This window comes from Promicromonospora sp. NPDC090134 (assembly GCF_044746965.1).
Taxonomy (GTDB): domain Bacteria; phylum Actinomycetota; class Actinomycetes; order Actinomycetales; family Cellulomonadaceae; genus Promicromonospora.
Map to the genome: position 1 here is coordinate 54,825 of NZ_JBIVCZ010000012.1, position 54,257 is coordinate 109,081.

Below are 54,257 nucleotides of genomic sequence, written 5' to 3' on the forward strand. Positions count from 1 at the left end.
CGCCTGGCCGACGAGGGCCTGCTCGCCGGCCGGCACGGCGGCGGGACGACGGTCCGTGCCGCCTGGGCCCCGGCCCCCGGCTCCGGGATGCCGACCGCCGCGGCCGGCACCGCCACGGCGGCCCGCCCGCCGTCGTCGGGCCTCGCGGGAGCCCTGCCCGGCGCGTTCGCGCCGGCGGCTCCGGGCGCGCCTGATGCCACCGGGGCCGACCTGATCGACCTCGCACCCGGCCTGCCCGACCTGTCCGCGTTCCCGCGCGCCGCCTGGGCCCGTGCCGAGCGCGCCGCCCTGGACGGCCTCGCGTCGAGCGACCTCGGCTACGGCGACCCGCGCGGCCTGCCCGCGCTCCGGGAGGCGCTCGCCGGCTGGCTCGCGCGCACCCGGGGCCTGCGCGCGCACCCGGACGACATCCTGGTGGTCAACGGCGTCTCCCAGGGCCTGATGCTGCTCGCCCGGGCGCTCGTCGTGCGCGGCACCACCCGGATCGGGTTCGAGGATCCGGGCTCCTACGGCGCGCGCGAGCACCTGCGCCGCTGGGACCTCGCACCCGTACCCGTCCCGGTGGACCGGCACGGGCTCGACGTCGCGGCGCTGGACCGGTCGGGGGTCGACGTCGTCCTGGTCACCCCCGCGCACCAGTTCCCCACGGGTGTGGTGCTCGCGCCCGACCGGCGGCGCGCGCTGGTCGCCTGGGCGCGGTCCGGAGCGGCGACGGGTCCGGACGGGACGCCGGGCCGGCTCGTGATCGAGGACGACTACGACGCCGAGCACCGGTACGACCGACCGCCGGTCCCCGCGCTGCGCGCCCTCGCGCCCGACCACGTGGTGCACCTGGGCAGCGTGTCCAAGACGCTCGCGCCGGGGATCCGGATCGGCTGGCTGCTGGCGCCCGCCGCGCTCCGGTCCGAGCTGGTCGAGGCCCGGTACTGGACCGACCTCGCCAGCCCGGCGCTGCCCCAGCTCGCCCTGGCGCACTTCATCACCTCGGGCGGTTTCGAGCGGCACCTGCGTCAGGTCCGACGCCGGCACCGTGCCCGGCGGGACGCCCTCCTGGCCGCGCTGGCGGCGCACCTGCCCGGCGCCACGGCCCACGGCGTGGCCGCCGGCCTGCACCTGCTGGTCACCCTGCCGGGCCACGTCGACGACGCCGCCGTGGCCCGCCGCGCCGCCGCGGCCGGGGTCCGGGTGCACCCCCTGTCGGTCCACCGGGTGGGCGACGGGCCACCCGGTCTGGTGATCGGGTACGCCGCGAACCCGCCCGACCGGCTGGCCGAGGCGGTGGCGCGGATCGCCCGCGTCACCGCCGCCGTCGGCTCACACCGTGGTTGCGATGGCACCCCCGGCAGCGCGGGGATCTAGGCTGGGCCGTGGCTCGCTCCGCGAGCCCGCCGGACGACCCGTCCGGCCACGAGATCCAGACCTCAGAATCGGAGCATCCAGCGATGGCTCGCCACCTTGTCACCAGTGCGCTTCCGTACATCAACGGCATCAAGCACCTGGGGAACATGGTCGGGTCGATGCTCCCGGCCGACGTCTACGCGCGGTACCTGCGCCAGCGCGGCCACGACGTGCTCTACATCTGCGCCACCGACGAGCACGGCACGCCGGCCGAGCTGGCGGCGGCCGAGGCGGGCCTGCCCGTCGCGGAGTTCTGCGCGGGCGCGCACGAGACGCAGAAGAAGATCTACGACGGCTTCGGGCTGTCGTTCGACCACTTCGGGCGCAGCTCCTCGACGCAGAACGCCGAGACCACGCAGCACTTCGCGCGGCGCCTGAACGAGCACGGCTTCATCGAGGAGCGGGCGATCCGGCAGGTGTACTCGCCGGTCGACGGCCGGTTCCTGCCCGACCGCTACGTCGAGGGCACGTGCCCCCACTGCGGGTACGACCGGGCGCGCGGCGACCAGTGCGAGAACTGCACCCGCGTGCTGGACCCCACGGACCTGATCGACCCGCGCTCGGCGATCAGCGGCTCGACCGACCTCGAGGTGCGCGAGACCAAGCACCTGTTCCTGCTGCAGTCCAAGCTGCAGGCCGAGGTCGAGTCGTGGATCGACGCGAACAGCAAGGACTGGCCGCTGCTGTCGACGTCGATCGCCCGCAAGTGGCTCTCCGAGGGCCTGCACGACCGCGCGATCACGCGCGACCTGGAGTGGGGCGTGCCCGTCCCGGCCGACACCTGGCCCGAGCTCGCGGCCGACGGCAAGGTCTTCTACGTCTGGTTCGACGCCCCGATCGAGTACATCGGCTCCACCCAGGAGTGGGCGGACGCCGCCCCCGCGGGCGAGACCCGGGACTGGAAGTCCTGGTGGTACGAGGCGGACGACGTGCGCTACACGCAGTTCATGGCCAAGGACAACGTCCCGTTCCACACGGTGATGTTCCCCGCCACGCAGCTCGGCGTCCGTGAGCCGTGGACCATGGTCGACTACGTCAAGGGCTTCAGCTGGCTCACCTACTACGGCGGCAAGTTCTCGACGTCGCAGAAGCGGGGCGTCTTCACCGACGCCGCGCTGGAGATCCTGCCGGCCGACTACTGGCGCTGGTACCTGATCGCGAACGCCCCGGAGTCCGACGACTCGTCGTTCACCTGGGAGCACTTCACCGGCACGGTGAACAAGGACCTGGCCGACACGCTGGGCAACTTCGTCAACCGGGTGCTGACGTTCTCCGCCAAGCGGTTCGGTGAGACCGTTCCCGCGGGCGGCGAGCCGGGCGAGGCCGAGGAGAAGCTCGGCGCGGAGGTGTCCCGGCTGCTGGCCGAGTACGAAGGGCACCTGGAGGCCCTCCAGTACCGCAAGGCCGCGAACTCCCTGCGCGCGCTGTGGTCGGCCGGCAACGCCTACCTGGTCGAGAAGGAGCCGTGGAAGCAGGTCAAGGTCGACCCGGAGGCGGCGGCGGTCTCGCTGCGCACCGCGATGAACCTGATCCACCTGTACGCGGTGGTCTCCGAGCCGTTCGTCCCGCAGACGGCGGCGACCCTCCGCGCCGTGTTCGCCCTCGACGGCGACACCGCGACCTGGGTCACCCCGCAGGCCGCGACGTCGCTCGACGCCGTGCCGGCCGGGACGGCCTTCACCGTCCCGCCGGTGCTGTTCGCCAAGATCAGCGACGACGACCTGGACGCCTACCGCGAGCGCTTCGGCGGCGGCGAGGCCTGAGCCCGGCGGCTGAGTTCGGCAGCTCGCCAGGCCGAGTTCGGCAGTCGCCTGCGAGTTCGGCAGTTGGCATCGAGATCGGCACAGGCCTGTGCCGATCTCGATGCCAACTGCCGACGTCACGACGGCGGCTCGTGGACCGGGTCAGGCTGGTGTGGCCGCGAGCTGTTCGCGGACCTGGCGCTTGGCGCGGGTGAGCATGCCTGCCATGCCGTTCAGGCGCAGCAGGCTCACGACCTTGGTCAGGCCGAGCTGCAGCGGGTAGTCCTCGGGCACGTCCAGCACCTGCTGCGCCGTCAGCCCCGTCAGGCCCTGCGCCAGGATCGAGGCGAACCCACGCGTGGTGGGCGCCTCCTCCGGTGCGCTGGCGTGGAAGGTGACCACCCCGGCGTCGTCCACCTCGGCGAACGCGTACACGGGGGACTGGCACTCCTGGACGCGCTCGAGCCGCTCGGGCGCGTCCGCGTACTTCTCCGGCAGCGGCGGCAGCTCGCGCGAGACCTCCAGCAGGAGCTGGAGCCGGTCCCGCTCGGGCGTCTCCAGGAAGGCGTCCCGCAGCTCGGCAAGGGCCTCGGGCAGGTCGACGTCGTTGGTGCTCATCCGTTCATCCTTTCACCGTCGTGGCGGCCGGGGCGAGCCGCGGGGCACGGCCCGGGCGATTGGCCCGACGGCGTCGTAGCGTGGCCGTATGGCCGGGAACAAGGGGTCCGGCGGCGGCCCGGACCGCTGGTCGCAGGACGTCACCGAGGGCAGCGACGCCCTGGACCTGGAGGAGGGCGTGTTCACCTGGGACGATCCCGCGCGGATCGCCCGGTCCCTCAAGAAGTCGGCCGAGTCGAGCGACCGGCGGAAGAGCTCCCCGTACCGGTCGGCGATGTCGATGCTGACCTTCTACCTCAACCGCGCGGGCAAGGACCTCGACGCCGGCCGGCGCGACGTGCTGGAACGCGCGAAGGACGAGCTGCGCAAGGCCTTCGGGCGTGACTGAGACGTTCGGCCGCGGCTGAACGCCTCAGTCGCGGACGCCGTCAGACCGTGCCCGGCTCGGAGCCCGTCGCGACCGGGACGCGCACGGCGTTGCCCCACTCGGTCCACGAGCCGTCGTAGTTGCGCACGCCTCTGTAGCCGAGCAGGTAGGTGAGCGCGAACCAGGTGTGGCTGGAGCGCTCGCCGATGCGGCAGTACGTGATCACGGCGCCGGCCGGGTCGAGGCCCAGGCCCGAGGTGTAGATCGCGTCGAGCTCCGCGCGCGTCCTGTAGGTACCGTCCTCGGCCACGGCCGTGGCCCACGGGACGTTGCGCGCCGTCGGGATGTGGCCGCCGCGCAGCACCCCCTCCTCGGGGTAGTCCGGGATGGCGATGCGCTCGCCGGTGTACTCCTGCGGCGAGCGGATGTCGACGAGCGGGCCGGTGCCCAGGTGCGCCAGCACGTCGTCGCGGAAGGCGCGGATCGTCGTGTCGTCGCGCTCGACCACGGGGTACTCGACCGGGGCGGGCGCGGGCACGTCCGTGGTGAGCTCGCGGCCCTCGGCGCTCCACAGCCCGCGGCCGCCGTCGAGCAGGCGCACGTCCTGGTGCCCGAACAGCGTGAACACCCACGCCGTGTACGCGGCCCACCAGTTGTTCTTGTCGCCGTACAGCACGATCGTCGTGTCGCGCGTGATGCCCTTGGCGCCCATCAGTGCGGCGAACGCGGCGCCGTCGAGGTAGTCGCGGACCTGCGGGTGCTGCAGCTCGGTGTGCCAGTCGACCTTGACCGCGCCGGGGATGTGCCCGGTCTCGTAGAGCAGCACGTCCTCGTCGGACTCGACCACGACGATGTCCGGGTCCTTGAGGTGCTCGGCCAGCCACGCCGTGCTCACGAGCCGTTCGGGGTGGGCGTACTGCGCGATCTTGTCCGACGGGTCGATGGGAGCGGGCATGGTTCCTCCTCGATGAGCGTGCACTGTCGAGTCTAGGAACACGGGCCGGGCTCCGGATGATCCCGGTGCGGTGCTGCTCAGGACAGCCGTCGCTCCAGCACGCCCAGGTGGGCCCGGGCACGGGCGGCCTGCGGTCCGCCGGGCTCGGCCAGCCGCACCAGGCGGGTCCAGGCCGTGTGGTCGTCCGCGCCCTCGTCGCGGGCGGTCCACTGCTCGACGGCGACGGCGTCGTCGCAGGTGTGCACCCCCGCCCGGACCTCCGCCTCCAGCTCCTCGCGCAGCCGCTCCACGCCGGGCGCGACCGAGCGGCGCAGCAGCGGCTCGGGGTATGCCGAGAGAGCGCCGCGCACGTCACCGCGGCGCAGCCGGGAGCGCACCGTGTCGACGTCGGACCGGAGCATCCGGGCGAGCCGGTAGGGGCGGGACCCGGCGAGCAGCGGGCCGTCGAGCACGCCGTCGGCCACCCGGCGCAGGCGGGAGATCTCCGCTCGGACGGTCACCAGCGACAGGTCGCCCGGGTGCAGCAGCACGGCGAGCTCCTCGGCGCTGAGACCGCGCGGCCGCTCGGTGAGCAGCAGCAGGATCTCGGCGTGCCGCAGGGAGAGCCGGCGGCCGCGCAGCGTCGGCGCGCCGAGCAGGTGCAGGTCGGGTGCGCGGTCGGAAGCGCCGCCCGCCGTCCTGGCGTCCCCGTCCGGGGCGACGTCGCGCGCCCAGGGCGCGTGCCCGCCGTCCGCAGCGCCCCTGGCCCGCAGCGCGAGCTCGCGCTCGACCATGGCGACCGTGGCGCGCACCAGGGCGCGGGCGACGTGCGACCCGGCGGCGCTGCCCCCGGTCAGGTCGAGGACGCCGATGATGCCGCCCGCCGGGTCGTGCACCGGGGCCGCGGTGCAGCTCAGCCGCTGGACCGGGCGCGCGAAGTGCTCGGCGCCGAGCACCTGGACGGGGCGGCGCGCGGCCAGCGCGGTGCCGGGCGCGTTGGTACCGACCGAGTCCTCGCGCCAGAGCGCACCCTCGACGAAGCCGACGCCGTCCACGGCGGAGCGCACCTGCCCGCGGCCCTCGACCCACAGGAGGCGGCCGACGTCGTCGGACACCGCGACCACCAGGCCGTCGCCCGTCGCCCCGCCCACCAGGTCGCGCACCAGCGGCATCGCGCCGGCCAGGGGATGGGCGCTGCGGTACTCGTCCAGCTCGCCCGACGCCGCGACCGTGACCGCGCTCGGCCGGTCGGGGTCCACACCGTTGCGCAGGCTCCGCTGCCACGACGCCGCGACGATCGGGTCGATCCCGTCGGGCTCCAGCAAGCCGGCGGAACCGACGAAGCTCTCATATGCCGCGCGAACCCAGCGCGCGTCCCGGTGTGGCACCTGCTGCATGCTGCCCCTCACCCTGTCCCGACGCCGTCGTCGAACCACGCCAGTGTAGGCATCGGACCAAGTTCATCAACAAGTTGTCCACCGTGATCCCCAAGTTTTCCACCGTTCCAGGAGGGTTTTCCACAGATCACAGACGCATTACGGTCTCGCCGCGCGTGACGCGGAAAGTAGTCTTAGCGTCAATCGCACCGGTAGTTAAACGGGCTTCGCGTCCGACAGATAGTTTTCATGAGGACTCTCTTTGGGGGAAGAGTTGAACACCGTCGCTTTAGCTAGACCGGAATCGCAGATGTCTGGAACTGATGAACAGGTCGGAGACAGTCCGAGCCGTGCACTGCCCGCGATCGAGCTCGCGAACCTGCCCGCGCTCGACACTCCCGCGCCGCCGCTGCTCGAACTCGACGCCGGCCTCGACCTCGTCGGCGCGCGTGGCCGCCGCCGGTGGACCTTCGGCGCCGCGATCGTCACGTGTCTGGCGGTCGCCGTCACGCTGTGGTCCATGTCCGCCCGCGCCGAGGAGACCGGCCGCATCCTCACCCTGACCACCCAGATCGACAGCCAGGTCACCAGCACCTCGGCCCGGTCGCACGACCTTGCTGCCGTCCTCGAGACGGCCGAGCGGGTCTACGAGGGCTCGGAGGGCCAGGTCGCGGACCCGGCCACGCGCGACGTGCTCGCCCAGGCGCTCGCCGAGGCGCGCCAGGCCGGGGCCCAGCGGCTGACCGACGCCCCGCCCACGTCGGTCACGCAGGCCCGCACCCTGCTCGCCCAGGCCACCCACATCGAGACCTCGCTCGACTGGGCCGTGGAGGACCTGCGCGTCGCCGTCGACATGGTCCAGCAGTCGCAGGGCGCGCAGCGCGCACTCGACTCTCGCGAGCCGCTCGGCAACCGGACGATCCTCACGTCGCGCGACGGCTCCTGACCGCCCCGCGGTTTGCCGGCCGCCCGGAGCGCACGGTCCACCTCGAGAACGACCTCGGGGACCGAAAGTGCGAAGATCGGCGTCCGGCATCATTCCCCGGGAGTGCGCGGCCGGTGCGGATTCGAATTCGGCATTGACCACATCCGGTTGAAAATTCCCGGACGGTTCGTCGGTGGTAAAACTATCTCCAGCGCATTCTGTATGTCTTTCGATCGGGTCTTGTCGAAAGCGCGCCGGGTGACAGATGCGGTCCTGGGTCGAGATCACCCCACCCTCACCCCATCTCGCGGTAGGCGTCGACCAGGTCGACGAACTCCGCCCGCAGCCCGTACGGGTCGGCGCCCAGCGCACCCGCCGCCCGGGTGCGGGCCCCGTCGAGGTTCGCCTCGGCCCGGTACTCCGAGCCCGTGGCGATCAGCCCGAGCTCCGCGACCGCCGAAGCGAAGGCGAAGTCCGCGGACGGCGTCGTCGTGTACGCGGCGGCGCCGACCGGGAACGCCACCTCGGTGCTCGCGGCGGACGGCCCGCCGTCCGGCGACTTGTACCGCACGTGCACCGTCATGAAGTCGTCGCTCGTGGCCTTCGTGGCTCCCGCGCCGCCGTCCGAACCGGCAGGGACGAGCTCGTAGAACGCCGTCACGGAGTGCCCCGCGCCCACATCGCCCGCGTCCTTCGTGTCGTCGTCGAAGTCCTCGTCCGCAAGGCGCCGGTTGTCGTATCCGATCAGCCGGTACGAGCCGACGGCGGCCGGGTTCAGCTCGACCTGCAGCTTCAGGTCCTGGGCGACGACGAACATCGTCGAGCCGAACTCATCCACCAGCACCTTGCGCGCCTCGGCCAGCGTGTCGATGTACGCGTAGTTGCCGTTCCCGTGGTCCGCGATCGCCTCCATCATGCTGTCCTTCAGGTTGTACATGCCGAAGCCCAGCACCGACACGTACACGCCGGACGCCCGCTCCGCCTCGACCAGCGTCGTGAGCTCGTGGGGCGTGGACGGCCCCACGTTGAAGTCGCCGTCGGTCGCCAGGATCACCCGGTTGTTGCCGCCCTCGACGAAGTTCTTCTCGGCCAGCTCGTACGCCGTGGTCAGGCCGGCCGCGCCACCCGTCGACCCGCCGGCCCGCAGCGACCGCAGGTGGTCCACCAGCACGCCGTGCTCCGAGCCGGGCACCGAGTCGGCGACCACCCGGTTGTCGCCCGCGTACGTCACGATCGACACGCGGTCGCGCTCGTCGAGCTGCTCCACGAGCAGTGCGAACGACTCCGCCAGCAGCGGCAGCTTGTTCGGCTCGTCCATGGACCCGGACACGTCCAGCAGGAAGACGATGTTGTTGCCTTCCGACGTCGGCAGCGCCTGGGTGGCCTGCACGCCCACCATCGCGAGCTGGTGCTCCGGGTTCCACGGGGCCCGCGCCACCTCGGTCGTCACCGAGAAGGGGTGCTCGGCCCCGGCGGCGGGCGCGTCGTAGTCGTAGTCGAAGTAGTTGACCAGCTCCTCGATGCGCACCCCCTCGGGTGCCACGCCCTGGTTCACCTGACGGCGCAGGTTCGAGTATGACGCCGTGTCGACGTCGGACGAGAACGTGGACAGCGGGCTCGTGGCGACGTCCAGGAACGGCGACTCGGGGGAGTCGTCGTACTCCTCGCCCCCGGGGTCGGTCGGGCCGGGCTCGGGGTAGGGCTCCGGGTAGGGCGGGACGAACACCTCGTCGCCCAGGGCCTCCGCCCGCGCGGCGTCCGCGGCCGGAGCGCCGTCGGGGGCCGTGTCGGGGGCCGGCAGGCCGGTCGCCACCTCGGCGGTGTCCGACCCGCCGTCCTGCGCGGTGCAGCCCGCGAGCGCCAGCACCACGCTCAATGCCGCGGCGAGCGGGACCAGCAGCGGGACCGCGGGTGCGGGGCGGCGTGGTGCGAGGTTCATGGGGGCTTCTCCTCGGTGTCGGCTCGTCGCACGGGCACGGTCGGCCCGGCGATCTGTCCTCATCTGTCCATCTGTGCCGGCGCCCGCTGGACTTGCCCCCACGAGGTCACGTTCGGGTTGCAACGGGGATGCAACGCCCCGCTGCCTACCCTCGCCGCACTCGGGTGCACCGGTGCTCCCGGGGCGCGGCTCCGCCGTCGGGCATCCCGGGGCGGGCGCGAGATCCTGCGAGGAGGCAGACCATGACCGTGTACGCAGCCCCAGGTACCGAAGGTGCCGTCGCGAGCTTCCGGCCCCGGTACGACCACTGGATCGGCGGCGAGTACGTGCCCCCGGCGAACGGGCAGTACTTCGAGAACCCCAGCCCCGTGACCGGGCGGACGTTCACCGAGGTCGCCCGCGGCGACGCCGACGACATCGACCGGGCCCTCGACGCCGCACACGGCGCCGCGCCCGCGTGGGGGCGCACGTCGGTCACCGAGCGCGCGATCATCCTGAACAAGATCGCCGACCGTATGGAGGAGCACCTCGAGGAGCTGGCCGTCGCCGAGACCTGGGAGAACGGCAAGCCCGTCCGCGAGACCCTCAACGCGGACCTGCCGCTGGCCATCGACCACTTCCGCTACTTCGCGGGCGCGATCCGGGCCCAGGAGGGTTCGATCAGCGAGATCGACGGCGACACCATCGCCTACCACTTCCACGAGCCGCTGGGCGTCGTCGGGCAGATCATCCCGTGGAACTTCCCGATCCTGATGGCGGTCTGGAAGCTGGCTCCGGCGCTCGCGGCGGGCAACGCCGTGGTGCTCAAGCCGGCGGAGCAGACGCCGACGTCGATCCTGTACCTCATGGAGCTCATCGCGGACCTGCTGCCGCCGGGCGTCGTGAACGTGGTCAACGGGTTCGGCGCGGAGGCGGGCAAGCCGCTCGCGAGCTCGTCCCGGATCCGCAAGATCGCGTTCACGGGCGAGACCACGACGGGCCGCCTGATCATGCAGTACGCGTCGCAGAACATCATCCCGGTGACGCTGGAGCTGGGCGGCAAGTCGCCGAACCTGTTCTTCAGCGACGTCGCCGCGGCGCACGACGACTACTACGACAAGGCGCTGGAGGGCTTCACGATGTTCGCCCTCAACCAGGGCGAGGTGTGCACGTGCCCGTCGCGCGCGCTCATCCAGAGCGACATCTACAGCTCGTTCCTGGCCGACGCCGTGGCGCGCACCGAGGCGATCAAGCAGGGCAACCCGCTGGACACCGACACGATGATCGGGGCGCAGGCGAGCAACGACCAGCTCGAGAAGATCCTCAGCTACTTCGACATCGGCAAGGCGGAGGGCGCCAAGGTGCTCACCGGCGGGCACCGGGCGGAGCTGGAGGGCGACCTCGCGGGCGGCTACTACGTGACGCCCACGATCTTCGAGGGCAAGAACGAGATGCGGATCTTCCAGGAGGAGATCTTCGGGCCCGTGGTGGCGGTCACCGAGTTCGCCGAGTTCGACGACGCGATCAAGATCGCCAACGACACCCTCTACGGGCTGGGCGCGGGCGTGTGGACGCGCTCCGGGGCGGACGCGTACCGGGCCGGGCGGGCGATCGAGGCGGGCCGGGTGTGGACGAACAACTACCACGCCTACCCGGCCGCGGCGGCGTTCGGCGGCTACAAGGGCTCGGGTGTGGGTCGCGAGAACCACAAGATGATGCTCGACCACTACCAGCAGACCAAGAACCTGCTGGTCAGCTACGCGCCGGGCAAGCAGGGCTTCTTCTAGGCCGGCGGGGGCACCACGTCGGGCGGGAGGCCGGGCCGGTACGTCACCGGCCTCCCGCCCGGAGGTCCGGTTCGACTTCGAGATCTGGGAGGTTCCATGTCCGACGACGTTCGCCCGGCTCCCGCGACCGGGTCACCGGTCGCACGGGTCGCCGTGACCGACGACGCGGCGGCGCTGCTCGTGCGCCTGCGGGACAAGCACGGCGAGCTCATGTTCCACCAGTCGGGCGGCTGCTGCGACGGCTCGTCGCCCATGTGCTACCCGGACGGCGACTTCATCACCGGGGACGCGGACGTGCACCTCGGCGACCTCGCGATCCCGGCCGCGGAGGCCGGGTCGTTCACCGTGCCGGTCTGGATGAGCCGCAACCAGTTCGAGTACTGGAAGCACACGCACCTGACGATCGACGTGGTGCCGGGCCGCGGCGCCGGCTTCAGCGTCGAGGCGCCCGAGGGCGTGCGGTTTCTCATCCGCTCGCGGTTGTTCACCGACGACGAGTGGGAACGGCTCGAGGCCATCGGGGCCTGACCCCGGGCACAGGTCTGTCCGGTCCAGCGCCCGCGGCGTCGTCGTGAACAGGTGCTTGCTCCGGGGCGAGCGCCGCGACGCCGTCCGCCGTGGCGAGGAAGAACGCGGCGACCGTGAGCCCCTGCTCGGCGGCGGCGGACCGGAGCGCCGTGTGCCAGGCCCGGTCCTCGAACGAGGGGTCACCGGGACCGGGGCGTTCCAGCACGACCACCACCGACGCGCCCGGCTCGCCCCGCAGGATCTGGTGCCAGGCCCTGCCCAGGTTGCCCACGGGGACCGGGTCGGGGAGCTCCGGCACCAGGTCCACGGGGACGAGCACGGGCAGCGGGCGGCGCTCGCCGTCGAGCAGGGCGAACCACAGCGTGCGGCGGCGCGGCCGGATGCCGCCGTGCAGGAGGTGCGCGAAGGCGAGGAGCGCCGCGTCGTCGGCCAGGGGGTGGTCCGGGATGATCTCGCTCGATGCTGTCATGGCACCGAGTCTGGTCGAGGATGCCAGTCGACGTGAGTTTTCCACAGGTCCATCTGTTTGGCTGATCTTGATCGGCAGAAGAAGGGGCTTGAAGTTGACGTGACGTCAACCTTTACGGTGGTGAACATGCAATGGTCCATCCAGGAGATCTCGCGGCTGACCGGCGTCACGAGCCGGACGCTGCGGCACTACGACGCCGTCGGCCTGCTGCCCGCGGTCCGCACGACGGACGCCGGCCCACGCCGCTACGACCGCACCGCACTGGTGCGGCTGCAGCGGATCCTGCTGCTGCGGGATCTCGGGCTCGGCCTCGGCGCCATCGCCGAGGTGCTCGACGCCCAGCGGGACGAGGCGCAGGCGCTGCGTACGCACCTCGTGTCGCTGCGGGCGGAGCAGGGCCGGCTGGCCCGGCAGATCGCCTCGGTCGAACGGACCGTCGCGGATCTCGAGAAGGACCCGGACACCCAGGAGGGGAACATCATGGCGAAGGACATGTTCGACGGTTTCGACCACACGCAGTACGAGGAGGAGGTCACCGAGCGCTGGGGACACGACGCGTACCGGAAGAGCGACGCGTGGTGGCGCGGGCTCACCCCGCAGGAGCAGCAGGAGTGGAAGGGGCGGGTCGCGGCACTCAGCAAGGACTGGGCCGACGCCGCCGTTGCCGGGACCGACCCGGCCTCGGACGAGGCGCAGGCCCTGGCCGCACGCCATGCCGAGTGGCTCGTGTCCGTGCCGGGCACGCCGGGCGCGGCCCAGCCGCTGCCCGACCGCGGGTACCTGCTGGGCCTGGCCGACATGTACGTGGCGGACGACCGGTTCGCCGCGAACTACGGCGGCACGGAGGGCGCGACGTTCGTGCGGGACGCGCTGCGCGTCTTCGCGGAGCGGGCCTATCCCGCCGTGGCCGACGCGGACGGCGCGTACTGAGCCCGGTACAGGTCGCGCAGCAGGCAGATCTCGCCGCCGTGCGCCATGGCCTCGCGACCGAGATGGGTCACCAGCGCCGCCATCGGGAACTCGGCGTACGCGAGGCCCTTGGGGCCGATCGGGCGCAGCAGCGACTCGTCGTCCAGAGCGGCGATGCCGGCCTGCCACGACCGGTAGCCCTCCTCGAGCATGGCCAGGCCCTCGGCGGCCGTGACCGGGGCCTCGGGCCAGTGGCGAGCGTCGAACATGTCGGCGTCGGGCGGCGCGTCCGTCGGGCCGAACAGGGCCCGGGCGCGCCGCCCGAACACGTCGCGGCCGACGTGCACCATGCGCCAGGCGATCGTGGTCACCGGCGGGACCTCCGGCTCGGGTACCTCCTGCTCGAGCCGGGGCACCCCGTCGGCCCCGGCGCGCACGCTCCACGCCGGCGACGTGGGCTCCCACAGGTACTCGGTGTCGGTGAGCCCCTCCAGGCGGGGCCACAGGTGGAAGTCCCAGTAGAACGAGAGCTGGTCCAGGAGGAGGTCACGCCACACGGAAGGGGGCGGCGTCGGCGGTATGGTCGGCTCCGTCGTCGTCATGTTCGGACAGTACGCCCGGTCTCTGACACCCAGTTTCAAAGGTAGCCTCTGCCCCATGCGCGACATCGCCGCCGAATCTCCGCAAAAACCCCCGGTGACCTGCTGGTTCGCAGGTCTGACGACGCTCGATGTGATCCACCGCAGCGCCGTCCGGCCGGGACCCAACGAGAAGATCACCGCCGTCCGCCAGGACGTCTCCGCGGGTGGCCCCGCGGCGAACGCCGCGGTCATCGCGGCGACGCTCGGGGCGCGTGCGCTCCTGATCAGCGCGATGGGCACCGGACCGGTGGGTTCGGCCGCCCGGGGTGACCTGGAGCACCACGGGGTCGAGATCCACGACACGGCAGGCGGCCGGGAGATCCCCATCGCCGTGTCGGCCGTGATGGTCGACGACGTCACCGGTGACCGGTCGGTCGTCTCACCGGACGCCACGCTCACCAACGGCCTCGACGTGACGTGCGTGGAGCTCGACGCCCTGCCGCGGCCCGCCGTCGTCCTGCTCGACGGGCACCACCCCGACCTGGCGCGGAGCGTGCTCGCGTACGCCGTCGCCCTCGAGCCCCGCCCGCTGATCGTGCTCGACGCCGGACGCTGGCGCCCGGTCTTCGCGGACCTGCTCGGCGCGGCCGACGTGGCCGCCCGGTCCGCGGACTTCCGCGCTCCCGACGGCACCGCCGCATCCCGGGCCGTCGTCACGACGCACGGCTCCGCGCCCGTGACCTGGCAGGACAAGGACGGGCGGCACGGCTCGACCTATGTGCCGAACGTCGAGGTGCGGGACACCCTTGGCGCGGGCGACGCGTTCCACGGCGCCCTGTGCGTGGCGCTCGCCCGGGGTGCCGGCCTGGAGTCGGCGGTCCAGGAGGCGATCCGGGTGGCGTCCATCCGGGTGCAGCACGTGGGCCCGAGGTCCTGGCTGGAGTACGCGGCGTGCGCCTGACCACCGCCGAGCTCGTCGAGCGCGCGGCACGGCTCGCCGACGCCGCCGTCCGTGCGGGCGAGGCGCGGGTGCTCGGCATCACCGGCCCGCCGGGCGCGGGGAAGTCGACCCTGGCCGCCGCCCTCGTCGACAGCCTGCCGCCCGACACTGCCGTGGTGGTCGGGATGGACGGCTTCCACCTGTCCAACGCCGTGCTGGAGGCCCGCGGCAGCCGCGCGCGCAAGGGCGCGATCGACACCTTCGACGATGCCGGCTACGCCGCGCTGATCGGCCGGATCGCGGGCCGCCGGCCGGGCAGCCCGCAGGTCTTCGCGCCGGAGTTCCGCCGCGAGATCGAGGAGCCGGTGGCAGCGGGCACCGTCGTCGCCGACGAGCCCCTGGTGATCACCGAGGGCAACTACCTCCTCGCGGCCGACGGCGCCTGGCCCGCCGCCCGCACCCGCATGGCGGAGGTCTGGTACGTCGACCTGCCCGAGGCCGAGCGCCTGCGGCGTCTCGTCGCGCGCCACCACGCGTTCGGCAAGCCCCTGTCCGACGCCGAGGCGTGGGCCCGCGGCTCCGACCAGCGCAACGCGGACCTCATCGCCACCACCCGGGACGCGGCGGACCTCGTCGTGGAGTGGGTGTAGCCACCCGTTCAGCCGATCTCGAGGACCGCGACGCGCCACACCCCGCGCCGCGCCTCCAGCCGCACCGCCGCGGCGCGCACCCGCCCCTCGTCGTGCAGGATCACCGTCGCCTCGGCGGACGTGGCGCCCAGCCGGACCAGCCGCACGCGCCGCACCGCGGCCGGGTGCGCCTTGGGCCGCGGCGGCCGCACCTGCCGGGCCTCCCGCATGAGCCGGCCCCGCTCCAGCAGCTGGTCGTAGACCTGCGGCGTCACCCAGCGGGCGAGCTGCGCGGCGGGGCGCTCTCCGCGCAGCACCTCGACCGCGGCGCGGACCACGCGACAGACCTGCGCGGTGGGGTCGGGCAGGGTGGGATCGGGCTCGGGCACCGGCCGCCCCGACAGTGCCTCCAGCGCCGCCGCCGCGTTCTGCAGCTCGGGGTACGGCGTGCCGCCGATCCGCATGCGGCGCAGCCGCTTGCCGATGCCGGGCCCGGTGACCGGTCCGGCCGGCGGCACGGCGGGGCGCTGGGTGGGCGGGGCCGTCGCCCCGGCCGCCGGGCGCGGGGTGGTGCGGCGGGTGCGGGCCGGCGCGGCGGGCTCCGGCACGGGAGTGGTGGCCTCTGGTGGACTGTCGAGCGTGGTCATCCGGGATCTCCTGGGGGCGGGTGCTGGTACGGGTGGGCGACGACGCTCAGGGCCGGTGCAGTACCGTGCCCGGCCGGATCAGGTCCGGGTCAGGGCCCAGCACCTGGCGGTTGGCGTCGTGCCACCGGACGACGGCTTCGGCGATCTCGGCGTCGGACGGCGCAGAGCCGCGGGACGGCCCGTCGTCGCCGGGCGGCAGGTCGGCGACGAGCTGGTCGGCGACGAGCTGGTCGGCGACGAGCTGGTCGGCCGCGAGGGCCCACAGCGTGTCGCCTGCCTCGACCACCACCAGGGGTTCCCCGCCAGCTCCCGTGCGCCGGCCCCGGTCGACCAGCGACGCCCGCTCGGGCGCGGGTCCGGCGTCCGAGGCGACCGACCGGCCCGGCCGGCCCGTCGGCTCCTCGCTCACCGTGCTCGTCGGCCGCCAGCCGAGGTCGAGCACGACCGCGGGCCCCGCGTCCGCGGCGGGGACCGCGCCGGTGGGCAGGGCCATCGCCGTCGGCGCGGTGAGTGCCAGCCCGAGTCCGGCACCGGCGGCGACCCGGGCGAGGCGCCGCACCACGGCCGGCGCGTGGCGGGCCACGGCGCGTTCGGCCGACGCCCAGCGCCTGCCGCGCCGGTCCGCGAGGATGCAGGCCAGCGCGAGCAGCGCGTGCACACCCGTCCAGCCGGCCACCACGGTCCCGACGGCGACGGCCGCCAACTCGACGATGTCCTCCACCGGGAACAGCGCCGCGCCGAGGCCGGACCCCACCTGCCACGTGCGCGTGCCGAGCACGCCGGACGCCGCGACGAGTGCCGTCCCGACGGCGAGCAGCCCGAGGAGCCCTCTCCAGGCGCCTCCGGTCGCCGTGTCCGAGGCCGAGGCCGGGGAGCCGTCCGGTGGGCGGCCCGCGTGCGACGGCCTCCCGCCATCGTCGTGGCGGTCGGCGGCCGGTGCGTGCTCAAGGGCGTGCGTCAACATGGTTCCCCCTGCTGCGATGCGGTTTCAGACATTACGAGCACGGACGGTATCGGTGATGTCGTTTGATGCCGCCCGGCGTTCGTTATTCAACAGGGATGCCAGGAGGGTGTCCACCGGAGGGCGAGATGCCTGTGGATGGCGCAGGGTGTCTCCATGACATCCGTGCGCCCGTCCGGCCCCACGCGCTGGGAGGCGCTCTTCAGTGATCTCGAGGCGCAGGCGCGGGCGCAGGCGGTGGCGGAGGCCGACGCGCTCGTGTCCGAGCTGACGCGCGCCGAGCACGCGACGATGACGCTCGCCGACAGGTTCCGCGCCGTCGTCGGCGCGGTGGTGACGGTCGAGCTGCTCGACGGCGCACCGTTGCGCGGCGTCCTGCTCGAGGCGGCGGACGAATGGGTGCTGCTCCAGGGACTCCGGCCGGAGCCGGCGAGCCAGCACCTCGTACCGCTGGCCGCGGTGGCGGCGGTCCACGGCCTGGCCCGACAGGCGACGTCCGCGACGTCGCGGCGGGACTCCCACGGGCTGGGGCCGGTGCTGCGCAGCCTGCAGCGGGACAGGGCCCGGGTCGCCGTGCGCACCCTGAGCGGGGTGTGGGCGGGCCGGATCGCGCGCGTCGGCCGCGATCACCTGGACGTCGACCTGCTCGACGGTCGCGGAACCCGGCTGGTTCCCTTCACCGCCCTGCTGGTCGTGAGCGAGGCACCCTAAACCGACTGGAATGCCCGGAAATGGACAGCGGGACCGGTCTCACCCCGTATGGAGTGTGCCGGTCCCGTCGGTGTACGACGCGGCTTTTCAGCCGTCTGCTCAGCCGTCAGCGGCCGCAGATCCCTTGAGCCGCTCACGGCTCTTTGCGTACATACGCTCGATGTACGACTCGAGCTCGGCTGCCTCGACGCGCCAGACCTTCTTGGGCCCCACCTGGATGGCGGGAAGGTCGCCGGTGCGAACGAGTGCATAGCCCTGGGCCATCGAGATGTTGAGGGTCTCCACCACGTCCGCCAGAGAGAGAAAGCGCTTTTCCATGGGAACAGTGTGGCACGAGACACCGACATGAGGGGGTTATCCACAAGAAGTGTTTATCTGATGCCGGATCGGCGGCGTTCGATCACTATGGTTCCGGCGCTCTGCCCAGGCTGTGCGTCATTCCACGCGGGTTCAGGGTTCAACTTGTACTCGACGCCCTACCCAAAGTCCACCAAAGTACGCGGAAGGACCGAGATGACGTATGCCCCGGCCGCCCCGGCGACCGTAGTCCGGGACCAGGGCCTCCCCGAGCCGGTCGCGACCAGGCTGCGCAGGCCTGGCTGGCGCGACCCGCGGCTCGTGACCGGGCTCGTCATCGTCGCGCTGTCCGTCGCCTGCGGCTCCTGGGTGGTCTCGGCGGCGAGCCGCACCACGCCGGTCTTCGTGGCCGACGGCGCCCTCACGCCCGGTGCGCCCCTGACTGCCGACTCGCTCCGTACGGTCGACGTCCGGCTCGGGTCCGGCGCGAGCCGCTACCTGTCCGCCGCCGAGCCGTTGCCGGCGGACCTGGTGGTGCTCCGCGTGGTGGACGACGGCGAGCTGGTGCCGCTGACGGCACTCGGCGCGGACGCCGCCGTCCGCTCGGTCGCCGTCCCCGTGACCTCGGGGCTGTCCGACCGGATCCGGGCCGGTGTCGTGGTGGACCTGTGGTTCGTGCCCGACGCGCCGGTCTCGCCCGAGGCGGGCGCGGCCCGGCCGGAGCCGGCCACGCTGGCGGAGGACGTGGTGGTCGAGCAGGTGGACGCGCAGGACGGCGCGATCGTCGTGGACGGCACGGTGACGCTGCACGTACTGGTCCCGGAGGACGTCCTTCCGACCGTGCTGGCCGCGCTCTCCGACGCCGGCACCGTCGCCGTCGTGCCCGTGGCGGGCGGCGTCCGGTGAGCGAGGAGCGGACCGTCACCGTCCTGGTCGCGGTGCAGTCGCCCGAGGACGAGGCGGCGGTGGTGACCGTGCTCGCCGCGCAGCCGCGGACGACCGTCTCCCGGCGGTGCGCGGAGCTCGCCGAGCTCCTGGCCGCGGCCGAGGCGGGTGCCGGCACGGCCGCCGTCGTCTCCGGAGACCTGCCCGGCCTGGACCGGGACGCGGTGGCGCGGCTGCGGGGCGCGGGCCTGCGGGTCGTCGTGGTCGAGGACCCGGCCACGCCCGCCGCCCGGCTCGCGGGCCTCGGCTGTGACGTGGTGGTCGCGGGCGGGGACGCGGAGAACCTCGTCGCCGCGGTCCGCGGCGACGGCTCGGCCAACGACGACGGCCGCGCGGCGGGTGTCGCCCCAGCCGCCGTTCCCGACGACGGTACCCGGCCCGGCACGCTCGTCGCCGTCTGGGGTCCGGCCGGCTCGCCCGGCCGCACCACCACCGCCATCGAGCTCGCCGCTGCCCTCGCGGGCGTAGGTGCCACCATGTCGCGCCGCTCCGGCCTGCTGCGCCGGCCGCGGCCGGCGCTCCCGACGCACGGTGCGAGCACGGTCGTGCTGGCCGACGCCGACACCTACGCCTCCTCGGTGACCTCCCGCCTCGGCCTCCTCGACGACGCGCCTGGCCTGGCCGCCGCCGCCCGCGCGGCCGGCCAGGGGCTGCTCGACGTGCGGACGCTGGCCGGGCACGCCCCGGTGGTGCTGCCGGGGGTGCGCGTCCTGACCGGCATCACCCGGGCGTCCCGCTGGCCCGAGCTGCCCGCCAGCTCGCTCGACGTGGTGTTCCAGCGTTGCCGCGAGCTCGCGGCCTGGACCGTGGTCGACTGCGGCCCGGTGCTCGAGGCCGACGAGCTGCTCATGTACGACACGCGCGCACCCCAGCGCAACGGTGCGACCCTGAGCGCGCTCCAGGCCGCGGACGTCGTCGTGGTGGTCGGCAGCGCCGACCCCGTGGGGCTGCAGCGGCTGGTGCGCGGCCTGGAGGACCTGCGGGACGCCGCGGTGCCCGTCCCGGCGGCACGCGTGGTGGTCGTGAACCGGGTGCGGGTCTCCGCCGTCGGGCGCCGGGCCGAGGCCCAGGTGCGCGACGCCCTCGCGCGCTACGGGGGAGTGGGAGACGCACACCTCGTGCCGGACGACCCGGCCGGGCTCGACGCCGCACTGCTGGCGGGGCGGGTGCTGGCCGAGTGCGCGCCCGGATCGCCCGCGCGGGCCGCGTTCGAGGGCCTCGCGACGCGGGTCCGGGAGCTCGTGCCCGCGACGGTCTGAGCGGCGGCCCCGCGGCCCGCGCGAGGCGCATTGCGCGTAACAATCCGCCCGTCCGGCGCGGCTCGGCGACGGAAACATGGCAACCGGCGCTAGGTTGTGCCCGTGGCCGCCGTGACGAAGGACAACTACGCCGACGACCTGCGTCTGGCGCACGTGATCGCCGACCAGGTCGATTCCATCACCATGTCCCGCTTCCGGGCGCTCGACCTCAAGGTGGAGACCAAGCCGGACCTGACACCCGTATCCGACGCCGACCGCGCGGCCGAGGACTTCATCCGGGGCCAGCTCGCCCGGGCCCGCACCCGCGACGCGATCGTGGGAGAGGAGTACGGCTCGGCCGGCAGCGGCGCGCGCCGCTGGATCGTGGACCCGATCGACGGCACCAAGAACTTCGTGCGCGGCGTCCCCGTGTGGGCCACGCTCATCGCACTCGCCGACGGCGACGAGGTCGTCGTGGGCCTGGTCAGCGCACCCGCCCTGGGCCGGCGCTGGTGGGCGGCCAAGGGCTCGGGCGCGTGGACCGGCAAGTCGCTGGCCTCCGCGTCGCGGATGTCGGTCTCCGGCATCTCCCGCGTCGCCGACGCGTCGTTCAGCTACGCGTCCCTCGGCGGCTGGGAGGAGCGCGGCAAGCTGGACGGGTTCCTCGACCTCACCCGGGCGTGCGCGCGCACCCGCGGGTACGGCGACTTCTGGTCGTACATGCTGGTCGCCGACGGCGCCGTCGACATCGCGGCGGAGCCCGAGCTCGAGGTCTACGACATGGCCGCGCTCGTGCCGATCGTCACCGAGGCCGGCGGCACCTTCACCTCGCTCGACGGCAAGCCCGGCCCGTGGGGCGGGAACGCGGTGGCGACGAACGGCAGGCTGCACAAGGAAGCGCTCGACTTCCTGGGCTGACGCCGGGTCAGGCGCGCGGCACGTCCTTGATCTCGCTCCAGTCGTACCAGAGCAGGTCGCGGTCCGTGACGCGCTGCAGGGCCTCGTCCAGCGCGGAGTCGGACTCCTCGCCCACCTCGGCCGTCGTCTCGGCGTCGCTCTCCTCGTCGGCGGCGGCGAGCACGTCCGCGATGTCGGCGCCGGCCTCCGGCTCGTCGACGTGCACGCAGACGATCGCCACCTGCTCGACCGTGCTGGTCACCTGGACCTCGGAGGCGACGGGCTCGTCGTCGTCCGCGCCGCCGGCCGGGACGGGCCCGACGGCCGCGTCCGGGACCTCGACCGTGATGATCACGCGCTGGTGCGGGGCGTCGGTGCGGCCGGCGATCAGCGCCAGCGAGTCGTCGGCGGCGTTGAGCGCGGCGACGTACTCCAGGCCCTCGGCGTCCTCGTCCGGCAGGGCGGCCTCGAGCTCCTTGGTCACGGCGTGGGCCCGGCGGGGCGCGACCGTCCAGCGAGCGGCGGCGGTGGAGTGGGAGACGGCGTCGAGCTCGTCGAGCGTGGCGGGCACGTAGATGCGCATGTGCTCAGTCTGCCGTGTGTCGAGCCCACGCGAGTGGAGTGGCGGTGTCACCCAGTCCCCGTACTCTCGTGTCCGGCGTCGGGGCGGGACGCCGCGGGTAGTGGTAGCAGCCGAGGGCGGGAGACGAGATGGGTGCCAAGACCGCGATGCTGGTGTACGCGGACGGAGACGTGGCGACAGGTCTGACGGGGGCGGCGGAGTTCGCCGACGAGGCGAGCGCGGCCGAGCTGCTCGGCCTGCTGTGGCCACCGGCCCGGATCCGGCCGGACGGCGAGGAGCCCTGGGACCTCGGGGACGCGGTGTTCCCGCCCGAGGGGCGCGCGTGCGCCCTGTCGACCCCCGAGGTGGACGTCCTGTGCGACCAGGCCCTCATGCTCGACCGGCCCTCGCAGCTGCCCGCCCACCTGGTCGACGCGAGCATGGGCCGCACCCTCTACCTGCACGCGATGCACAGCGTCGTGGACTGGTTCGCCTTCGCGGTGTGGCGGGACGGCGCGCTCGTGCGCTCGCTCAGCCTCTCGCCGGACGACGGCGTCCTGGAGGACACGGGCGAGCGCCTCGCCTTCGAGCAGCCGTTCTGGGCGGGCGAGCACCCGGCCGGGGGTGACTACGCGCTCCCGTTCCACCCGCTGGAGCTGGGGGAGCACGCCCTGCGTGAGTTCTTCGGCTTCAACATCGAGGGGGCCGACGACGGCGGCCCGTCCGCCGGCCGCCTGGACCCGTGGGCCGTGGAGCTGTTCGGCTTCCAGGTGGTGTAACCGGGCCGAGCGCTCGACAGATCTCCGAATCACTCGTACATTTGTTCGAGAGCGAGGAGGTCGTCATGCCCGAACCCACCACCGCCCGTCCGACCGGGGTGGTCCCCATGCTGTCCTACCAGGACGGCGTGTCCGCCATGGACTGGCTCATCGAGGCCTTCGGCTTCACCGAGGCGGAACGCTGGCTGGACGACGACGGACATCTCTCCCACGGCGAGCTCGACGCCGGAGGCGGTCGCGTGATGCTCTCCGAGCTCGCGTCCTACGAGGGCCCGGCCGAGCACCGCAAGCACTGCCGGGCAGCGGACGCGTGGCTGTCGACACCCTGGGTGATCGACGGCGTGCTGGTCCACGTGGACGACGTCGAGGCCCACCTCGCCCACGCCCAGGCGGCCGGCGCGGGCGTGCTCTCGAAGATCGAGGAGGCGCCGTACGGCCGGTCGTACCGGGCGGAGGACCTGGAGGGGCACCGCTGGATGTTCCTCCAGCCCTGATGTCCCGTCAGTGCCGAGGCGCCGGCCGCACCGGGTCCTCACCGCGGGCCAGCCGGTCCACCCGGCGCAGTGCTGTGGGGAACCGGGCGTCGCCGGCCATCTCGCGGACCAGGTCGGCCGCCGTGTCGAGCGGCATCCCCGACGCCGTGACGTACAGGGGTTTGGCGGACCGCCCGCGCAGCACCTCGGCGGCGTGCGACGCGGCGTGGAACCGGGTCTTGGCGACGCCGAGCACCACGGGGGCCAGCCCGGCGTCGGCCACGTGGGCGCCCAGCCCCGGGCTGCCCGCCGGGTCGAGGTCCACGTAGCCGTCCACGATCAGCAGGTCCAGGGGTGCCACACCGGCCAGCACCTGGCGGAGCGGCGGCAGCTCGCGCTCGTAGAACCGCCCTGGCCGGTACTCCGCGACCTGCTCGACCAGCACGGTCCGCTCCTCGACCAGTGTCGCGAACGCCGGGTCCTCGGCGACGACCAGCGCTGCGCGCGCCCCACCGTCGTCCAGGTACTGCACGTCCACCGCGCCGTAGCGCGGGGTGCTGTCGGTCATGGTCAGGCGTCCGAGCCCGTCCGGGACGAGAGCAGGCGGCGGAACGAGGCGAGCCGGGCCGCCCGGGCCGGCCGCTCGTCGTCGGGGGAGGCCTCGACCCAGTCGTCGAGGGCGCAGTCGGGGGCGTCCGCGAGGTGTGTGCAGCCGCGGGGGCACTCCTGCGCCACCTCGTTCAGGTCCTCGAACGCCTGCAGCAGGTGCGCCACCTCGACGTGCGCCAGGCCGAACGAGCGCACGCCTGGGGTGTCGATCACCCAGCCGTCGAACGCCTCGCCGGGCTCGGCCGGCGCGCCGTCGTCCTCGGGCCCGGCCTCCGCGGCTCCGACCGGCAGCTGTAGCGCGACCGCCGACGTCGAGGTGTGCCGGCCACGCCCCGTCACGTCGTTGACCACGCCGGTGGCCCGCTTCGCCGCGGGCACCAACGCGTTGATCAGCGTGGACTTGCCGACGCCCGAGTGCCCCACCAGCACCGATGCCAGGCCGCGCAGCCGGTCCCGCACCTCCTCGACGGACTCGGGTGTGAGCACAACGGCGCCGTCGTCGCCCGAGGGTGCCCGCCGCGTCACCACCACCTCGACCCCGAGCGGCTCGTAGAGCTCGCGGAGGTGGTCGGGGGAGGCGAGGTCGGCCTTCGTCAGGCACAGGAGCACCGACATCCCGGCGTCGTACGCGGCCACGACGCAGCGGTCGATCATGCCCGTGCGCGGCTCCGGCTGGGCCAGCGCCGTGACGATGACGAGCTGGTCCGCGTTGGCCACGACGATCCGCTCGTAGGGGTCGGTGTCGTCCGCGGTGCGGCGCAGCGTGGAGGTGCGCTCCTGGATCCGCACGATCCGGGCGAGCGACCCCTCCCCGCCGGAGGTGTCGCCCACGACGTCGACCCGGTCGCCGACGACGACCCGCGTGCGGGTGAGCTCGCGGGCCTTCATCGCGGTGACCGTCACGTCCTCGTCGACCAGCAGCGTGTACCGCCCGCGGTCCACGCCGGTGACCAGCCCGGTCACGGCGTCCGAGTGCTCGGGACGCTGCTTGGTCCGGGGCCGGGACCCGCGCTTGGACGGGCGGGACTTGAAGTCCGACTCGTCGCGGATGTCGCGGTGGCCCATCAGCCCAGCATGCCCAGCCACATGCCCGTGAAGTCGGGCAGGGTCTTGGCCGTGGTGCCGATGTTCTCGACCAGTACCCCTGGTACCCGCAGGCCGAGCAGCGCGGCCGACGTGGCCATGCGGTGGTCGGCGTACGTGCGCACGACGTCGCCGCGCAGCGGCCGCGGCGTGATGACCAGTCCGTCGCGGGTCTCCTCCGCCTGCCCGCCGAGCCGCGTGATCTCCCGGGCCAGCGCGGCGAGGCGGTCGGTCTCGTGGCCCCGCAGGTGCGCGATGCCGCGCAGCCGGGAGGGGGAGTCGGCGAGCGCCGCCAGCGCGGCGAACGTCGGCGCGAGCTCGCCGCCGGCGTGCAGGTCGACGTCGATCCCGTGGATCTCGCCCGTCCCGGTGACGGACAGGACGCCGTCCGCCAGGGTGGACGTGCCGCCCATGCGCTCGAGCAGCTCGGGCACCATGGCGCCCGGCTGGGTGGTCAGCGTCGGCCAGCCGGGGACCCGGACGGTGCCGCCCGCCACGAGGGCGGACGCGAGGAACGGCGCCGCGTTGGACAGGTCGGGCTCGACGCGCACGTCGCGGCCGGCGATGGGGCCGGGCCGCACGCTCCAGATGCCGTCGCGCGAGTCGTCGACCTCGACGCCGACGTCGCGCAGCGTGGCGACCGTCATCTCGATGTGGGGCAGGCTCGGCAGCGTGGCGCCGATGTGCCGCAGGGTCAGGCCCCGCTCGAACCGCGCGGCGGCGAGGAGCAGGCCGGACACGAACTGGGAGGACCCCGAGGCGTCGACGTCCACGGAGCCGCCCGCCACGCTGCCGCGGCCCTCGACGGTGAAGGGGAGGAAGCTCGGCAGCTCACCCGGGTGCTCCGGGTCGTGCACCGTGACGCCGAGGGCGCGCAGTGCGGCGAGCACCGGCAGCATCGGCCGCACGCGGGCCTCGGGGTCGCCGTCGAACCGGACCGGGCCGTCGGCGAGGGCCGCGAACGGCGGCAGGAACCGCATCACCGTGCCGGCGAGCCCGGTGTCGACCTCCGTGCCGCCGGTGACCGGCCCCGGCGTGATGTGCAGGGTGCTCGGCTGGTCACCCTCCTCGATCCGCGCGCCGAGGGCGCGCAGGGCACCGATCATCAGGTCCGCGTCCCGGCTGCGCAGGGCGCCGCGCAGGGTGCCGGGGGAGTCCGCGAGGGCGGCGAGAACCAGGAGCCGGTTGGTCAGCGACTTGCTGCCGGGTACCTCGACCGTCGCGTCCAGCGGTGCGCCGGCGAGCGGCGCCTCCCATGTCGGTGCGGGCGCGGTGGTCGAAGAAGTCATGTGCCGAGATTATCGCGGAGCGGGCCCGCGCGGCGGCTCGTGTCAGACACCCAGGTCACCCGGGTGACCTGGGTGTCTGACACGGCGGTCACGCGTCGGCGGCAGCGGCCTTCGCGTCCGCCCGTGCGGCCCGCGCCTGCTGGACGCGCCACGACATGCCCGGCCGGCCCTCGAGGTCCGCGCCGGCGATGAGGGCGGCGCCGACCGAGGCGAGGTTGTGCAGGAACCGGTCGGTACGCGCGGGCCGCTCCGCCTTGGGCGCGGTGAAGGGCTGGTTCACGACGGCGAGCGGCAGCGTCAGCAGCGCGAGGGCGAGGGCGGAGGCGCGCGGCGCCTTGCCCAGCGCGAGCAGCGTGCCCGCCGTGGCGGTCGCGATCCCGTGCGCGCGCACGAGCGTTGCGACCTGCTTCTCGCTGAGCGGCTCGGCACCGAGTGCCTTGGTCGCCAGAGCCGATCCCGTGCGGGCGGCGGCCACGTGCTCGCTCGGCTTCCGGGCAGCCCGCACGCCGTCGTAGATGAACGAGGAGGCCAGCAGCGGTCGCGCGATGTGTCGAAGCAGCATGGCTCCACCTTGGCAGATGTGGGCGGCAGGCGCAGCAGGATGCCCCGCGAGCCGCCGGGAATTCGCGGCCGGGGACGACGGTTGAAGGGGACGTGGAGCGATGCCTCGAGAAGGATGCGGTGAACGACACGGTGATCGGCACGGTGACAAACGCAACAACCAGCCCGGAGACCAGCGGCCTGCCCGGAACGACGGCAGGTTCGGCGGCGGTCGCGCAGAGCGCTCCCCTGATGTTCGGAGCAGTCCCGACGCACCTCCTGGACGCGGGCACGGACTCGGCGAAGGCCACGGCGGACGTCCTGTCCGGCAGCGTGCCGAGCGCTTTCGGCGCCCTTCCGGCCAACACCGGCTGGCCGACGCGGCTAGGCTCAAGGGCGATGACTGACACTTCCCGCGAGCAGAACCAGGGCACAGGCGCCGATGCCGGCAGCGCCGACGTCGAGGCGCGCCCCGGCGAGGCCGCGAGCGAGGCCGTCGCCGGGACCACGGGCGTGGACGCCGACGCCGACGCCGAGGGAACCGAGCGGTCCCCCGAGGAGGAGGACGCGACGGCCCGCGCCGCGCGGTTCGAGCGGGACGCCCTGCAGTACCTCGACCAGCTCTACTCCGCGGCGCTGCGCATGACGCGCAACCCCGCGGACGCGGAGGACCTGGTGCAGGAGACGTTCGCCAAGGCGTTCGCGGCGTTCCACCAGTACCGGCCGGGCACCAACCTGAAGGCCTGGCTGTACCGGATCCTCACGAACACGTTCATCAACAGCTACCGCAAGAAGCAGCGCGAGCCGCAGCAGTCCCAGGCGGAGGACGTCGAGGACTGGCAGATCGCGCGCGCGGCGTCGCACACGTCGCGCGGCCTGCGCTCGGCCGAGGCCGAGGCGCTGGACCGGCTCCCGGACAGCGATGTGAAGCGGGCGCTCGCCGAGCTCCCGGAGGACCGACGGATGGTCGTCTACTACGCCGACGTCGAGGGCTTCCCCTACAAGGAGATCGCGGAGATCATGGGGACGCCGATCGGGACCGTCATGTCCCGTCTGCACCGCGGACGCCGGCAGCTGCGTGAGCTCCTCGCCGACTACGCCGCTCAGCGAGGACTCGTCAGCCAGGCGCCCGGAGGTGCGCAGTGAACAACATCGAACCCGTCCCGCACGACACGGCGGGGGAGTCCGAGTGCGAGCACGCACTGACGCACCTGTACGAGTACCTGGACTCCGAGATGACGCCGGACGACGAGCAGCGCATGCGCGCCCACGTCGCCCACTGCTCGCCGTGCCTGGCGGAGCTGAGCGTCGAGGACCTGGTGAAGCAGCTCGTGAAGCGGTCGTGCAACGAGCGCGCGCCGGACACGCTGCGCATCAGGATCCATGAGCAGCTGACGGTGATGACGGTCGTCGAGACCGCCTAGCACCGGGCATGACGAAGGGCCGGTACCCCGCGGGGGTGCCGGCCCTTTCGTTTGCTCAGGCTGTTCGCCTCAACAACGGCTCAGGCTGTTCCTTTGAACGCCAGAGCCTGCGGTTCAGGCGTTGGGACGCTTGCCGTGGTTGGCGGCCGAGCCCTTGCGGCTACGGCGCTTGCGACCGCGCTTGCTCATGGGTGTCTCCTGACAGGTGACGGACTGAATGGCTCAATGGTCCCACAGATCCGGGGGTTGTCAGGCCGCACGGGGTTGTCAGGTCGAGTAACGCGATATATCGTGTCTGGCATCAACGCGATATATCGCGTTCAGGACCGAGCGCCGGAGGCACCCATGAGCACGGACAGCTGGACCGTCACCGGTCCGCAGACCATCGAGCTGCGCGACGTGACCACCGTGGACGCCCACGTCGTCGACGGCCGCCTCGACGTCGTCGCCCACGACGAGCCCGTCGTCCGCGTCGAGGTGCACTCGGTCGAGGGCCGGACCCTGGAGGTCCGCCTCGAGGACGGCCGCCTGGTCATCGAGCACGAGAGCGGCCTGGGCGGCTGGGGCTCGTTCATGAAGCGGTTCGCCGACTTCGGCGGCAAGGCGCGCGCCGACATCCACGTCGCGGTGCCCGCCGGCACCGCGGTGCGCCTGGGCACGATCCGCGGCGAGTGCCTCCTGGCGGGCACGACGGCGGGGGCGTCCGCGTCCACCGTCTCCGGCTCCCTGCTGGTCTCGCGCACGGCGGGCGACCTCAAGCTGAACACCGTCTCCGGCGAGGTGACGGTCCGCGACCACGTGGGCGACATCACGAGCAACACCGTGTCCGCCGACGTCGTGGTGAGCGGGTCCGCCGAGAACGTCGTGTCGTCGTCGGTCTCCGGGGACGTGACGATCGACCTGGCGACCCAGCCGCGGTCGGTCAAGGTCAACTCGGTGTCCGGGAACCTGCTGCTGCGCGTGCCGGACGACGGCGCGGTGGCCGTGTCGGCGCAGAGCGTCAGCGGGCGTGTGACGGTGGGTGGTGCCCAGTTCTCCGGCGGCGGCGGTGCCACGTTCTCCGGCGTCGGCCGCACCGATGCCGGGCCGGCCGGCCAGGGGACCACCCGCCTGCGGGCGACCAGCGTCTCCGGCGAGGTCACCGTCGTCGGCGGCCTGCAGGACGCCCCCGTCGACGCCACCCCCGCGGACCACTCGCCCGTGGAGCCGTGATGCCACCGGTCTTCGCCCACGGCGAGCTGCGCCTGTACCTCCTGGTGCTGCTCATGGACGGGCCCCGGCACGGGTACGAGCTCATCACCGAGCTCACCCGGCGCTTCGGGGGCACGTACCGCCCCAGCGCGGGGACCATCTACCCGCGGCTGGCCCGGCTCGAGGAGGAAGGGCTGGTGCGCCGTTCCGCGCCCGGACCGTCCGGCACGCCGGGCGCCTCCGGCGCGGGGCGCAAGGGCACGTACGAGCTCACGCCCGCCGGCCAGTCGGAGCTCGACGCCCGCCTCGACGACGTCAGGCGCCTGGAGCGCAGCGTCGCCGAGACGGTACGCAGCCTCGCGGACGACGTGCGGGCCGACATCCGCGACACGATGCGCGGCCTGCGGGCCGAGCTCGCGGCCGCGGCCCAGGAGGCGCGCACCCGCCCGCGACCGGGCCCGGGCACCACGCCGGACCCGCGCCGCACGCAGTCCAACTCGCTGCGGCACGACGCCGAGGCGGTGCTGCAGCGGTTCCGCAACGACGTGCTGGCCGACCTGCGAGAGGCCGACGTCGCCGGTACGGTGTCGGCGCTGACCGTGGAGACGCTGCGCACCGTCCTCGACTCGGCGCGGTCCGCGATCCGTGGGACCCTGCCGAACAGCGCGAGCAGCTCACCGCCCGGCGCACACCGCACGAGCCCGCAATGACCAGATCAGTGACCCCCCATCCCCATGAACGGAGCACAGCGATGACCACCGAGTCCTGGAGCGTGGCCGCACCGCAGACCATCGAGGTCGGCGGCGCCACGACCCTGACCGTCCGACTGACGAACGGCCGCGCTGAGATCGTGGCCGACCCGAACCGCACGTCCGGTGCCGTCGTGGAGGTTGTCGAGGTCTCGACGCGGCCGCTGCAGGTCCTCGCCGAGCACGGCAACCTCCGGGTCGCGTACGACTTCCCGGGCCTCGAGGGCTTCGTGGACCGGTTCCGCGGCCTCAAGGACCAGGACAGCGCCGTCGTGCGGATCACCGTGCCGGCCACGTCCGTGGTCGACGTCGCGACCGTGGGCGCCGAGGTGGTGGTGACCGGCGCGCAGGCCGGCGTGAACGTGAAGACCGCGGGCGGCGCCATCACCGTCACCGGGACCACCGGTTCCGTGACCACCAAGTCCGGCACGGGAGCCGTGAGCATCGCGGAGCACTCGGGCGACGCGTCGGCCACGACCGTGTCCGGCGCCGTGTCGCTCACGGGCGCCCTGGGCCGGGTCTCGGTCCAGACCGTGTCCGGGGCGGTCGACGTCACCGCCGTCGGCACCACGCCGCTGGTCAACGCCAAGACGGTCTCCGGCGCGGCGGCGGTCCAGCTCGACGCCGGCGCACCGGTCAACCTCCGGGCGCGCAGCGTGACGGGCAAGGTCGTGATCGACGGGGCGCAGGCGACGTCGAGCGCGCAGCGCACCGTCGTCGTCGACCACGCGGAGCCGGGTGCCGCGGCCTACATCTCGACCAACACGGTCTCGGGAACGGCCACGATCACCCGCGGCTGATGCCGAGGTAGAACTGTGGCGAGGTAGACCTGTGGCGAGGTAGAACTGGGGCCGGGGTGCTGATCAGCACCCCGGCCCCAGTTCTACCTCGCCGTAGTTCTACCTCGGCAGGATGATCAGGCGACCTCGTCCTGGGGCAGCCCCAGCCAGCTGTGCCAGCCCGTGTGCAGCACCAGCCACGCCATGAGCCCGTACCCGGCCTGGCCGGGGTAGGTGCCGCCGCCCTGAGCCAGGTCGGCCAGCCACTGCTCGTGCTGCGCCAGCGGCGTGTACGTGTCGACGTACGGCACGCGGCGCCTGCTGGCGACGTCGGCGAACGCGTCGGAGAGCTCCGCGATCCGGTCGCCCTCCGCGGGCGCGCCGGGCGGCGGCCCGACGACGAACGCCGCCGTACGGTTCGCGTCCGCGACGTCGAGGATGTTCGCCAGGTTCAGGCGCGAGCGCGCGACCGTGAGCCCCGCGGCGACGTCGTGCCGCCCCAGGGCCACCACCAGGCGGTTCTCGACCTCGGAGTCCAGGCCGAACCGCGCCGCGGTCTCGGCCTCCCAGCGGGCGCCGAGCTGCGTGCTGTTCTCGCCGGGGACGGCGAGCGTGAAGAGCATGGCGGGCCGGGCGAAGTGGGTACGCGCGACGACACGGCCGGTCCAGCCGAGCGCACGGGCGTCTCCGACACCCGTGGCCAGCTCGTCACCGACGACGCAGATGCGCACCTCGCGATCCTGCAACGGACTCTCCTTGCCTGTTCCCGGCAGCCTGGCGGACGGCCGGTTCCTCATTGTGGTGCACGGAGCGCGGCCGATCGGTGACAACGCGCCGACGGCCGCGTGCCGCGTCGCGACAACGCGGGGATCGTCAGAGCAGGGTCATCCCCCAGCGGACGCCGTGGTGCGCGCCCGGGGCGAGGTGCACGAGCCGCTCGCCGGTGCGGAAGGCGTCCGCGACGCAGCTCATCGGCTCGGCGGCGAGGCCCATCCGCCGGCGGTCCGGCTCGATGTGGTCGCCCGTGCAGACCTGCCAGACGTCCTGCGACTCGTCCATCCAGACCGCCGCCGTCTTCCCGTCGGGGCCGGTCAGGTGGGCCCAGGACAGGCCGACCTCGTCCCGGATGACGTCCACGTACGCGTCGTCCAGGTCGACGCCGGCGGCGCTGCGCGCCTCCCGCAGGTCGAACATGCCCGACGCCGGCTCGGTGCCGGTCGGCAGCAGCCGCTCGTCGGTCGTGACGCGGGTCGCGGCGTCCAGCCGCAGCGTGCACTCGTCCAGGTCGGCGCCGCCCGTGGACAGCCACGGGTGGAACCCGCAGCCGTACGGCGCGGTGTCGGCGCCCACGTTGGTGACGTCGAGGGTGATCTCGAGGCCCGCGTCGGACAGGGAGTAGCGCATCTGCGCCACGAGCTGGAACGGGTAGCCCGGCCGGGCCACCAGCTCGAGCTCGAGCGTGACGGCGGAGCCCGTGTGCTCCACCACGGACCAGCGGTCGAACGCCGCCAGGCCGTGCAGCGCGGTGTTGCGCGCCGGCTCGGTCACGGGGAGCTGGTGGCTCACGCCGCCGTACTCGTAGGCGCCGTCCCGCAGGCGGTTGGGCCACGGGATGAGGACCGCGCAGTTGAACACGGGGTTGATCTCGTCGGCGCCGAACGGCACCACGACATCACGGCCGTCCACCGAGTACTCTCGCAGCGCCGCACCCACCTGGGTGACGGTGGCGCGATGGCCCGCGTGGCTGATGCGGAACTGGTCCCCGGAAGGATGGGGCCTTGCGGCAGCAACCGGAGGAATTTCTGTCGTCACACTCACACCGTAACCGTAGGGCAAGTTTCGCCTGCGCCACGTAGCGTGAGACAGCAGACTAGAGAGCAGGCTAGACGGTCGGGCCCCACACAGCACGCGGGGCCCCTGACGAACTGGACCCGACGACGGGTCCGCGCGGGCAGCTCTGCCCGCCCCAGCAGTAGGAGGAACCATGGAACAGCAGGTACTCGGACGGACTGGTCGGCTCGTATCGGCCGTAGGCCTGGGCACCTGGCAGCTCGGCGCTGACTGGGGAGAGGTCAGCGAGAGCGATGCCCACGCCGTTCTCGAGGCCTCGCTCGAGGCCGGGGTGACCTTCTTCGACACCGCGGACGTCTACGGCGACGGCCGCAGCGAGCAGGTGATCGGCGCGTTCCTCAAGGAGCACCCCGAGGCCGGGATCACCGTGGCCACGAAGATGGGCCGGCGCATGGACCAGGTGCCGGAGAACTACGTGCTGGAGCACTTCCGCGAGTGGACCGACCGCTCCCGGCAGAACCTCGGTGTCGACCGCCTGGACCTGGTGCAGCTGCACTGCCCGCCCACGGTCGTCTACTCCACGGACGCCGTGTACGACGCGCTCGACGAGCTCGTGTCCGACGGCGTGATCGCGGCGTACGGCGTGAGCGTCGAGAAGACCACGGAGGCCCTGGAGGCCATCGCGCGCCCGAACGTCGCGTCCGTGCAGATCATCCTCAACGCGTTCCGGCTCAAGCCGCTCGACGAGGTGCTGCCCGCGGCGTCCGCGGCGGGCGTCGGCATCATCGCGCGCGTGCCGCTCGCCTCCGGGTTGCTCTCCGGCAAGTACACCAAGGACACGGTGTTCGCGGAGAACGACCACCGCAGCTTCAACCGCGACGGAGCCGCCTTCGACGTCGGCGAGACGTTCTCCGGCGTGCCCTACGAGGTGGGCCTCGAGGCGGCGGCCCGGTTCACCGAGCTGTCCCGGGAGATCCTGGGCGACAGCCTCACGCCGGCCCAGGCCGCGATCGCGTGGGCGTGGCAGCGGCCGGGCGTCTCGTCCGTCATCCCGGGCGCGCGCAACGTGGAGCAGGCCCGGGCCAACGCGGCCGCGGGCGCCGCCGAGACGCTGGGCCCGCTGTTCATGTCGGGCGTGCGGGAGATCTACGACGAGCTGATCAAGGAGCACGTCCACGACCGGTGGTGACACCGCTCGGACACGCCAAAGGGCGGGCACCCCGTGGGGTGCCCGCCCTTTCGTCTGTGCGGGTCAGCCGCGCGTGAAGGCCTGCTCCAGCAGCGTCTTCTGCTGCGCCTGGTGCAGCTTCGCCGTACCGGCGGCCGTCGAGGCCGACGCCGGGCGGGAGACCACCTTGACGTACGGGACGTCCAGCGGCAGCGCCAGGTGGATGAAGCCCCACGCGCCCTGGTTCTGCGGCTCGTCCTGGACCCAGACCACCTCGGCGTCGCCGTACTTGGCGATCTCGGCGCGGATGTCCGCCTCCGGGAACGGGTACAGCTGCTCCAGGCGGACGATGGCCACGCCCTCGTCGCCGCGCTTGGTGCGCTCGGCGAGCAGGTCGTAGTACACACGACCGGTGCACAGGAGCACGCGGTCAACCTTGGCGGTGTCCGCCGTCGCGTCCGGGATGACCTCCTGGAACGTGCCCGAGGTGAAGTCCTCCACCGCGGACGCCGCCGCCTTGAGGCGCAGCAGCTGCTTGGGCGTGAACACCACCAGCGGTCGGCGCGGCCGGGCGTAGGCCTGGCGGCGCAGCAGGTGGAAGTACGACGCCGGCGTGGACGGCTGCGCGATGGTGATGTTGTCCTCGGCGCCGAGCTGCAGGAACCGCTCGATGCGGGCCGACGAGTGGTCGGGCCCCTGGCCCTCGTACCCGTGCGGCAGCAGCATGACGACGGAGGACGACTGGCCCCACTTCTGCTCGGCGGACGAGATGAACTCGTCGATCACCGTCTGGGCGCCGTTGACGAAGTCGCCGAACTGCGCCTCCCAGAGCACCAGGGCGTCCGGGCGCTCCACCGAGTAGCCGTACTCGAAGCCGAGTGCCGCGTACTCCGACAGCGAGGAGTCGTAGACCCAGAACTTGGCCTGGTCGCCCGACAAGTACAGCAGCGGGGTCCACTCGGCGCCGGTCTCCCGGTCGTGGAGCACCGCGTGCCGCTGCACGAACGTGCCGCGCCGCGAGTCCTGGCCGGCGAGGCGCACCGGGGTGCCCTCCGCGAGCAGCGTGCCGAAGGCCGCGAGCTCGCCGAAGCCCCAGTCGATGCCGCCTTCCTTGGCCATGAGCTGGCGCTTCTCCAGCAGCTGGGCCAGCTTCGGGTGGACCGTGAAGTCCTCCGGCGGCGTGGTGTGCACGTCGCCGACCCGCTGCAGCGCGTCGTGGGAGACCGCGGTCTGCCAGCCGACCATCGTGCCGGCGTCCTCGCGCTGCGACTCGGGCCGCTCCAGACCCGCGAGGTGCTCCGTCTCCGGGGCGGGCGTGAAGCCGGACTTGGTCTCGGTGAAGACCCGCTCGAGCTGCGACTGGTAGTCCTGCAGCGCGTGCTCGGCCTCCTCGACGGTGATGTCGCCGCGCGCGACCAGGTTCTCGGTGTACAGCTTGCGCACCGAGCGCTTGGTCTCGATGAGGTTGTACATGAGCGGCTGCGTCATCGACGGGTCGTCGCCCTCGTTGTGCCCGCGGCGGCGGTAGCAGATGAGGTCGATGATGACGTCCTGGCCGAACTGCTCGCGGAAGGCGAAGGCGAGCTCCGCCGTGCGGACGACGGCCTCGGGGTCGTCACCGTTCACGTGCATGACGGGGACCTGGTAGCCCTTGGCGACGTCGGTCGCGTAGGTGGTCGACCGCGACGCCGTCGGGCCGGTGGTGAAGCCCACCTGATTGTTCACGACCACGTGGATGGTGCCGCCGGTGCGGTACCCGCGCAGCTGCGACAGGTTCAGCACCTCGGGGACCACGCCCTGACCGGCGAAGGCCGCGTCGCCGTGCACCAGGATCGGCAGCACGGAGAAGCCGTCGCCGCCGAGGTCGATGCGGTCCTGCTTGGCGCGGACGATGCCCTCGAGCACCGGGTCCACGGCCTCCAGGTGCGACGGGTTGGCCGCGAGGTAGACGCGCGTGGTGGCGCCCGACTCGGAGGTGAACGTGCCCTCGGTGCCGAGGTGGTACTTCACGTCACCGGAGCCCTGGACGCTCTTGGGGTCGAGCTGGCCCTCGAACTCCTTGAAGATCTGGCCGTAGCTCTTGCCCGCGATGTTCGCCAGCACGTTGAGGCGGCCGCGGTGGGCCATGCCGATGCCGACCTCGTCGAGGCCGCCCTCGGCGGCGCGCGACAGGATCGCGTCGAGCAGCGGGATCAGGGACTCGCCGCCCTCCAGCGAGAAGCGCTTCTGCCCCACGAACTTGGTCTGCAGGAACGTCTCGAAGGCCTCGGCGGAGTTCAGGCGGCGCAGGATGCGCAGCTGGTCCTCGCGCGGAGTCTTGGCGTAGCCGGCCTCCAGGCGCTCCTGGAGCCACTTGCGCTGACCCGGGTCGGCGATGTGCATGTACTCGATGCCGATGGTGCGGCAGTACGAGTCGCGCAGCAGGCCGAGGATGTCGCGCAGCGTCGCCTTCGGCTTGGGGCCGAAGCCCGCCGTCGGGAACGTGCGGTCCAGGTCCCACAGCGTCAGGCCGTGGTTCTGGATGTCCAGGTCGGGGTGCTTGCGCTGGCGGTAGGCCAGCGGGTCGGTGTCCGCCATCAGGTGGCCGCGCGAGCGGTACGCCTGCACGACCTCGGCGATCTTGGCCGGCTTGGCGGCCTCGACGTCGGCGTCGACCGTGTTGTCACGGACCCAGCGGACGGGCTCGTAGGGGACACGCAGCGCCGCGAAGACGCGGTCGTAGAAGCCGTCCAGGCCGAGCAGCTTGTTCGAGATGATCTTCAGGAACTCGCCGGACTGGGCGCCCTGGATGATGCGGTGGTCGTAGGTCGACGTGACCGTCATGACCTTCGAGATGCCCATCCGGGCGAGCTGCTCCTCGGACGCGCCGGCGAACTCCGCCGGGTAGTCCATGGCGCCGACGCCGATGATCGTGCCCTGCCCCTGCATGAGGCGCGGCACCGAGTGCACGGTGCCGATGCCGCCGGGGTTGGTCAGCGAGATCGTGGTGCCCTGGAAGTCCGGCACGGCGAGCTTGTTGCCGCGGGCCTTGCGGACCAGCTCCTCGTAGGCCGCCCAGAACTCGGCGAAGTCGAGCTCCTCGGCCTTCTTGATGCTGGGCACCAGGAGCTGGCGCGAGCCGTCCGGCTTGGCCAGGTCGATCGCGAGGCCGAAGCCGACGTGCGCGGGCTGGTTCACGCCCGGCTTGCCGTCGACCGGCTCGTAGTGGGCGTTCATGACCGGCATGTCGGCCAGCGCCTCGACCAGCGCGAAGCCGATGAGGTGCGTGAACGAGATCTTGCCGCCGCGTCCGCGCTTGAGGTGGTTGTTGATGACGATGCGGTTGTCGACCATCAGCTTCGCGGGCACGGCGCGCACCGAGGTGGCGGTGGGGACCTCCAGCGAGGCCTCCATGTTCGTGACCACGCGCGCGGCGGGGCCGCGCAGCTTCTGGATGTCGTCGACGGCGTCCGGGTGCGCCACCGGGCGCTCGAACGTGTCCGCGTAGTGCGTGGTGGGCGGCGTGGCGATCGGGCTGGCCGGGTTGACCTTCGGGTCGGCCGGCAGGGCCTTCTCACGCACCGGCTGCTCGGCCTCGGCGGCGGCGGTGCCGCCGGTCACCGGGCCGGCGCTCGGGGCGGGTGCCTCGGGCACGGGCGTCGCGGGCACGGGCGTCGCGGCGGGCGCGGCAGCCGTGCCCGCCGCGGGTGCGGCCGTAGGCGCCGCGGTCGGTGTCGGGGAGGCCGGGGCGGGCGCCGCAGCGCCGTCCTTCGCGGAACCGTTCTCGCCCGGCGTGTAGTCGGCGAAGAAGTCCCACCACGCGGGGTCCACCGCGTTCTTGTCCTTCAGGTACTGCTGGTAGAGCTCGTCCACAAGCCATTCGTTGGCTCCGAATGACGAGCTCGCCACGCTGATCGACTCTGAACCAGCCTTAGGGGACACGCGCGGATCGCCCACCTTCACCACAGTTGCGTTCGTCGCGCGCCGCACAGGGGTCACAGCGCGCACAGCCCGAATGATTTTCGGACCCTCCAAGGGTAGGCCCTTCGCGCTCCGCGGGGGGCGTGATCCCGCGGGTGTTGCGGGCGGGTCCGGTGTCAAAGAAGTAGGTTCGTCATGTTTCTCGCACCCAGAGCAAAACCAGGGCAACGTTCGGCCTCGAAGTCGCCAACGTGGTGTTACGGGGTTTCGCCCGGCACGGACAATCTTTGGCGTCTGTGACAGAAATCACGGGACTCCGTCTCACGTTCTGGCCCCGCGCAGCCCTAGGCTGCTGGGTTTCTCACCGGACGCCGGACGCCGCCGGGCGCCGCCGCAGTCCTCAGACCGTGTGAGTCGTCGTGACACCCGGTGCCGGGTGGGCCCGCGCGGGGAGCGTGACCCGCATCGTCGCGCCCCGGTCGGAGTCGACCACCTCGACGTGCCCGCCGTGCAGCTCGACCGCCCAGCGGACGATCGCGAGGCCGATCCCGGTGCCGCCGCTCGACCCGACGGTGCCCGACCCGACCGTGCCGCCGGCGCCGCTCATCGTGTCGACCAGGGACTCGTCGACGGTGCCGGCCCGGCCCTTGTCGCCCCGGTTCCGGCCGCCCCGCCGGCTGACGCCCCGGCCGCCGTCGCCGCGCCCCGCGTCCCCGCGCTGCGCGCCGGTCGACCCGGTGCCGCGGACGAACCGCTGGAAGATCCGCTCGCGGTCGGCGGCGGCGATGCCGGGCCCCTCGTCGCTCACCTCCAGCACGATGTCCGACCCCTCCGTGCCGTCCACGGGGTACGCGTCCAGCCGGACGACGCCGCCCTGCGGCGAGTGCCGGATGGCGTTCTGCAGCAGGTTGATGACCACCTGGTGCAGACGTTCGGCGTCGCCCTCGATGGTCAGGTCCTCCGGGGTGACGTCCACGACGTAGTGCAGGTCCTTGGCGGCGTCGACCATCTGGAGGTCCTCGGCGCAGTGCTCCAGGAAGTCGCCCACGGCGACCTCGCCGATGTTCAGGGCCGAGGCCCCCGCCTCGATCCGGGAGAGGTCCAGCAGGTAGGTGACGAGCCGCGTCAGCCGCTCGGTCTGGGCGTGCGCCTGCTCCAGCGCGGCCGGTGTCGGCTGCACCACGCCGTCGACCATGTTCTCGAGCTGCGCCTGGAGCGCGGCGACGGGCGTGCGCAGCTCGTGCGACACGTTCGCGATGAGGTCGCGGCGGGTCTGCTCGACCGAGGCGAGGTCCTCCGCCATGCGGTTGAAGGCGTGCGCGAGCTGACCCACCTCGTCGCTGCTCGTCGCGCGCACCCGGCGGGTGTAGTCGCCGTCGGCCATGGCCTGGACGGCCTCGGTGATCTCCCGCAGGGGCGACGTCATGCCGCGGGCCAGGATCTGGGTGACCAGCAGCGACAGGATGATCGCCAGGGGGAACGTGCGGCTCGGCCCCAGGGACGCCTGGAGGCCGAGCCAGGTGATGAGCACCGCGGCCGTCACGGTGGCCGCGACGAGCACGCCGAGCTTGATCTTGAGCGAGCGCAGGGGGTCGAGCGGCCGCACGTCGGGGACGCGGGGCACGTGCGGTCTCATCGGAACGACACCCGCGCTACTGGTTGGCGGGCGGCTCGAACGCGTACCCGACGCCGTGGACGGTCCGGATCAGGTCCGGGCCGAGCTTGCGCCGCAGCGCCTTGATGTGGGAGTCGACGGTGCGGGTGCCGCTGGCGTCGGCCCAGTCCCAGACCTCGGCGAGCAGGCGCTCGCGCGTGAGCACGGTCTTGGGGGAGCCGGCGAGCATGACGAGCAGCTCGAACTCCGTGGGGGTCAGGTGCACTTCCTCGCCCCCGCGGTAGACGCGGCGCTGGGCGCGGTCCACCGTCACGTCGCCCATCGTCATGGGCGGGTCCGCGGGCGTGGTCGCGGCGGCCTGCGCCGCGCGGTCGACCCGCCGCAGCAGCGCCTTGATCCGGGCAACCAGCTCGCGCATGGAGAACGGCTTGGTCATGTAGTCGTCGGCGCCCACGCCCAGACCGACCAGCATGTCGGTCTCGTCGTCGCGCGCGGTGAGCATGAGGATCGGGGTGGGGTGCTCCGCCTGGATGCGGCGGGTGACCTCGAGCCCGTCGATGCCCGGGAGCATCACGTCGAGCACCACGAGGTCGGGGCGCAGCCGGGAGGCGGCGTCGACGCCGGACAGGCCGTCGCGCGCGACCTCGACGCGCCAGCCCTCGGCGGACAACCGCTGGGCGATCGCAGTGGCGATCGTGGGCTCGTCCTCCACCACGAGGACGGTCGCGCTCTGCTGACCGGTCGAGGTGGCGGCCGACGCCGCGCCGGGCTGCTGCGGGGCCCCAGACGGCTGGGGAATACCAGATGACATAGGTCAATCATGCCCGTACCTGCCTGATAAGACACTGAAGCCAGCCTGAGAGTCGGACCCCGAGGCGCTCCGTGCCCTGTTCCCGCTACGATCTATCGCACGATGATCGAGCGATATCCAGACCGAGAACCCTGGACGAATCAGGCCCCCTGCAGTGCCCTCCGGAGGGCGAGATGACCGGCGACTGGATCATGGTCGCCGTCGGCGTTCTCCTCACGGCCGGTACTGCCGTCTTCGTGGCCGGGGAGTTCTCCCTCGTCACCATCGACCCCGCCGTGATCGGCGACTCCGACGACTCGGAGGGAGACAGACCCGGCGGGTCCAGGTCTGCCTCCTCGTCCGGTCCGGGCCACGGTGCCCGGGCCGGTTCCGGCGCCCAGCCCGCCTTCGGGCACGGCATGCGGGACCGCAGCGTGCGCACCGCGCTGCGCCACCTCTCCACCGAGCTGAGCTCGGCCCAGGTCGGCATCACGCTGACCACCATCCTGCTCGGCTACACGGCCCAGCCGGCGCTGAACTCTCTGATCTCGTCCGCCCTCGGGTCGACCCCCGTGCCGACGGCGGTCTCCGCCGGCCTCGCGGGCGTCCTGGCCCTCATCCTGGTGAACGCGTTCTCCATGGTCTGCGGCGAGCTGATCCCCAAGAACTTCGCGCTGTCGGCCCCGCTGGCCACCGCGCGGCTCGTGGTGCCGATCCAGCGCGTGTTCACCATCACGTTCAAGCCGCTGATCGCGGTGCTCAACGGTTCGGCCAACGCGCTGCTGCGCCGCCTCGGCGTCGAGCCCCGCGAGGAGCTGTCCGGGGCGCGCTCCGCGTCCGAGCTCGCCTCGCTGGTGCGCCGCTCCGCCGAGGAGGGCACGCTCCAGGAGTCGGTGGCGACCCTGCTGACCAACTCGATCGAGCTGGACACCCTCAGCGCGCGCGACGTCATGACCGACCGCCTGCGCATGTCCGTCGTGGACCGGGACGCGACGGCGGAGGACGTCGTCGCCCTCGCCCGGCGCACCGGGCACTCGCGGTTCCCCGTGATCGGGGACGACCGCGACGACATCGTCGGCCTGGTGCACCTGCGCCGCGCCGTCGGCGTGCCGCACGACCGGCGGGCCGAGGTGCCCGCGGCCGCACTCATGGTGGACGCGCCCCGCGTCCCCGAGACGGTGCGCCTGGGGCCCCTGCTCGTGGAGCTGCGCGGGTTCGGGCTGCAGATGGCCGTGGTCGTGGACGAGTACGGCGGCACGTCCGGCGTCGTGACGCTGGAGGACGTCGTCGAGGAGCTGGTGGGCGACGTCGCCGACGAGCACGACCCGCGCCGCGCCGGGGCCTCCCGCGCCGCCGACGGGTCGTGGATCGTGCCGGGCGTGCTCCGGCCCGACGAGCTCGACGAGTACACCGGCATCGAGGTCCCGGAGGGCGCCGCGTACGAGACGCTCGGCGGCCTCGTGATGGCCGAGCTGGGCCGCGTCCCCGTGGTCGGCGACGAGGTCGTGGTGGGGCAGCCCGGCCCGCAGGGCCTGCACGCCCGGGTCACCCTGCGCGTCGAGGCCATGGACGGCCGGCGTGTCGAGCGCCTCCGCGTCCGCCCGCTGCCCGACGACGCCCCGCCCGACGGCGCCGGTCTCGACCGGACCGGATCCGGGAAGGGGGCGAACCGATGAGCACCACCACCGCACTCGTCATCGGCCTCGTGCTGCTCGCGGGGAACGCGTTCTTCGTGGGCGCCGAGTTCGCTGTCATCTCCGCGCGCCGCAGCGCCATCGAGCCGCTCGCCGCGGCCGGCGACCGGCGCGCCGTCACCGTCCTGTGGGCCATGGAGCACGTGTCGCTCATGCTGGCCTGTGCGCAGCTCGGCGTGACCGTCTGCTCCACCGGGCTGGGCATCGTGGCGGAGCCCGCCATCGCGCACCTCCTGGAGGGGCCGCTGCACGGCCTGGGCGTGAGCGAGGACCTCACGCACCCGATCGCGCTGGTCATCGCCCTGTCGCTGGTCGTGTACCTGCACGTCGTGCTCGGCGAGATGGTGCCGAAGAACCTGGCGGTCTCCGGCCCGGACAAGGCGGTCATGTGGTTCGGGCCGCCGCTGGTGCTCCTGGGCCGGGCGCTCCGCCCCGTCATCGTCGGCCTGAACTGGATCGCGAACCATGCGGTGCGGCTGGCCGGCGTGGAGCCCAAGGACGAGGTCGCCTCGGCGTTCACCGCCGAGGAGGTCCAGTCCATCGTGGAGCACTCGCAGGCGGAGGGTGTGCTGCGCGACGAGCAGGGCCTGCTGACGGGCGCCATCGAGTTCTCCAACCGCACCGCGCGCGATGTCATGGTGCCGGTCGACGGCCTGGTGGCCGTGGACGAGACGAGCACGCCGGACGACGTCGAGCGGCTCGTCTCGAAGCACGGCTTCAGCCGGTTCCCCGTCGTGACGCGCCGGGAGAATGGTGACGAGCTCGTCGGCTACCTGCACCTCAAGGACGTCCTGTACGCCACCGGGCCCGCCCGGTTCGAGCCGGTCGCCGTCTGGCGCGTGCGCGCGCTGGCCGCTGTCGCGCCCGACGACGAGGTCGAGGACGCGCTGCGCGTGATGCAGCGTTCGGGCTCGCACCTGGCGCGGGTCGAGGGACCGGACGGCGAGGTGCTCGGCGTGGTGTTCCTCGAGGACATCCTCGAGGAGCTCGTGGGCGAGGTGCGGGACGCTATGCAGCGCCGCTGACGGCGGCGCGGCGCGACCGTCCACAGGCCGGGCTTGGCAGCCGGGCCGACCCAGGTTAATGTCACGTGCACATAACGGAACGCGAGGGGGCCGCGGACACATGACGACGGAGGACGAGTGGAGTCCACGGCTGTGACGAGTGCGCCCGTGCTCATGACGCGCCGCGAGCGGCGCGAGGCGGAGCTGCACACGCAGGCGATGCGCAAGGTGACGTCGTTCGACCGGCTGGTCACCGGAGCGGTCCCCAGGGCACCCCGGCCCACGTCCTCGGTTCCCGCCGGGCAGCGGCTCATCTCCCGGGCCGCCGTGGTCGGCACCCTCGCGGCCGCGACCATCGCGGCGCCGTTCGCGCAGGCGGTCGACACGCCGGGCGAGTCCCCGTTCGACGTCGAGGCGCCGCCCACCGGGCCGACGGTGCTGGACCTGGTGACGCAGCCCGTGGAGCGGCCGGAGACCTCGGGCTCCGTGGTCCGCGCCGAGGCCCTCACCCGGCCCGAGTCGGCCGCCAGCCGCTCGCTGGACCGCAGCCCCCTGCCGAACTGCGACGTCAACGCCTCCGTGGACGGGACGAACGGCGGGCTCGCCGACCACTCGCTGTGCGAGCTGTGGCAGCCGGGGGAGTACCTCCGGCCCGACGCCGCGATGTCGCTCAGCGCGCTCAACGAGGCGTTCCGCGCGTCGTTCGGCCGCGAGCTGTGCCTCGTGGCGAGCTACCGCGACCTGAGCACGCAGTACGAGCTCAAGGCCTCCCGCGGCTACTACGCCGCCTCCCCGGGCACCTCCATGCACGGCTGGGGCCTGGCGATCGACCTGTGCTCCAAGGAGACGGGCGACAGCGACGTCTTCTCGTGGCTGTGGGCCAACGCGCCGGCGTACGGCTGGCAGAACCCGTCCTGGGCGCAGCTCGGCGGCAGCAAGTACGAGCCGTGGCACTGGGAGTTCGTGACCGGCGTCGTCGAGAAGGGCGAGTGGCGCGGCTAGCGGTACCTCAGAGGCGCAGGTGGGTGTTGGGCCCGAAGTCCTGCCGGAACCTCGGCCCCTGGTCCGCGAGCTCCGCGGCGAACGACGGCGCCCACGCGCTGTAGGGCTCCATCGCCAGCGACTCGTTGGAGAACCGGCGGTCGTCGGTGATCTCGGTGACGCAGAAGTCCGGGATCTGCAGGCCGGTGACGGGGCCGGAGCGCTCGCACTCGGCCACCACCAGCGGGTGGTTGGCCCCGCCGAAGACGTCGATCGACCAGCCGTCCGCCCCGAGCCACGCGGCGTACCGGACCTTGACGATCGGGGCGCCGCCGCGGCGCACCAGCTCGACCCCGACGCTCGGGTCCAGCTCACGTTCCGCCTCGTAGCGGGTGCCCCCGACCGCGGGACCCTTCACCGTGACGGCGGCGAAGTCGATGTCGAGGGCGTGCGCCCGCAGCAGCTCGGCGGGATCGGCGTCGCCGTCCAGCTCGACGTCGATGTCGCCCGCCTGGACCCGGACGCGCAGGGCGTAGCCGTCGTCGGCCAGGAAGTAGGACTGCACGATGAGGGCCGGCGCGTCCTTGAGCTCGGCCGGCAGGTCGCGCACGAAGAACCGCCGCTCGAACTCGAAGTCGGCGTAACCCCGGTCGGGGTCGGCAGCGGCAGGCTCGTCGAAGAGTTCGTCGCTCATGAGAGGTCCCTCGCCATGCTCGGCAGATGATTCTCGGCGGATGGTCCTAGAAGTCTACGCAACCGGCTTCGCGTGGGGTGCACGGCCGGCGACGAACCCGGTCAGCGCCGCGGAGAGCTCCTCCGGACGGCTGGCGATGCTCCCGGGCTTGAGGACCACCGGGGTGCCGACCATCAGAGAGTTCACCGAGGCGGCGATGCGCCGGACGAAGGTGCGCTGGCGGACGACGACGGCTCGCGGGTCGGCGACGTCGACGGCGAGCACCCGCCGGAAGACCAGCCGGGCCTCGCGGACGCCGGTCACCTCGGACCAGAGCACCTGCTCGACGCCCAGGTTGGGCAGCCAGTCGGTGAGGCCGTCGTCGTCGAGCGTGAGCACGGGCCACGCGGGCAGCAGCAGGCGCCGCACCACGATGAGGCCCAGGCCGGTGAAGACCAGCACGCCGATCGCGCTCACGGAGACGACGGTCAGCGCGGCCGGTGAGCCGCTGGCCTGCGCGGCGTCGAATCCGAGGCGGGTCGCGATCGCGCAGAGCACCACCAGCGCGAGGGCGGCGAGCGCGAGCGTGACGACGTGCGCTCGGGACGGGTAGAAGTCGACGGATTCGTCGGGCATATCCGGACACTAGCGGCCCGCGGGGGCGGATCGGTAGCCCGCGGGCGCGGGCCGCGGGCGCCGACTGCGGGCGAGCCGGGCGCGGGCGAGCCGGGCGCGGGGTCAGGTGAGCAGCAGCCGGGCGCCGGCCGCCGCCGTCGCCACCAGCACGAAGGTGCTGAACACCGGGCCCGAGATGCGGTGGGCCACGAGCTTGCCGAGCAGGAGCCCCGCGACCATCCCCGGGAGCAGCACGAGCGAGACGTGCAGCGACGCGGGGGAGACGAGCCCCAGCCCCGCGCTGAACGGCAGCTTGGCCACGTTCACCGTGAGGAAGAACAGTGCGACCGTGCCCAGCAGGCCGGCGCGCGAGATACCGGCCCGCAGCAGGTAGAGGCTCATGGGCGGGCCGCCGGCGTTCGCGATCATGGTCGAGACCCCGGCCGTGGCGCCGAGTGCGGCGCGGGCGAGCCGGTCGCGGGGACGGGTACCGCCGGGGGCGGCGTCGCCGTCGGGCACAGGGCCGGGCGTGGTAGCGGTGGGACGGGGCGGACGACGGCGCGCGCGGCGCGCGGCGAGCTGACGGCCCAGGTCGCCGAGCCCGGCGAGGAGGAGCAGCGCTCCGACGATCCGGGCGCTGACGTCGGGCGGGGCCCAGCGCAGGGCCGCGAAGCCGACGATGAGTCCGAGCGTGACGCTGGGGAGCAGGGCCCGCAGAACGGGCCAGCGGACGTTCCGGCCGTACGTGCTGACGGCGACCAGGTCGCCCACGATGAGCAGGGGCAGCGCCACCCCGGCCGCCTGGACCGGCGGGAGCACCGAGGCGATGAGCGCCGCGCCGAGCGCGCCCAGCGGCGGCAGCCCGGTCTTGGACAGGCCCATGAGGAGTGCGGCGATCGTGCCGCCGACGACGACGGGGATCGTGAGGTCCAGTGCGGTGTCCATGACGGGCTGGACTCTACGGCGGAACGACGACGGCCCGCCGTGGCCGCCCGCCTCGCGGGACCCTCCCCGACGTGTCAGACGTACAGGTCACCCGAGGGACCTGTACGTCTGACACGGGGTCGATCGGGTCAGTGCGCTCCGGGTCCGGCCTTCTCGACGTCGTCGGCCTTCTCGACGTCGGCCTTCTCGTCGTCGTTGCGGGTCGCGTGGAGGCTGGTGAAGGTGACGATGACGAGCACGCCGATGATCACGGCGAGCGAGGCGAGGGTCGGGATCTCCGGCACGCCGGCCCAGATGCCGTGGGCCCAGTGCAGCACGAGCTTGACGCCGATGAAGGCCAGGATCGTCGCGAGGCCGTAGCCGAGGTGCACCAGCTTGCTCAGCGCACCCTGGAGCACGAAGTACAGGGCGCGCAGGCCGAGCAGGGCGAAGGCATTCGTCGCGAACACGAGGTACGGGTCGCTGGTGATGCCGTAGACGGCGGGCACCGAGTCGACGGCGAAGACGACGTCGGCGGCGAAGATCGCGACGACCACGACCGCCAGGGGCGTCAGCATCCGCTTGCCGCCCTCACGCACCGAGAGCGCGGGGCCGCGGTAGTCGTCGGTGACGGGCATGAAGCGGCGGATCACCTTGACCGACCGCAGCTCGGAGACGTCGATCGCGTGGTCGTCGCCCTTGACCTGGTCACGGAGGATCTTGACCGCGGTGGCCAGCAGGATCGCGCCGAAGAGCAGGAAGGCCCAGCTCAGGTTGGCCAGGACGGCCGCGCCGAGCGCGATGAAGACGCCGCGGAGCACCAGCGCCCCGACGATGCCGAGCAGGAGCACGCGCTGCTGCAGGGCCTTGGGCACCGCGAACGCGCTGAGCAGCAGCATGAACACGAAGAGGTTGTCCACGGAGAGTGACTTCTCGACGAGGTACCCGGTGAGGTACTGCACGCCGGTCGACGATCCGAAGGTGGCCCAGATCCAGCCGCCGAACGCGAGCGGGAGAGCGATGTAGAAGGCGCTCCAGCCCAGGGCCTCGCGCATCGAGACCTCGTGCGGGCGCCGGGTGATGAGGAAGTCGACGACGACCAGGGCGATGACGGCGACGATGGTGACGGCCCACATCGTGGGGGTGGCCACCGTGGTCAGGCCGGAGGCAGGGGCAGCAGAACTCGTCAGCGAGGCGAGCAAGGAGTCTCCAAAGATAGGTCGGCTCCGAGGTCTCCTTCGCCTTGCTCAGCAAGGCCGCCGCCCGAGGCGCTGGTAGCGCCGTATTGACCGGGACGATGTTTGGGAAGTACTCCCCCCGCGGGGCAGAGTCTACGACACGTCTGAGACTCCGGTCGGGCGCCGCACGGGTTCGTCCGACTTCTCGGGCCCGGATCGCCCCTGGTCACCCTGTACGAGGCGGCGCACGCTCTCGACGACGACCTCGCGACGGCGGGCGCGGCTCGGCTGCCGGACCATCGCGAGCTCCGGCGTGTGCAGGTGCCAGCCCATCATCAGCGCCCGGACCTCCGTGAGCAGCTCGAGGGGCGAGTAGTCGGCCGTCAGCAGCCCCGCGTCCTGGGCGTCCTTGATCGCGGTCAGCTTCGCGTCGTTGGAGGACATGATCGCGTCCAGCCGGCCGGTGGGGCGTTCGAGCTGGTACCAGGTGGTCAGCCGCAGGGTGGTCGGGTTCGCCTCGTACAGGTCGAACGCCCGGCCCGCGTAGCCGGGCAGGTCGGTCGGGTCGAAGTCGACCTTGTCCACGAACGCGAGCACGCGTTGGGCGAACACGGCGTCGAACAGCTGGTCCTTGCTCCCGAAGTGCTTGTAGATGAGCGCCTTGTTCGCCGGTGCGGTCTCGGCGATCCGGTCCACTCGCGCGCCCGCGATGCCGTAGGCGGAGAACTCGGCCTCCGCGGCGTCGAGGATGCGGGCTCGGGTCGCCGCGGAATCTCTGGCCATGTCACCACCTTAGTTAATAACTGGTTAGTTGCCAAACGTGCCCGACAGTGCTTCACTGGAGAAACAAACTTGTTAGTTACTTGCTACGAAAGGCGACTCCCGTGTCCGAATCATCCAGCCTGGCCGGGCCCCGCACAGGCCGCCGGGGCGTCGTCCTCGCGGTGATCCTCGGCTGCCAGCTCATGATGACGCTCGATGCCTCGATCGTGACCACAGCGCTGCCGCACATCCAGCACGAGCTCGGGTTCACCGACTCGGCGCTGTCGTGGATCCAGAACAGCTACGTGCTCGTGTTCGGCGGCCTGCTGCTCCTCGGCGCCCGCGCCGGCGACCTGTTCGGTCGCCGCCGCGTGTTCTCCGCCGGCGTCGTCGTCTTCACCCTCGCATCGCTCCTCGCCGGCCTCGCGCCCACGGCGGAACTGCTGATCGCTGCACGTGCTCTGCAGGGTCTGGCCTCCGCGTTCGCGATCCCGGCAACGCTCGCACTGCTCGTCCAGAGCTTCCCCGCGCCCGAGGAGCGCTCCCGCGCCATCGCGGTATACAGCGCCGTCATCGGTGCCGGCGCCAGCGTCGGCATCATCGTCGGCGGCGTCTTCACCCAGTTCTGGTCGTGGCGCTGGGGTCTGCTGATCAACGTGCCCATCGGCGTGCTCGTCGTGGCGCTCGCTCCCCGGGTGCTTCCCCTGGCCGAACGCCAGCGTGGTCGCATCGACGTCCCCGGCGCGCTCACGATCACGCTCGGCATGTCCGCGCTCGTCTACGGCCTGGTCGAAGCGGCCGAGAGCGGCTGGTCGAGCTGGCGCACGACCGTCCCGCTCGCCGCAGCCGTGCTGCTCCTCGTCGCCTTCGTGCTCGTCGAGCGCCGACAGGCCCAGCCGATCATCCCGTTGCGTCTCTTCGCCAGCGTCCAGCGCTCCGGCGCGTACCTCGGTCGCATCCTCATCGTCGGTGCGATGTTCTCGATGTTCTACTTCCTGTCCCAGTACCTGCAGAACGTCCTGGGCCTGAGCCCGCTGCAGACCGGCTTCGCCTACATCCCGATCACCGCCATGTTCTTCGCGATGGTCTACGTCGTCAGGATCCTGGGCGCGCGGATGAGCAAGCCGGCCCTGCTGGTCGCCTCCCTGGTGACCGCGACCGTCGGCATGGCGTGGCTGAGCCGTCTCGACTCCACCACGCCCTACTTCCCGCAGATCGTGCTCCCGCTGCTCGTCCTCGGCGTCGGCCAGGGCATCGCGATCATCCTGCTGACCGAGTTCGGCATGGCTGACGTCGGCGGGTCCGACGCCGGCGCGGCCTCGGGACTCGTCAACACCGCCCACCAGATCGGCGGCTCGATCGGGCTCGCGCTCCTGACCGTCGTGTTCGCCGCGGCCGTCGGCCATCAGCCGGACCCCGACGCCGTGGTGCAGGCGCAGGGCTACTCCGCCGTGTTCCAGGTCTCCACGCTCTTCTACGTGGGTGCCGTCGTGGTCAGCATCGTGCTCCTGGTCGCCGAGCGTCGCCGGCGCCAGGCCCGCCCGCAGTCCGACGCTCTGTCGGCGGGCTGAGGCGACCGGGACTCCGGTAGCGCCCGGCGTTCTCGGTGCTCCCGGTGACGACGAAGGGTCTCTGAGCAGCCGGTAGGCGGTTCAGAGACCCTTGGTCGTGTGTGGTGCGCCTGAAGGGATTCGAACCCCCGACCTTCTGCTCCGGAACATCCTGGATCGGTCCGGATTGGCAGGAGCTAGCGGTTGTCGTGCCGCGGTTCCCCCAGAAAACCCGGTCTCGCGCGGTCTGTTCTGATGCTCCGGTGGGGAGATCGGTGGGGGAGTCCTGGCGCCAGGGCTCGGGCAAAGTCGTGGCAGTGTCCATGGGCAGCTCGGCTGCGTCTGCGGCGATTTGAGAGACTTCTGCCATGGGATCTTGGGGAACTTTGGGGCCCGCGCTGTTGTCTCTGGCGGGTGTTGTGCTTGGCGCGGGCGGATCGTTGTTCGGGCAGTACCTGGTGTCACGGACGAACACCCAGCAGTCGCGGATACAAGAGTCAGCCGCGCACCGTGCGGAGCTGAAGAGCGTGATCTTGAAGTTCCTGAGCATTGCGTCGCAGGTGGTCAAGGCTGCGCCCACGCTCCCACCCGCCGACGTCAGCGCAGCCGATCCCGTGATCGACCGGCTCGTCGATGACCTGTGGCTTGTGCAAGCGGAGATCGACCTTTCGGCCAGAAGCGAGCACTTGCGCGGTGCTGCCTATCGTTATGCGGCCCGACTTGCCGAGGCAGCCCGAGGCGAACTGGCCGACCCGTCCGCGCTGCGCGGGCCGCAGGTGCAGTTCTTCGACGCCGCGTATGACGACATGTGGCCAGGTCAGCGACGGGCGGCTGGGGATTCCTTCACACCTCGGTGAGTCGATCTTGCCGCGGCTGACTTTGCCGGAGGCACGCCTTGCTCTCTGCGGTGCTTACGGTGGCCGTTAGCGACGGGCTCATAGACACCAACATCGCGCGCGTGGCTCGCCGGTTGTCAGGTGACAAGATGGCTCGCCGCGACCGCCATGTCGGCCAGACCATGACAACTGATCAGCTCGACGGCCTCGTCACCCTGATTCGGGAGATGGAAGGTGGCGACCGGTACGCGCTGATGGTCGAGCTGATGGGTTACGCCGGCCTCCGGTATGGCGAGGCAGCCGGCCTGTGCGTCGGTGACCTCGACCCCCACAGGGGGCTGATCGAGGTGCAGCGCCAGGTCACGGAGGTGTCGAAGGACCAGAACGAGACACTTTCCTCTGAGTACCGGCGGGTGGGGAATCTGCTGTGGGGACCGCCGAAGGGAGAGAAGACCCGCATTGTGCCGATGCCTCGTCACATGGTCGCGGTGCTGCAGGCGCACACCTCGGGGCAGGGGAGGGGCGAGCTCGTCTTCCGGTCCGAACGTGGCGACAAGGTCATCCGGGGGAACGTGCTCAAACGGCGAGTGAACTGGAGGAAGCTCGTCGCTCGGCATGGGTTCGCCGGCTTCCGGGTGCACGACCTGCGGGCGACAGCGGCGACCAACTACCTTGCGGCCGGCGTGCCGGTGAACGTCGTGCGGGACATCCTCGGACACGAGGACATCAAGGTGACCAACCTCTACGCCCGGTCGCACGACGACGCGCTCACCCGGGCCGCCGCGGCCATGGACAAGTACGCGGGACGCTGACCTGTGGTGGGGAGATTGGTGGGGAACCACTCCCGGCTCGGGACAGCGAAAGGGCCCCTCATCTGGCGTGATGCCTGGTGAGGGGCCCTTTTCCGGGTGGTGCGCCTGAAGGGATTCGAACCCCCGACCTTCTGCTCCGGAGGCAGACGCTCTATCCACTGAGCTACAGGCGCGTGACCGCTGTCCGGGAGTCGATGCTCCCCTAACGGCCGAAGCGAGACTACCAGGTGAGCGGCCTGGAGTGTGCATCGGACGCTGTGACCCGCGCCGGTGCGGATTGCCCGGCAACCTTCTTTCGACCGTGTGCGTCTGTGTGCCGTGAATCTTCGAAGTGCTCGAGACCTGAGGCGTGCGGACGGGTACGCGGACGACGAACGAGGTGGTGGACATGGTGAGTGACGACGCGGGGGTCCTCGACGATCCCCGTGCCCGGGTGGTGACCACGGGCACGACGGCGGAGCGGTTCACGACGTTCGCCAGGGAGCGGTCGCCCGAGCTGTCTCGCATCGCCTATCTGCTGTGCGGCGACACGCACCGGGCCGCCGACCTGGTGCAGCTCGCGCTGGAACGGACCTACCGGGCCTGGAACCGGGTGGGCGACGGCGACCCGTTCGCCTACGCCCGCCGGGTGATCGCCACGGCCCGGATCGACAGCTGGCGACGGACCCGGCGCGACGTCCTGGTGGCCCCGGCCGACCTGCGCCCCGGTGCCGCGTCGGACGGTACCCAGCACGTCGTCGACCGCGACGCGCTGGTGGGGGCGCTCCGGCTGCTCCCCGCAGGGCAGCGGCGCGTCGTCGTCCTGCGGTACCTGCTGGACCGGTCGGAGAAGCAGACGGCGGAGGACCTCGGGATTTCCGTCGGGGCCGTGAAGTCGGGCGCGTCCCGAGGCCTCGACCGGCTACGAGCTGTCCTCGGCACGGACGAGTCGGCGGCCGCCCAGGCCGGCACACCGAACACCTCGCGAAAGGAGGCGCAGTGATGAAGGAGCAGAGTGACACGCTGGTGACCCTGATCCACGACGCCGCGGGCCAGGTCGCGCCCGTGGCCGGGATCGACGGCGAGATGATGGCCCGGCGAGCGATCCGCCACGAGCGCACCCGGCGCGGGGTGATCGGCGGCGCCGTGGCGCTCGCCGTCGCGGCGGTCGTGACCGTCGGCGGCCTGGTCGCGACGGGCAGGCAGGCGCTGCCGGCCGGCTGGCCCTTCGGGGACGGGTGGCACGACGTGTCCGGGGGCGGGCTGCTGCTGTCGGTGCCGTCGGACTTCGAGGCGTACGACCAGGGCGAGGGCTACCCGTCCTGGGGCACGGACGAGAAGGACGGGGCGTTCGACCCCGCGGCGGTGACGACGGCGGTGACGGTCGTGCCGGTCGACGAGGGTGACGCGCTGACCGGGGCCGACGGCGACCTGGTCGAGGCCGACGTACCGGGCGCGGTGTCTGCCCGGTACCTGGTGATGGAGGAGGGCTGGACAGGCGGTCCGGAAGGAGCGCTGGACGTCGAGCTCGAGTCCGGGCGAACGGTCCGTGTGCTGCTGGTCCTGCCCGCCGCCCCGGAGTCCGCGGCGCTGTTCGAACGACTGGTCGAGGGCGTCCGGGTCGACCCCGACGCGACCGACGAGGACGTGGACGGGCAGCGCCCGATGCTCGACGTCATCGAGGAGCACCCCGCGGACTGGGCGGTCCAGGAGCACCAGGGCCTGAGCTTCGCCGTCCCGGGCGACTGGGTGGAGGACGAGCTGTCCGCGACCCGGGAGGACAACTGGCCGACCGTGTCGATGGACGACGCCGACGGGGAGCTGCGACTGCAGGTGACCACGTCCGGGGCCACGCAGGTCCCGGACGAGGAGTTCGGGTACGCGTACGGTCTCGACCTGCCGCCGGGTGCCGACCGCGCCGGCGCGGAGCTGGACCCGCGGGACGGGACGCTCCACGCCTTCGTCGAGGTCCGGCGGGCCGAGGGCCGCACGTACACGATCGACGTGTACGTCCCGGAGGGCGTGGACGGCGACCAGGTCGTGAGCACGATCGCCGGCAGCCTGGAGTTCACACCGGAGGCGGACGACCTGCCCGCCTACGAGGAGCTGATCGACGCCCAGGCGCTCGTGGACGCCGCGCCGGCCGTCCCGCAGGACTGGGTGGTCGTGTCGGACGTCCCGGGGATCCGCCTGCGGGTGCCGTCGGACTGGATCGACCAGGGCGGAGGCGACGGCACGATCGCGCGCGGCGCCCCGGGTGACCAGGGCGAAGGCGTGGGCGCCTCGATCGAGGAGGCCGGGATCCTCGGCAACGGCGAGATCCCGGTTGGCGGGTACCGGCTCGACGTCCCGGGAGCGGAGCGTGCGACCGTCCGGATGACCGACTACACCGCGTACGGGGAGGCCGAGGCCGCGGCGTTCAACGCCCGTGCCGAGGTGGAGCTCCCCGACGGCCGGTTCGTGCAGCTCACCTATGACGGGCCGCCGGACTCCGGCGAGCGGTTCTGGCAGATCCTCGGCACCCTCGAGGTGGGCACGGACTGACGTCGTGCCGGACGGCGGTGGCGCCTCCCGGTGTGGGGTGTGCCACCGCCGTCCGGTGCCTGTGGACAACCGGGGCGGGGCACGCGGCCCGGCCGATAGAATCGATCCGTGACCCCCACCGAGCTCTCCGAAGCGCTGAGCGCTGCCCTTGCCGCGGCCGTCGCCGACGGCACACTCGCCCTGCCTGCCGACGCCGTCCCGGCCTCGGTCCACGTGGAGCGACCCAGGCAGCGAGAGCACGGGGACTGGGCCACGAACGTGGCCCTCCAGCTCGCGAAGAAGGCGGATACGACGCCGCGGGCGCTCGCGGAGGACCTGGCGGCACGCCTGGGCGCGACCCCGGGCATCAAGTCCGTCGGCGTCGCCGGCCCGGGCTTCCTCAACATCACGCTCGACGCCGCCGTGGCGGGCGAGCTCGCCCGCACCATCGTCGAGGCCGGCCCGGCGTACGGCCGGGGCGAGGCCCTGACCGGCCAGGTGATCAACCTGGAGTTCATCAGCGCCAACCCGACCGGCCCCCTGCACATCGGGCACACCCGGTGGGCCGCGCTGGGCGACTCGCTGGGGCGCATCCTCCGCGCCGCCGGCGCTGACGTGACCGCCGAGTACTACATCAACGACGCGGGCGCCCAGATGGACCGCTTCGGTGAGTCCGTGCTGGCGCGTGCCACCGGTGGCGAGGTGCCCGAGGGCGGCTACCGCGGCGAGTACGTCAAGGAGCTCGCGGCCAAGGTGCTCGCGGACCGCCCGGACCTGCCGGAGCTGCCGCACGACGAGGCCGTCGCGGTGGCCCGCGAGTCGGGCTACGCGCATCAGCTCGCCGAGATCCGCGAGGTGCTGGAGAGCTTCGGCGTGCACTTCGACGTCTGGTTCTCAGAGCGCGACCTGCACAGCTCGGGCGCCGTCGAGAAGGCCGTGGCCCGCCTGCGCGAGCAGGGTCACGTCTTCGACCAGGAGGGCGCGGTCTGGCTGCGCACGACCGACTTCACCGACGACAAGGACCGCGTGATGGTTCGGGCGAACGGTGAGCCCACCTACTTCGCGTCGGACGCCGCGTACTACCTGTCCAAGAAGGACCGTGGGTTCCCGGGCAAGATCTACCTGCTCGGCGCCGACCACCACGGGTACGTCAACCGGCTCAAGGCC

General features: G+C 72.5%; 55 protein-coding genes and 1 tRNA gene (2 of these 56 cut by a window edge). 30 read left to right on the top strand and 26 right to left on the bottom strand.

Annotated features, from left to right (window positions below):
- Together ACIPN7_RS25900 and metG are read left to right on the top strand one after the other, a co-directional pair.
- On the top strand, positions 1 to 1,359 hold the 3' portion of the coding sequence (locus ACIPN7_RS25900) for a PLP-dependent aminotransferase family protein (protein WP_400549382.1). Its footprint begins 192 nt before the window's first position; 1,359 of the gene's 1,551 nt are visible here — the last part of the coding sequence; its start codon lies off the left edge, out of view; it ends in the stop codon at positions 1,357 to 1,359.
- An 83-nt stretch (positions 1,360 to 1,442) separates the two neighbouring features.
- The gene (gene metG, locus ACIPN7_RS25905; protein WP_400549384.1) at positions 1,443 to 3,161 is read left to right on the top strand and encodes a methionine--tRNA ligase; all 1,719 of its coding nucleotides are present in this window, start codon (positions 1,443 to 1,445) and stop codon (positions 3,159 to 3,161) included.
- 141 nt (positions 3,162 to 3,302) lie between these two features.
- On the opposite strand, the gene ACIPN7_RS25910 is transcribed toward metG, so the two are convergent.
- Entirely contained in the window at positions 3,303 to 3,758 is a 456-nt protein-coding gene (locus ACIPN7_RS25910; protein ID WP_400549386.1) for a SufE family protein, read from the bottom strand.
- An 88-nt stretch (positions 3,759 to 3,846) separates the two neighbouring features.
- Between ACIPN7_RS25910 and ACIPN7_RS25915 the strand changes: the two genes are divergently transcribed.
- A complete protein-coding gene (locus ACIPN7_RS25915; protein WP_400549388.1) occupies positions 3,847 to 4,146 on the top strand; it encodes a DUF3175 domain-containing protein in 300 nt (99 codons plus the stop codon).
- 40 nt (positions 4,147 to 4,186) lie between these two features.
- On the opposite strand, the gene ACIPN7_RS25920 is transcribed toward ACIPN7_RS25915, so the two are convergent.
- Both ACIPN7_RS25920 and ACIPN7_RS25925 read right to left on the bottom strand, forming a co-directional pair.
- Entirely contained in the window at positions 4,187 to 5,080 is an 894-nt protein-coding gene (locus tag ACIPN7_RS25920; RefSeq protein ID WP_400549390.1) for a sulfurtransferase, read from the bottom strand.
- 77 nt (positions 5,081 to 5,157) lie between these two features.
- Positions 5,158 to 6,456, bottom strand: coding sequence for a transcriptional regulator (locus tag ACIPN7_RS25925; protein WP_400549392.1), 1,299 nt, complete (start codon positions 6,454 to 6,456; stop codon positions 5,158 to 5,160).
- 289 nt (positions 6,457 to 6,745) lie between these two features.
- Here ACIPN7_RS25925 and ACIPN7_RS25930 point away from each other — a divergent pair, with 289 nt between their 5' ends.
- Positions 6,746 to 7,381 (top strand): hypothetical protein, encoded by a 636-nt coding sequence (locus ACIPN7_RS25930; protein WP_400549394.1) that lies wholly within the window; start codon positions 6,746 to 6,748, stop codon positions 7,379 to 7,381.
- 274 nt (positions 7,382 to 7,655) lie between these two features.
- Here ACIPN7_RS25930 and ACIPN7_RS25935 read toward each other — a convergent pair whose 3' ends face one another.
- Positions 7,656 to 9,299: a von Willebrand factor type A domain-containing protein gene (locus ACIPN7_RS25935; RefSeq protein ID WP_400549396.1), complete on the bottom strand. Its 1,644-nt coding sequence runs from the start codon at positions 9,297 to 9,299 to the stop codon at positions 7,656 to 7,658.
- 242 nt (positions 9,300 to 9,541) lie between these two features.
- Between ACIPN7_RS25935 and ACIPN7_RS25940 the strand changes: the two genes are divergently transcribed.
- Both ACIPN7_RS25940 and ACIPN7_RS25945 read left to right on the top strand, forming a co-directional pair.
- Positions 9,542 to 11,065, top strand: coding sequence for an aldehyde dehydrogenase family protein (locus ACIPN7_RS25940; RefSeq protein ID WP_400549398.1), 1,524 nt, complete (start codon positions 9,542 to 9,544; stop codon positions 11,063 to 11,065).
- Positions 11,066 to 11,161: 96 nt separating this feature from the next.
- Positions 11,162 to 11,593: a DUF779 domain-containing protein gene (locus ACIPN7_RS25945; RefSeq protein ID WP_400549400.1), complete on the top strand. Its 432-nt coding sequence runs from the start codon at positions 11,162 to 11,164 to the stop codon at positions 11,591 to 11,593.
- Here the strand turns inward: ACIPN7_RS25945 and ACIPN7_RS25950 are convergent.
- Positions 11,550 to 12,062 carry a hypothetical protein gene (locus tag ACIPN7_RS25950; protein ID WP_400549402.1) on the bottom strand — a complete coding sequence of 171 codons (513 nt, stop codon included), beginning with the start codon at positions 12,060 to 12,062 and terminating at the stop codon, positions 11,550 to 11,552. The genes ACIPN7_RS25945 and ACIPN7_RS25950 overlap by 44 nt on opposite strands.
- 126 nt (positions 12,063 to 12,188) lie before the next feature.
- On the opposite strand from ACIPN7_RS25950, the gene ACIPN7_RS25955 reads away from it, so the two are divergent.
- Positions 12,189 to 12,992: a MerR family transcriptional regulator gene (locus ACIPN7_RS25955; RefSeq protein WP_400549404.1), complete on the top strand. Its 804-nt coding sequence runs from the start codon at positions 12,189 to 12,191 to the stop codon at positions 12,990 to 12,992.
- Here ACIPN7_RS25955 and ACIPN7_RS25960 read toward each other — a convergent pair.
- Positions 12,956 to 13,573, bottom strand: a complete 618-nt coding sequence (locus tag ACIPN7_RS25960; protein ID WP_400549406.1) for a DinB family protein — start codon at positions 13,571 to 13,573, stop codon at positions 12,956 to 12,958. The two genes, ACIPN7_RS25955 and ACIPN7_RS25960, sit on opposite strands and share 37 nt — an antisense overlap.
- 55 nt (positions 13,574 to 13,628) lie before the next feature.
- Here ACIPN7_RS25960 and ACIPN7_RS25965 point away from each other — a divergent pair, with 55 nt between their 5' ends.
- Positions 13,629 to 14,513, top strand: coding sequence for a PfkB family carbohydrate kinase (locus tag ACIPN7_RS25965; protein ID WP_400549408.1), 885 nt, complete (start codon positions 13,629 to 13,631; stop codon positions 14,511 to 14,513).
- A complete protein-coding gene (locus ACIPN7_RS25970; protein ID WP_400549410.1) occupies positions 14,504 to 15,142 on the top strand; it encodes a nucleoside/nucleotide kinase family protein in 639 nt (212 codons plus the stop codon). The genes ACIPN7_RS25965 and ACIPN7_RS25970 overlap by 10 nt, the downstream gene beginning before the upstream one ends.
- Positions 15,143 to 15,150: 8 nt before the next feature.
- On the opposite strand, the gene ACIPN7_RS25975 is transcribed toward ACIPN7_RS25970, so the two are convergent.
- Both ACIPN7_RS25975 and ACIPN7_RS25980 read right to left on the bottom strand, forming a co-directional pair.
- Complete coding sequence (locus ACIPN7_RS25975) at positions 15,151 to 15,768, bottom strand: Rv3235 family protein (RefSeq protein WP_400549412.1); 618 nt, start codon at positions 15,766 to 15,768, stop codon at positions 15,151 to 15,153.
- A gap of 46 nt (positions 15,769 to 15,814) precedes the next feature.
- Positions 15,815 to 16,732, bottom strand: a complete 918-nt coding sequence (locus ACIPN7_RS25980; protein ID WP_400549414.1) for a hypothetical protein — start codon at positions 16,730 to 16,732, stop codon at positions 15,815 to 15,817.
- Positions 16,733 to 16,885: 153 nt separating this feature from the next.
- On the opposite strand from ACIPN7_RS25980, the gene ACIPN7_RS25985 reads away from it, so the two are divergent.
- Entirely contained in the window at positions 16,886 to 17,440 is a 555-nt protein-coding gene (locus tag ACIPN7_RS25985; RefSeq protein ID WP_400549416.1) for a hypothetical protein, read from the top strand.
- 99 nt (positions 17,441 to 17,539) lie between these two features.
- Here ACIPN7_RS25985 and ACIPN7_RS25990 read toward each other — a convergent pair whose 3' ends face one another.
- Positions 17,540 to 17,758 (bottom strand): AlpA family transcriptional regulator, encoded by a 219-nt coding sequence (locus ACIPN7_RS25990; RefSeq protein WP_020016485.1) that lies wholly within the window; start codon positions 17,756 to 17,758, stop codon positions 17,540 to 17,542.
- Between the two features lie 195 nt (positions 17,759 to 17,953).
- Here ACIPN7_RS25990 and ACIPN7_RS25995 point away from each other — a divergent pair, with 195 nt between their 5' ends.
- The 3 genes from ACIPN7_RS25995 (at position 17,954) to hisN (ending at position 20,838) form a co-directional block, all read left to right on the top strand.
- Positions 17,954 to 18,643 (top strand): hypothetical protein, encoded by a 690-nt coding sequence (locus ACIPN7_RS25995; protein ID WP_400549418.1) that lies wholly within the window; start codon positions 17,954 to 17,956, stop codon positions 18,641 to 18,643.
- On the top strand, positions 18,640 to 19,941 hold the full coding sequence (locus tag ACIPN7_RS26000; protein WP_400549420.1) for a hypothetical protein: 1,302 nt from the start codon (positions 18,640 to 18,642) through the stop codon (positions 19,939 to 19,941). Before ACIPN7_RS25995 ends, ACIPN7_RS26000 begins: the two co-directional genes overlap by 4 nt.
- 96 nt (positions 19,942 to 20,037) lie before the next feature.
- Positions 20,038 to 20,838, top strand: coding sequence for a histidinol-phosphatase (gene hisN, locus ACIPN7_RS26005; RefSeq protein ID WP_400549422.1), 801 nt, complete (start codon positions 20,038 to 20,040; stop codon positions 20,836 to 20,838).
- Positions 20,839 to 20,845: 7 nt separating this feature from the next.
- On the opposite strand, the gene ACIPN7_RS26010 is transcribed toward hisN, so the two are convergent.
- A complete protein-coding gene (locus ACIPN7_RS26010; RefSeq protein WP_400549423.1) occupies positions 20,846 to 21,400 on the bottom strand; it encodes a DUF6912 family protein in 555 nt (184 codons plus the stop codon).
- 128 nt (positions 21,401 to 21,528) lie between these two features.
- On the opposite strand from ACIPN7_RS26010, the gene ACIPN7_RS26015 reads away from it, so the two are divergent.
- Both ACIPN7_RS26015 and ACIPN7_RS26020 read left to right on the top strand, forming a co-directional pair.
- Positions 21,529 to 22,158 carry a DUF6928 family protein gene (locus ACIPN7_RS26015; protein WP_400549425.1) on the top strand — a complete coding sequence of 210 codons (630 nt, stop codon included), beginning with the start codon at positions 21,529 to 21,531 and terminating at the stop codon, positions 22,156 to 22,158.
- A gap of 65 nt (positions 22,159 to 22,223) precedes the next feature.
- Positions 22,224 to 22,652, top strand: a complete 429-nt coding sequence (locus ACIPN7_RS26020) for a VOC family protein (protein ID WP_400549427.1) — start codon at positions 22,224 to 22,226, stop codon at positions 22,650 to 22,652.
- 7 nt (positions 22,653 to 22,659) lie between these two features.
- Here ACIPN7_RS26020 and ACIPN7_RS26025 read toward each other — a convergent pair whose 3' ends face one another.
- The 4 genes from ACIPN7_RS26025 to ACIPN7_RS26040 all read right to left on the bottom strand — a co-directional run bounded on the left by ACIPN7_RS26025 (position 22,660) and on the right by ACIPN7_RS26040 (position 26,174).
- A complete protein-coding gene (locus ACIPN7_RS26025) occupies positions 22,660 to 23,199 on the bottom strand; it encodes an endonuclease V (protein WP_400549429.1) in 540 nt (179 codons plus the stop codon).
- A gap of 2 nt (positions 23,200 to 23,201) precedes the next feature.
- A complete protein-coding gene (locus ACIPN7_RS26030; RefSeq protein WP_400549431.1) occupies positions 23,202 to 24,305 on the bottom strand; it encodes a ribosome small subunit-dependent GTPase A in 1,104 nt (367 codons plus the stop codon).
- Entirely contained in the window at positions 24,305 to 25,612 is a 1,308-nt protein-coding gene (gene aroA / locus ACIPN7_RS26035; protein WP_400549433.1) for a 3-phosphoshikimate 1-carboxyvinyltransferase, read from the bottom strand. The genes ACIPN7_RS26030 and aroA overlap by 1 nt, the downstream gene beginning before the upstream one ends.
- An 88-nt stretch (positions 25,613 to 25,700) precedes the next feature.
- Positions 25,701 to 26,174, bottom strand: a complete 474-nt coding sequence (locus tag ACIPN7_RS26040) for a DoxX family protein (protein WP_400549434.1) — start codon at positions 26,172 to 26,174, stop codon at positions 25,701 to 25,703.
- 377 nt (positions 26,175 to 26,551) lie between these two features.
- On the opposite strand from ACIPN7_RS26040, the gene ACIPN7_RS26045 reads away from it, so the two are divergent.
- Both ACIPN7_RS26045 and rsrA read left to right on the top strand, forming a co-directional pair.
- Positions 26,552 to 27,298 (top strand): sigma-70 family RNA polymerase sigma factor, encoded by a 747-nt coding sequence (locus ACIPN7_RS26045; protein ID WP_400549436.1) that lies wholly within the window; start codon positions 26,552 to 26,554, stop codon positions 27,296 to 27,298.
- Positions 27,295 to 27,576: a mycothiol system anti-sigma-R factor gene (rsrA, locus tag ACIPN7_RS26050; RefSeq protein ID WP_400549438.1), complete on the top strand. Its 282-nt coding sequence runs from the start codon at positions 27,295 to 27,297 to the stop codon at positions 27,574 to 27,576. The genes ACIPN7_RS26045 and rsrA overlap by 4 nt, the downstream gene beginning before the upstream one ends.
- A 114-nt stretch (positions 27,577 to 27,690) precedes the next feature.
- Here rsrA and ACIPN7_RS26055 read toward each other — a convergent pair whose 3' ends face one another.
- The gene (locus ACIPN7_RS26055) at positions 27,691 to 27,765 is read right to left on the bottom strand and encodes a 50S ribosomal protein bL37 (protein WP_156968370.1); all 75 of its coding nucleotides are present in this window, start codon (positions 27,763 to 27,765) and stop codon (positions 27,691 to 27,693) included.
- A gap of 156 nt (positions 27,766 to 27,921) precedes the next feature.
- On the opposite strand from ACIPN7_RS26055, the gene ACIPN7_RS26060 reads away from it, so the two are divergent.
- Genes ACIPN7_RS26060 through ACIPN7_RS26070 form a run of 3 tightly spaced genes read left to right on the top strand, consistent with a single transcriptional unit; the run spans position 27,922 to position 30,316 of the window.
- Positions 27,922 to 28,788 (top strand): DUF4097 family beta strand repeat-containing protein, encoded by an 867-nt coding sequence (locus tag ACIPN7_RS26060; RefSeq protein ID WP_400549440.1) that lies wholly within the window; start codon positions 27,922 to 27,924, stop codon positions 28,786 to 28,788.
- Positions 28,788 to 29,477: a PadR family transcriptional regulator gene (locus ACIPN7_RS26065; RefSeq protein WP_400549442.1), complete on the top strand. Its 690-nt coding sequence runs from the start codon at positions 28,788 to 28,790 to the stop codon at positions 29,475 to 29,477. The genes ACIPN7_RS26060 and ACIPN7_RS26065 overlap by 1 nt, the downstream gene beginning before the upstream one ends.
- A gap of 41 nt (positions 29,478 to 29,518) precedes the next feature.
- On the top strand, positions 29,519 to 30,316 hold the full coding sequence (locus ACIPN7_RS26070) for a hypothetical protein (RefSeq protein ID WP_400549444.1): 798 nt from the start codon (positions 29,519 to 29,521) through the stop codon (positions 30,314 to 30,316).
- Between the two features lie 116 nt (positions 30,317 to 30,432).
- Here the strand turns inward: ACIPN7_RS26070 and ACIPN7_RS26075 are convergent, their stop codons facing one another.
- Both ACIPN7_RS26075 and ACIPN7_RS26080 read right to left on the bottom strand, forming a co-directional pair.
- Complete coding sequence (locus tag ACIPN7_RS26075; RefSeq protein WP_400549587.1) at positions 30,433 to 31,026, bottom strand: GDSL-type esterase/lipase family protein; 594 nt, start codon at positions 31,024 to 31,026, stop codon at positions 30,433 to 30,435.
- Positions 31,027 to 31,168: 142 nt separating this feature from the next.
- Entirely contained in the window at positions 31,169 to 32,113 is a 945-nt protein-coding gene (locus ACIPN7_RS26080; RefSeq protein ID WP_400549446.1) for an aldose 1-epimerase family protein, read from the bottom strand.
- 166 nt (positions 32,114 to 32,279) lie between these two features.
- Between ACIPN7_RS26080 and ACIPN7_RS26085 the strand changes: the two genes are divergently transcribed.
- The gene (locus tag ACIPN7_RS26085) at positions 32,280 to 33,275 is read left to right on the top strand and encodes an aldo/keto reductase (RefSeq protein WP_400549448.1); all 996 of its coding nucleotides are present in this window, start codon (positions 32,280 to 32,282) and stop codon (positions 33,273 to 33,275) included.
- Between the two features lie 63 nt (positions 33,276 to 33,338).
- On the opposite strand, the gene ACIPN7_RS26090 is transcribed toward ACIPN7_RS26085, so the two are convergent.
- The 3 genes from ACIPN7_RS26090 to ACIPN7_RS26100 all read right to left on the bottom strand — a co-directional run bounded on the left by ACIPN7_RS26090 (position 33,339) and on the right by ACIPN7_RS26100 (position 39,580).
- On the bottom strand, positions 33,339 to 37,175 hold the full coding sequence (locus tag ACIPN7_RS26090; RefSeq protein WP_400549450.1) for a multifunctional oxoglutarate decarboxylase/oxoglutarate dehydrogenase thiamine pyrophosphate-binding subunit/dihydrolipoyllysine-residue succinyltransferase subunit: 3,837 nt from the start codon (positions 37,173 to 37,175) through the stop codon (positions 33,339 to 33,341).
- 379 nt (positions 37,176 to 37,554) lie between these two features.
- Positions 37,555 to 38,790 carry a sensor histidine kinase gene (locus ACIPN7_RS26095; RefSeq protein WP_400549452.1) on the bottom strand — a complete coding sequence of 412 codons (1,236 nt, stop codon included), beginning with the start codon at positions 38,788 to 38,790 and terminating at the stop codon, positions 37,555 to 37,557.
- 16 nt (positions 38,791 to 38,806) lie between these two features.
- Complete coding sequence (locus ACIPN7_RS26100; protein WP_400549454.1) at positions 38,807 to 39,580, bottom strand: response regulator transcription factor; 774 nt, start codon at positions 39,578 to 39,580, stop codon at positions 38,807 to 38,809.
- Positions 39,581 to 39,753: 173 nt separating this feature from the next.
- On the opposite strand from ACIPN7_RS26100, the gene ACIPN7_RS26105 reads away from it, so the two are divergent.
- The 3 genes from ACIPN7_RS26105 (at position 39,754) to ACIPN7_RS26115 (ending at position 43,259) form a co-directional block, all read left to right on the top strand.
- Positions 39,754 to 41,235: a hemolysin family protein gene (locus ACIPN7_RS26105; RefSeq protein WP_400549456.1), complete on the top strand. Its 1,482-nt coding sequence runs from the start codon at positions 39,754 to 39,756 to the stop codon at positions 41,233 to 41,235.
- Positions 41,232 to 42,278 carry a hemolysin family protein gene (locus ACIPN7_RS26110; protein ID WP_400549458.1) on the top strand — a complete coding sequence of 349 codons (1,047 nt, stop codon included), beginning with the start codon at positions 41,232 to 41,234 and terminating at the stop codon, positions 42,276 to 42,278. The genes ACIPN7_RS26105 and ACIPN7_RS26110 overlap by 4 nt, the downstream gene beginning before the upstream one ends.
- Before the next feature lie 117 nt (positions 42,279 to 42,395).
- Positions 42,396 to 43,259 carry a M15 family metallopeptidase gene (locus ACIPN7_RS26115; protein ID WP_400549460.1) on the top strand — a complete coding sequence of 288 codons (864 nt, stop codon included), beginning with the start codon at positions 42,396 to 42,398 and terminating at the stop codon, positions 43,257 to 43,259.
- A gap of 7 nt (positions 43,260 to 43,266) precedes the next feature.
- Here the strand turns inward: ACIPN7_RS26115 and ACIPN7_RS26120 are convergent, their stop codons facing one another.
- From ACIPN7_RS26120 to ACIPN7_RS26140, 5 genes are all read right to left on the bottom strand, one after another.
- Complete coding sequence (locus ACIPN7_RS26120) at positions 43,267 to 43,932, bottom strand: CYTH domain-containing protein (protein ID WP_400549462.1); 666 nt, start codon at positions 43,930 to 43,932, stop codon at positions 43,267 to 43,269.
- A 54-nt stretch (positions 43,933 to 43,986) separates the two neighbouring features.
- Positions 43,987 to 44,547: an STM3941 family protein gene (locus ACIPN7_RS26125; protein ID WP_400549464.1), complete on the bottom strand. Its 561-nt coding sequence runs from the start codon at positions 44,545 to 44,547 to the stop codon at positions 43,987 to 43,989.
- 102 nt (positions 44,548 to 44,649) lie between these two features.
- Positions 44,650 to 45,471: a TSUP family transporter gene (locus tag ACIPN7_RS26130; RefSeq protein WP_400549466.1), complete on the bottom strand. Its 822-nt coding sequence runs from the start codon at positions 45,469 to 45,471 to the stop codon at positions 44,650 to 44,652.
- A 128-nt stretch (positions 45,472 to 45,599) separates the two neighbouring features.
- Positions 45,600 to 46,586 carry a TerC/Alx family metal homeostasis membrane protein gene (locus ACIPN7_RS26135; RefSeq protein WP_400549589.1) on the bottom strand — a complete coding sequence of 329 codons (987 nt, stop codon included), beginning with the start codon at positions 46,584 to 46,586 and terminating at the stop codon, positions 45,600 to 45,602.
- A 195-nt stretch (positions 46,587 to 46,781) separates the two neighbouring features.
- Positions 46,782 to 47,411 (bottom strand): TetR family transcriptional regulator, encoded by a 630-nt coding sequence (locus tag ACIPN7_RS26140; protein ID WP_400549467.1) that lies wholly within the window; start codon positions 47,409 to 47,411, stop codon positions 46,782 to 46,784.
- 101 nt (positions 47,412 to 47,512) lie between these two features.
- On the opposite strand from ACIPN7_RS26140, the gene ACIPN7_RS26145 reads away from it, so the two are divergent.
- The 3 genes from ACIPN7_RS26145 to ACIPN7_RS26155 all read left to right on the top strand — a co-directional run bounded on the left by ACIPN7_RS26145 (position 47,513) and on the right by ACIPN7_RS26155 (position 50,588).
- Entirely contained in the window at positions 47,513 to 48,961 is a 1,449-nt protein-coding gene (locus tag ACIPN7_RS26145) for an MFS transporter (protein WP_400549469.1), read from the top strand.
- A 347-nt stretch (positions 48,962 to 49,308) separates the two neighbouring features.
- Positions 49,309 to 49,797: a hypothetical protein gene (locus ACIPN7_RS26150; protein WP_400549471.1), complete on the top strand. Its 489-nt coding sequence runs from the start codon at positions 49,309 to 49,311 to the stop codon at positions 49,795 to 49,797.
- Positions 49,798 to 49,856: 59 nt separating this feature from the next.
- On the top strand, positions 49,857 to 50,588 hold the full coding sequence (locus ACIPN7_RS26155) for a tyrosine-type recombinase/integrase (protein WP_400549473.1): 732 nt from the start codon (positions 49,857 to 49,859) through the stop codon (positions 50,586 to 50,588).
- 97 nt (positions 50,589 to 50,685) lie between these two features.
- Here the strand turns inward: ACIPN7_RS26155 and ACIPN7_RS26160 are convergent.
- Positions 50,686 to 50,761 (bottom strand) — tRNA-Arg (locus tag ACIPN7_RS26160).
- Positions 50,762 to 50,976: 215 nt separating this feature from the next.
- Between ACIPN7_RS26160 and ACIPN7_RS26165 the strand changes: the two genes are divergently transcribed.
- The 3 genes from ACIPN7_RS26165 to argS all read left to right on the top strand — a co-directional run.
- Entirely contained in the window at positions 50,977 to 51,570 is a 594-nt protein-coding gene (locus ACIPN7_RS26165) for a SigE family RNA polymerase sigma factor (RefSeq protein WP_400549475.1), read from the top strand.
- Positions 51,570 to 53,111: a hypothetical protein gene (locus tag ACIPN7_RS26170; RefSeq protein ID WP_400549477.1), complete on the top strand. Its 1,542-nt coding sequence runs from the start codon at positions 51,570 to 51,572 to the stop codon at positions 53,109 to 53,111. Before ACIPN7_RS26165 ends, ACIPN7_RS26170 begins: the two co-directional genes overlap by 1 nt.
- A 108-nt stretch (positions 53,112 to 53,219) precedes the next feature.
- Positions 53,220 to 54,257, top strand: partial view of an arginine--tRNA ligase gene (argS, locus tag ACIPN7_RS26175; RefSeq protein WP_400549479.1) — the 5' portion only. It continues 624 nt past the right edge of the window; 1,038 of the gene's 1,662 nt are visible here — the first part of the coding sequence; the start codon lies at positions 53,220 to 53,222; its stop codon lies beyond the right edge, outside the window.

Coding starts and splice junctions, on each gene's coding strand:
- ACIPN7_RS25910 (WP_400549386.1), bottom strand. CDS start 3,758: ATGAGCACCAACGACGTCGACCTGCCCGAGGCCCTTGCCGAGCTGCGG.
- ACIPN7_RS26015 (WP_400549425.1), top strand. CDS start 21,529: ATGGGTGCCAAGACCGCGATGCTGGTGTACGCGGACGGAGACGTGGCG.
- ACIPN7_RS25930 (WP_400549394.1), top strand. CDS start 6,746: ATGTCTGGAACTGATGAACAGGTCGGAGACAGTCCGAGCCGTGCACTG.
- ACIPN7_RS25960 (WP_400549406.1), bottom strand. CDS start 13,573: ATGACGACGACGGAGCCGACCATACCGCCGACGCCGCCCCCTTCCGTG.
- ACIPN7_RS25990 (WP_020016485.1), bottom strand. CDS start 17,758: ATGGAAAAGCGCTTTCTCTCTCTGGCGGACGTGGTGGAGACCCTCAAC.
- ACIPN7_RS26095 (WP_400549452.1), bottom strand. CDS start 38,790: ATGAGACCGCACGTGCCCCGCGTCCCCGACGTGCGGCCGCTCGACCCC.
- ACIPN7_RS25985 (WP_400549416.1), top strand. CDS start 16,886: ATGACATCCGTGCGCCCGTCCGGCCCCACGCGCTGGGAGGCGCTCTTC.
- ACIPN7_RS26125 (WP_400549464.1), bottom strand. CDS start 44,547: ATGCCCGACGAATCCGTCGACTTCTACCCGTCCCGAGCGCACGTCGTC.
- ACIPN7_RS26045 (WP_400549436.1), top strand. CDS start 26,552: ATGACTGACACTTCCCGCGAGCAGAACCAGGGCACAGGCGCCGATGCC.
- aroA (WP_400549433.1), bottom strand. CDS start 25,612: ATGACTTCTTCGACCACCGCGCCCGCACCGACATGGGAGGCGCCGCTC.
- ACIPN7_RS26085 (WP_400549448.1), top strand. CDS start 32,280: ATGGAACAGCAGGTACTCGGACGGACTGGTCGGCTCGTATCGGCCGTA.
- ACIPN7_RS25965 (WP_400549408.1), top strand. CDS start 13,629: ATGCGCGACATCGCCGCCGAATCTCCGCAAAAACCCCCGGTGACCTGC.
- ACIPN7_RS26165 (WP_400549475.1), top strand. CDS start 50,977: ATGGTGAGTGACGACGCGGGGGTCCTCGACGATCCCCGTGCCCGGGTG.
- ACIPN7_RS25935 (WP_400549396.1), bottom strand. CDS start 9,299: ATGAACCTCGCACCACGCCGCCCCGCACCCGCGGTCCCGCTGCTGGTC.
- ACIPN7_RS26025 (WP_400549429.1), bottom strand. CDS start 23,199: ATGACCGACAGCACCCCGCGCTACGGCGCGGTGGACGTGCAGTACCTG.
- ACIPN7_RS26105 (WP_400549456.1), top strand. CDS start 39,754: ATGACCGGCGACTGGATCATGGTCGCCGTCGGCGTTCTCCTCACGGCC.
- ACIPN7_RS26170 (WP_400549477.1), top strand. CDS start 51,570: ATGAAGGAGCAGAGTGACACGCTGGTGACCCTGATCCACGACGCCGCG.
- ACIPN7_RS26030 (WP_400549431.1), bottom strand. CDS start 24,305: ATGGGCCACCGCGACATCCGCGACGAGTCGGACTTCAAGTCCCGCCCG.
- ACIPN7_RS26110 (WP_400549458.1), top strand. CDS start 41,232: ATGAGCACCACCACCGCACTCGTCATCGGCCTCGTGCTGCTCGCGGGG.
- ACIPN7_RS26120 (WP_400549462.1), bottom strand. CDS start 43,932: ATGAGCGACGAACTCTTCGACGAGCCTGCCGCTGCCGACCCCGACCGG.
- ACIPN7_RS25975 (WP_400549412.1), bottom strand. CDS start 15,768: ATGACCACGCTCGACAGTCCACCAGAGGCCACCACTCCCGTGCCGGAG.
- ACIPN7_RS26065 (WP_400549442.1), top strand. CDS start 28,788: ATGCCACCGGTCTTCGCCCACGGCGAGCTGCGCCTGTACCTCCTGGTG.
- ACIPN7_RS25940 (WP_400549398.1), top strand. CDS start 9,542: ATGACCGTGTACGCAGCCCCAGGTACCGAAGGTGCCGTCGCGAGCTTC.
- ACIPN7_RS25980 (WP_400549414.1), bottom strand. CDS start 16,732: ATGTTGACGCACGCCCTTGAGCACGCACCGGCCGCCGACCGCCACGAC.
- ACIPN7_RS25920 (WP_400549390.1), bottom strand. CDS start 5,080: ATGCCCGCTCCCATCGACCCGTCGGACAAGATCGCGCAGTACGCCCAC.
- ACIPN7_RS25915 (WP_400549388.1), top strand. CDS start 3,847: ATGGCCGGGAACAAGGGGTCCGGCGGCGGCCCGGACCGCTGGTCGCAG.
- ACIPN7_RS26150 (WP_400549471.1), top strand. CDS start 49,309: ATGGGATCTTGGGGAACTTTGGGGCCCGCGCTGTTGTCTCTGGCGGGT.
- ACIPN7_RS25950 (WP_400549402.1), bottom strand. CDS start 12,062: ATGACAGCATCGAGCGAGATCATCCCGGACCACCCCCTGGCCGACGAC.
- ACIPN7_RS26040 (WP_400549434.1), bottom strand. CDS start 26,174: ATGCTGCTTCGACACATCGCGCGACCGCTGCTGGCCTCCTCGTTCATC.
- ACIPN7_RS26010 (WP_400549423.1), bottom strand. CDS start 21,400: ATGCGCATCTACGTGCCCGCCACGCTCGACGAGCTCGACGCCGTCTCC.
- ACIPN7_RS25945 (WP_400549400.1), top strand. CDS start 11,162: ATGTCCGACGACGTTCGCCCGGCTCCCGCGACCGGGTCACCGGTCGCA.
- ACIPN7_RS26135 (WP_400549589.1), bottom strand. CDS start 46,586: ATGTGGGCCGTCACCATCGTCGCCGTCATCGCCCTGGTCGTCGTCGAC.
- ACIPN7_RS26140 (WP_400549467.1), bottom strand. CDS start 47,411: ATGGCCAGAGATTCCGCGGCGACCCGAGCCCGCATCCTCGACGCCGCG.
- ACIPN7_RS25955 (WP_400549404.1), top strand. CDS start 12,189: ATGCAATGGTCCATCCAGGAGATCTCGCGGCTGACCGGCGTCACGAGC.
- ACIPN7_RS26060 (WP_400549440.1), top strand. CDS start 27,922: ATGAGCACGGACAGCTGGACCGTCACCGGTCCGCAGACCATCGAGCTG.
- ACIPN7_RS26100 (WP_400549454.1), bottom strand. CDS start 39,580: ATGTCATCTGGTATTCCCCAGCCGTCTGGGGCCCCGCAGCAGCCCGGC.
- ACIPN7_RS26020 (WP_400549427.1), top strand. CDS start 22,224: ATGCCCGAACCCACCACCGCCCGTCCGACCGGGGTGGTCCCCATGCTG.
- ACIPN7_RS26130 (WP_400549466.1), bottom strand. CDS start 45,471: ATGGACACCGCACTGGACCTCACGATCCCCGTCGTCGTCGGCGGCACG.
- ACIPN7_RS26070 (WP_400549444.1), top strand. CDS start 29,519: ATGACCACCGAGTCCTGGAGCGTGGCCGCACCGCAGACCATCGAGGTC.
- ACIPN7_RS25925 (WP_400549392.1), bottom strand. CDS start 6,456: ATGCAGCAGGTGCCACACCGGGACGCGCGCTGGGTTCGCGCGGCATAT.
- ACIPN7_RS25995 (WP_400549418.1), top strand. CDS start 17,954: ATGACGTATGCCCCGGCCGCCCCGGCGACCGTAGTCCGGGACCAGGGC.
- metG (WP_400549384.1), top strand. CDS start 1,443: ATGGCTCGCCACCTTGTCACCAGTGCGCTTCCGTACATCAACGGCATC.